Origin of the sequence: Agromyces humatus, assembly GCF_021228295.1 — a bacterium.
Classification (GTDB): Bacteria; Actinomycetota; Actinomycetes; order Actinomycetales; family Microbacteriaceae; genus Agromyces; species Agromyces humatus.
On sequence record NZ_JAJQPD010000013.1, the window covers coordinates 1 to 57,053 of the forward strand.

53 protein-coding genes and 1 tRNA gene (1 of these 54 running past the window's edge) are annotated in these 57,053 nt (G+C 69.9%); 19 read left to right on the plus strand and 35 right to left on the minus strand.

The window, feature by feature from the left end:
• Positions 1-136: 136 nt before the first annotated feature.
• Positions 137-754, plus strand: a complete 618-nt coding sequence (locus tag LSF15_RS17460; protein ID WP_232499843.1) for a 3'-5' exonuclease — start codon at positions 137-139, stop codon at positions 752-754.
• Between the two features lie 102 nt (positions 755-856).
• A complete protein-coding gene (locus LSF15_RS17465; RefSeq protein ID WP_232499844.1) occupies positions 857-2,296 on the plus strand; it encodes a DNA recombination protein RmuC in 1,440 nt (479 codons plus the stop codon).
• A gap of 92 nt (positions 2,297-2,388) precedes the next feature.
• Here the strand turns inward: LSF15_RS17465 and LSF15_RS17470 are convergent, their stop codons facing one another.
• From LSF15_RS17470 to LSF15_RS17485, 4 genes are all read right to left on the minus strand, one after another.
• Positions 2,389-2,784: a VOC family protein gene (locus LSF15_RS17470; protein WP_232499845.1), complete on the minus strand. Its 396-nt coding sequence runs from the start codon at positions 2,782-2,784 to the stop codon at positions 2,389-2,391.
• 196 nt (positions 2,785-2,980) lie between these two features.
• Positions 2,981-4,336, minus strand: coding sequence for an MFS transporter (locus tag LSF15_RS17475; RefSeq protein ID WP_232499846.1), 1,356 nt, complete (start codon positions 4,334-4,336; stop codon positions 2,981-2,983).
• 46 nt (positions 4,337-4,382) lie between these two features.
• Complete coding sequence (glpX, locus tag LSF15_RS17480) at positions 4,383-5,384, minus strand: class II fructose-bisphosphatase (protein ID WP_232499847.1); 1,002 nt, start codon at positions 5,382-5,384, stop codon at positions 4,383-4,385.
• 139 nt (positions 5,385-5,523) lie between these two features.
• Positions 5,524-6,468, minus strand: coding sequence for a fructose-bisphosphatase class II (locus LSF15_RS17485; RefSeq protein WP_232499848.1), 945 nt, complete (start codon positions 6,466-6,468; stop codon positions 5,524-5,526).
• A gap of 89 nt (positions 6,469-6,557) precedes the next feature.
• Between LSF15_RS17485 and fbaA the strand changes: the two genes are divergently transcribed.
• Together fbaA and LSF15_RS17495 are read left to right on the plus strand one after the other, a co-directional pair.
• Positions 6,558-7,589 (plus strand): class II fructose-bisphosphate aldolase, encoded by a 1,032-nt coding sequence (gene fbaA, locus LSF15_RS17490; RefSeq protein ID WP_232499849.1) that lies wholly within the window; start codon positions 6,558-6,560, stop codon positions 7,587-7,589.
• Positions 7,590-7,597: 8 nt separating this feature from the next.
• Complete coding sequence (locus LSF15_RS17495; protein WP_232499850.1) at positions 7,598-8,230, plus strand: DUF6264 family protein; 633 nt, start codon at positions 7,598-7,600, stop codon at positions 8,228-8,230.
• 71 nt (positions 8,231-8,301) lie between these two features.
• Here the strand turns inward: LSF15_RS17495 and LSF15_RS17500 are convergent, their stop codons facing one another.
• Positions 8,302-9,345 (minus strand): 4-hydroxy-3-methylbut-2-enyl diphosphate reductase, encoded by a 1,044-nt coding sequence (locus tag LSF15_RS17500; protein ID WP_232499851.1) that lies wholly within the window; start codon positions 9,343-9,345, stop codon positions 8,302-8,304.
• An 87-nt stretch (positions 9,346-9,432) separates the two neighbouring features.
• On the opposite strand from LSF15_RS17500, the gene xseA reads away from it, so the two are divergent.
• From xseA to LSF15_RS17525, 5 genes are all read left to right on the plus strand, one after another.
• The gene (gene xseA / locus LSF15_RS17505; RefSeq protein ID WP_308188490.1) at positions 9,433-10,686 is read left to right on the plus strand and encodes an exodeoxyribonuclease VII large subunit; all 1,254 of its coding nucleotides are present in this window, start codon (positions 9,433-9,435) and stop codon (positions 10,684-10,686) included.
• A gap of 10 nt (positions 10,687-10,696) precedes the next feature.
• On the plus strand, positions 10,697-10,936 hold the full coding sequence (locus LSF15_RS17510) for an exodeoxyribonuclease VII small subunit (RefSeq protein WP_232499852.1): 240 nt from the start codon (positions 10,697-10,699) through the stop codon (positions 10,934-10,936).
• Positions 10,936-11,577 (plus strand): DUF4245 domain-containing protein, encoded by a 642-nt coding sequence (locus tag LSF15_RS17515; RefSeq protein WP_232499853.1) that lies wholly within the window; start codon positions 10,936-10,938, stop codon positions 11,575-11,577. Before LSF15_RS17510 ends, LSF15_RS17515 begins: the two co-directional genes overlap by 1 nt.
• 11 nt (positions 11,578-11,588) lie before the next feature.
• On the plus strand, positions 11,589-12,245 hold the full coding sequence (locus LSF15_RS17520; RefSeq protein ID WP_372460059.1) for a carbonic anhydrase: 657 nt from the start codon (positions 11,589-11,591) through the stop codon (positions 12,243-12,245).
• Between the two features lie 78 nt (positions 12,246-12,323).
• Positions 12,324-13,736, plus strand: a complete 1,413-nt coding sequence (locus LSF15_RS17525) for a class II fumarate hydratase (protein WP_308188491.1) — start codon at positions 12,324-12,326, stop codon at positions 13,734-13,736.
• A gap of 91 nt (positions 13,737-13,827) precedes the next feature.
• On the opposite strand, the gene phoH2 is transcribed toward LSF15_RS17525, so the two are convergent.
• From phoH2 to LSF15_RS17540, 3 genes are all read right to left on the minus strand, one after another.
• Positions 13,828-15,171, minus strand: a complete 1,344-nt coding sequence (gene phoH2, locus LSF15_RS17530) for an RNA 5'-3' helicase PhoH2 (RefSeq protein ID WP_232499954.1) — start codon at positions 15,169-15,171, stop codon at positions 13,828-13,830.
• 286 nt (positions 15,172-15,457) lie between these two features.
• On the minus strand, positions 15,458-16,579 hold the full coding sequence (locus LSF15_RS17535) for an aminotransferase class V-fold PLP-dependent enzyme (RefSeq protein WP_232499854.1): 1,122 nt from the start codon (positions 16,577-16,579) through the stop codon (positions 15,458-15,460).
• Between the two features lie 48 nt (positions 16,580-16,627).
• Positions 16,628-17,413, minus strand: a complete 786-nt coding sequence (locus tag LSF15_RS17540) for an isoprenyl transferase (RefSeq protein WP_232499855.1) — start codon at positions 17,411-17,413, stop codon at positions 16,628-16,630.
• A 75-nt stretch (positions 17,414-17,488) separates the two neighbouring features.
• On the opposite strand from LSF15_RS17540, the gene trhA reads away from it, so the two are divergent.
• Positions 17,489-18,292 carry a PAQR family membrane homeostasis protein TrhA gene (gene trhA / locus LSF15_RS17545; protein WP_308188492.1) on the plus strand — a complete coding sequence of 268 codons (804 nt, stop codon included), beginning with the start codon at positions 17,489-17,491 and terminating at the stop codon, positions 18,290-18,292.
• 66 nt (positions 18,293-18,358) lie between these two features.
• Here trhA and LSF15_RS17550 read toward each other — a convergent pair whose 3' ends face one another.
• Positions 18,359-18,694 carry a hypothetical protein gene (locus LSF15_RS17550; protein ID WP_232499856.1) on the minus strand — a complete coding sequence of 112 codons (336 nt, stop codon included), beginning with the start codon at positions 18,692-18,694 and terminating at the stop codon, positions 18,359-18,361.
• A gap of 87 nt (positions 18,695-18,781) precedes the next feature.
• On the opposite strand from LSF15_RS17550, the gene LSF15_RS17555 reads away from it, so the two are divergent.
• Both LSF15_RS17555 and greA read left to right on the plus strand, forming a co-directional pair.
• Positions 18,782-19,192, plus strand: a complete 411-nt coding sequence (locus LSF15_RS17555; protein WP_232499857.1) for a DUF4307 domain-containing protein — start codon at positions 18,782-18,784, stop codon at positions 19,190-19,192.
• 121 nt (positions 19,193-19,313) lie between these two features.
• On the plus strand, positions 19,314-19,805 hold the full coding sequence (gene greA / locus LSF15_RS17560) for a transcription elongation factor GreA (protein ID WP_232499858.1): 492 nt from the start codon (positions 19,314-19,316) through the stop codon (positions 19,803-19,805).
• 78 nt (positions 19,806-19,883) lie between these two features.
• Here the strand turns inward: greA and ilvA are convergent, their stop codons facing one another.
• Together ilvA and LSF15_RS17570 are read right to left on the minus strand one after the other, a co-directional pair.
• Positions 19,884-21,131 carry a threonine ammonia-lyase gene (gene ilvA, locus LSF15_RS17565; protein WP_232499859.1) on the minus strand — a complete coding sequence of 416 codons (1,248 nt, stop codon included), beginning with the start codon at positions 21,129-21,131 and terminating at the stop codon, positions 19,884-19,886.
• Complete coding sequence (locus LSF15_RS17570) at positions 21,128-22,282, minus strand: AI-2E family transporter (RefSeq protein ID WP_232499860.1); 1,155 nt, start codon at positions 22,280-22,282, stop codon at positions 21,128-21,130. Before LSF15_RS17570 ends, ilvA begins: the two co-directional genes overlap by 4 nt.
• Positions 22,283-22,435: 153 nt before the next feature.
• On the opposite strand from LSF15_RS17570, the gene LSF15_RS17575 reads away from it, so the two are divergent.
• Entirely contained in the window at positions 22,436-23,641 is a 1,206-nt protein-coding gene (locus LSF15_RS17575) for a winged helix-turn-helix domain-containing protein (RefSeq protein ID WP_232499861.1), read from the plus strand.
• On the opposite strand, the gene LSF15_RS17580 is transcribed toward LSF15_RS17575, so the two are convergent.
• Together LSF15_RS17580 and LSF15_RS17585 are read right to left on the minus strand one after the other, a co-directional pair.
• Positions 23,638-24,510: a M48 family metalloprotease gene (locus tag LSF15_RS17580; RefSeq protein WP_232499862.1), complete on the minus strand. Its 873-nt coding sequence runs from the start codon at positions 24,508-24,510 to the stop codon at positions 23,638-23,640. The two genes, LSF15_RS17575 and LSF15_RS17580, sit on opposite strands and share 4 nt — an antisense overlap.
• Positions 24,511-24,519: 9 nt before the next feature.
• Positions 24,520-25,086: a LemA family protein gene (locus LSF15_RS17585; RefSeq protein ID WP_232499863.1), complete on the minus strand. Its 567-nt coding sequence runs from the start codon at positions 25,084-25,086 to the stop codon at positions 24,520-24,522.
• A 146-nt stretch (positions 25,087-25,232) separates the two neighbouring features.
• Here LSF15_RS17585 and LSF15_RS19125 point away from each other — a divergent pair, with 146 nt between their 5' ends.
• The 3 genes from LSF15_RS19125 to LSF15_RS17600 are packed head-to-tail and all read left to right on the plus strand — an operon-like array spanning position 25,233 to position 27,455.
• Positions 25,233-25,910 (plus strand): TetR/AcrR family transcriptional regulator, encoded by a 678-nt coding sequence (locus LSF15_RS19125; RefSeq protein ID WP_232499864.1) that lies wholly within the window; start codon positions 25,233-25,235, stop codon positions 25,908-25,910.
• Positions 25,900-26,724 (plus strand): ABC transporter ATP-binding protein, encoded by an 825-nt coding sequence (locus tag LSF15_RS17595; protein WP_232499865.1) that lies wholly within the window; start codon positions 25,900-25,902, stop codon positions 26,722-26,724. Before LSF15_RS19125 ends, LSF15_RS17595 begins: the two co-directional genes overlap by 11 nt.
• Positions 26,721-27,455: an ABC transporter permease gene (locus LSF15_RS17600; protein WP_232499866.1), complete on the plus strand. Its 735-nt coding sequence runs from the start codon at positions 26,721-26,723 to the stop codon at positions 27,453-27,455. Before LSF15_RS17595 ends, LSF15_RS17600 begins: the two co-directional genes overlap by 4 nt.
• 116 nt (positions 27,456-27,571) lie before the next feature.
• Here the strand turns inward: LSF15_RS17600 and LSF15_RS17605 are convergent, their stop codons facing one another.
• The 4 genes from LSF15_RS17605 to LSF15_RS17620 are packed head-to-tail and all read right to left on the minus strand — an operon-like array spanning position 27,572 to position 32,053.
• Positions 27,572-28,942, minus strand: coding sequence for a D-arabinono-1,4-lactone oxidase (locus LSF15_RS17605; protein ID WP_232499867.1), 1,371 nt, complete (start codon positions 28,940-28,942; stop codon positions 27,572-27,574).
• Positions 28,939-30,186 (minus strand): alanine racemase, encoded by a 1,248-nt coding sequence (locus LSF15_RS17610; protein WP_232499868.1) that lies wholly within the window; start codon positions 30,184-30,186, stop codon positions 28,939-28,941. The genes LSF15_RS17605 and LSF15_RS17610 overlap by 4 nt, the downstream gene beginning before the upstream one ends.
• Positions 30,186-31,460, minus strand: a complete 1,275-nt coding sequence (locus LSF15_RS17615; protein WP_232499869.1) for an MFS transporter — start codon at positions 31,458-31,460, stop codon at positions 30,186-30,188. The genes LSF15_RS17610 and LSF15_RS17615 overlap by 1 nt, the downstream gene beginning before the upstream one ends.
• The gene (locus LSF15_RS17620; RefSeq protein ID WP_232499870.1) at positions 31,457-32,053 is read right to left on the minus strand and encodes a TetR/AcrR family transcriptional regulator; all 597 of its coding nucleotides are present in this window, start codon (positions 32,051-32,053) and stop codon (positions 31,457-31,459) included. The genes LSF15_RS17615 and LSF15_RS17620 overlap by 4 nt, the downstream gene beginning before the upstream one ends.
• Positions 32,054-32,139: 86 nt before the next feature.
• Here LSF15_RS17620 and LSF15_RS17625 point away from each other — a divergent pair, with 86 nt between their 5' ends.
• Complete coding sequence (locus LSF15_RS17625; RefSeq protein ID WP_232499871.1) at positions 32,140-33,066, plus strand: Ppx/GppA phosphatase family protein; 927 nt, start codon at positions 32,140-32,142, stop codon at positions 33,064-33,066.
• A 17-nt stretch (positions 33,067-33,083) separates the two neighbouring features.
• Here the strand turns inward: LSF15_RS17625 and LSF15_RS17630 are convergent.
• The 10 genes from LSF15_RS17630 to LSF15_RS17675 form a co-directional block, all read right to left on the minus strand.
• A tRNA-Leu gene (locus tag LSF15_RS17630) sits at positions 33,084-33,157 on the minus strand.
• A gap of 34 nt (positions 33,158-33,191) precedes the next feature.
• Positions 33,192-34,673: an NAD(P)/FAD-dependent oxidoreductase gene (locus tag LSF15_RS17635; protein ID WP_232499872.1), complete on the minus strand. Its 1,482-nt coding sequence runs from the start codon at positions 34,671-34,673 to the stop codon at positions 33,192-33,194.
• A gap of 35 nt (positions 34,674-34,708) precedes the next feature.
• Positions 34,709-35,998: a S8 family serine peptidase gene (locus LSF15_RS17640; protein ID WP_232499873.1), complete on the minus strand. Its 1,290-nt coding sequence runs from the start codon at positions 35,996-35,998 to the stop codon at positions 34,709-34,711.
• On the minus strand, positions 35,995-36,558 hold the full coding sequence (locus LSF15_RS17645) for a DUF501 domain-containing protein (RefSeq protein WP_232499874.1): 564 nt from the start codon (positions 36,556-36,558) through the stop codon (positions 35,995-35,997). The genes LSF15_RS17640 and LSF15_RS17645 overlap by 4 nt, the downstream gene beginning before the upstream one ends.
• On the minus strand, positions 36,555-37,172 hold the full coding sequence (locus tag LSF15_RS17650; RefSeq protein WP_232499875.1) for an FtsB family cell division protein: 618 nt from the start codon (positions 37,170-37,172) through the stop codon (positions 36,555-36,557). Before LSF15_RS17650 ends, LSF15_RS17645 begins: the two co-directional genes overlap by 4 nt.
• Positions 37,173-37,248: 76 nt before the next feature.
• Positions 37,249-38,529: a phosphopyruvate hydratase gene (gene eno, locus LSF15_RS17655; RefSeq protein ID WP_232499876.1), complete on the minus strand. Its 1,281-nt coding sequence runs from the start codon at positions 38,527-38,529 to the stop codon at positions 37,249-37,251.
• A 121-nt stretch (positions 38,530-38,650) separates the two neighbouring features.
• Positions 38,651-39,805, minus strand: a complete 1,155-nt coding sequence (locus tag LSF15_RS17660; RefSeq protein ID WP_232499877.1) for a glycosyltransferase family 4 protein — start codon at positions 39,803-39,805, stop codon at positions 38,651-38,653.
• Between the two features lie 28 nt (positions 39,806-39,833).
• Complete coding sequence (hisS, locus tag LSF15_RS17665) at positions 39,834-41,102, minus strand: histidine--tRNA ligase (protein ID WP_232499878.1); 1,269 nt, start codon at positions 41,100-41,102, stop codon at positions 39,834-39,836.
• 67 nt (positions 41,103-41,169) lie between these two features.
• The gene (locus tag LSF15_RS17670; RefSeq protein WP_232499879.1) at positions 41,170-41,703 is read right to left on the minus strand and encodes a ferritin; all 534 of its coding nucleotides are present in this window, start codon (positions 41,701-41,703) and stop codon (positions 41,170-41,172) included.
• Positions 41,700-42,413, minus strand: coding sequence for a nucleoside triphosphate pyrophosphohydrolase (locus LSF15_RS17675; protein ID WP_232499880.1), 714 nt, complete (start codon positions 42,411-42,413; stop codon positions 41,700-41,702). The genes LSF15_RS17670 and LSF15_RS17675 overlap by 4 nt, the downstream gene beginning before the upstream one ends.
• A 269-nt stretch (positions 42,414-42,682) precedes the next feature.
• On the opposite strand from LSF15_RS17675, the gene nhaA reads away from it, so the two are divergent.
• Positions 42,683-43,885, plus strand: a complete 1,203-nt coding sequence (gene nhaA, locus LSF15_RS17680) for a Na+/H+ antiporter NhaA (protein ID WP_232499881.1) — start codon at positions 42,683-42,685, stop codon at positions 43,883-43,885.
• A gap of 89 nt (positions 43,886-43,974) precedes the next feature.
• Here nhaA and mfd read toward each other — a convergent pair whose 3' ends face one another.
• Positions 43,975-47,670, minus strand: a complete 3,696-nt coding sequence (gene mfd / locus LSF15_RS17685) for a transcription-repair coupling factor (RefSeq protein WP_232499882.1) — start codon at positions 47,668-47,670, stop codon at positions 43,975-43,977.
• A gap of 96 nt (positions 47,671-47,766) precedes the next feature.
• On the opposite strand from mfd, the gene LSF15_RS17690 reads away from it, so the two are divergent.
• Positions 47,767-48,459: an RNase H family protein gene (locus tag LSF15_RS17690; protein ID WP_232499883.1), complete on the plus strand. Its 693-nt coding sequence runs from the start codon at positions 47,767-47,769 to the stop codon at positions 48,457-48,459.
• A 16-nt stretch (positions 48,460-48,475) separates the two neighbouring features.
• Here LSF15_RS17690 and pth read toward each other — a convergent pair whose 3' ends face one another.
• From pth to LSF15_RS17725, 7 genes are all read right to left on the minus strand, one after another.
• On the minus strand, positions 48,476-49,108 hold the full coding sequence (pth, locus tag LSF15_RS17695; protein WP_232499884.1) for an aminoacyl-tRNA hydrolase: 633 nt from the start codon (positions 49,106-49,108) through the stop codon (positions 48,476-48,478).
• A gap of 128 nt (positions 49,109-49,236) precedes the next feature.
• Positions 49,237-49,878, minus strand: coding sequence for a 50S ribosomal protein L25/general stress protein Ctc (locus tag LSF15_RS17700; RefSeq protein WP_232499885.1), 642 nt, complete (start codon positions 49,876-49,878; stop codon positions 49,237-49,239).
• Positions 49,879-50,119: 241 nt separating this feature from the next.
• The gene (locus LSF15_RS17705) at positions 50,120-50,653 is read right to left on the minus strand and encodes a gluconokinase (RefSeq protein ID WP_232499886.1); all 534 of its coding nucleotides are present in this window, start codon (positions 50,651-50,653) and stop codon (positions 50,120-50,122) included.
• Entirely contained in the window at positions 50,650-51,888 is a 1,239-nt protein-coding gene (manD, locus tag LSF15_RS17710; RefSeq protein ID WP_232499887.1) for a D-mannonate dehydratase ManD, read from the minus strand. Before manD ends, LSF15_RS17705 begins: the two co-directional genes overlap by 4 nt.
• Before the next feature lie 3 nt (positions 51,889-51,891).
• Positions 51,892-53,457, minus strand: coding sequence for a glucuronide transporter (uidB, locus tag LSF15_RS17715; RefSeq protein ID WP_232499888.1), 1,566 nt, complete (start codon positions 53,455-53,457; stop codon positions 51,892-51,894).
• 34 nt (positions 53,458-53,491) lie between these two features.
• Positions 53,492-55,264, minus strand: coding sequence for a beta-glucuronidase (gene uidA / locus LSF15_RS17720; protein ID WP_232499889.1), 1,773 nt, complete (start codon positions 55,262-55,264; stop codon positions 53,492-53,494).
• A gap of 353 nt (positions 55,265-55,617) precedes the next feature.
• Positions 55,618-57,053, minus strand: partial view of a mannitol dehydrogenase family protein gene (locus tag LSF15_RS17725; protein WP_232499890.1) — the 3' portion only. Its footprint extends 37 nt past the window's final position; the window shows 1,436 of its 1,473 coding nt (coding positions 38-1,473); its start codon lies off the right edge, out of view — the gene reads right to left on this strand; its stop codon occupies positions 55,618-55,620.

Here is a 57,053-nt window from a genome sequence, read left to right on the forward strand (position 1 = left end):
ACGAAGTCGCGTATCGAGACCCGCCGCCGGGCAGCGAAGTTGCAGCCGATCGTCGGTCGAGTAGCGACGAAGTCGCGTATCGAGACCCGCCGCCGGGCAACCGGGCCGTGTCCGACCGCCGTGCGACGATACGTGCGTGCCAGTGGACTTCACCGCGATCGACTTCGAAACCGCCAACTCCTCTGGCGCCTCCGCCTGCTCGGTGGGCCTCGTCAAGGTGCGCGACGGCCGGGTCGTCGATCGCGTGCACTGGTACATCCGGCCACCCTTCCCGCACGACGAGTTCTCCGAGTGGAACGTGCGCATCCACGGCATCACGCCGGCGATGGTGGCGGATGCGCCGGGCTGGGGCACGCGCGTCGCAGGGCTGCGCGAGTTCGCGGGCGACGACGTGCTGGTCGCCCACAACGCCGGGTTCGACATGGGCGTCATCGTGAAGTCCTCCGAGGCCCTGGGCATCGCCGTGCCCGACTACCGCTCGCTGTGCAGCCTGCAGGTCGCGAGGCGCACGTACCACCTCGACTCCTACCGGCTGCCCGTCGCGGCGATGGCGGCCGGCTTCGAGGACTTCTCGCACCACGACGCGCTCGCCGACGCCGAGGCGTGCGCGGCGATCATCGTGCACGCGGCCGCGCGACACGAGGCGGGCGACATCGAGCAGCTCGCGCACATCACACGCGTGCGGCTCGGGGCGATCGGGCCGGTCGCCGTTCGCGACGACCGAGCCGCGCACGGCCCGATGGCCCTGCAGTAGCCGCCCCGGTCGGTCGAGTGGGACGCGACGGAGGAGCGCCCGTCTCGAGACCCTCCGGCGGCCAACCCTCCGATGTCGGCGGCCGCTGCGACACTCGATGACATGGAGATCCTGCTGCTCGTCATCGGCCTCATCGTGGGCGTCGCGCTCGGCGTGCTCGGCACCTGGTTCCTCGCCCAGCGGCGCGCCGCGGCCGGTTCCAGCGAACCGGCAGCCGGCGAAGACCCGGCGCTCATCGAAGCGCGTCACCAGCAGGCGCTCACCGAGCTGCGCGCCGCGGGCGAGGCGCAGCTCTCGCGTGCCCTCGCCGACGAGCGGTCCAGGCAGGCCGCACTCGGCGCCGAACTCGCGGCGGTCGAGGCGACGGCCGCAGGGCTGCGCGAGCAGATCGAGGCGGCGCGGGCGCAATACCGCGAGATCGTCGAACGCCAGCGCGTCGAGCAACGCGAGCGTGAGGCCCGCGAGGCCGCCGACAGCAAGGTGCTGCAGGCCCTCGCCCCCGTGAAGCAGACCCTGACCGACATGCAGTCCAAGGTCACCGCACTCGAGACCCAGCGGCATCAGCAGCACGGAGAACTCAGCCAGCAGCTGAAGATCGCCGCCGAGAACGAAGAGCGACTGCGCTCGACGGCCGAGTCCCTGGCGTCCGCCCTGCGCTCCAACAGCACGCGCGGCGTGTGGGGCGAGACCCAGTTGCGCAGCGTGGTCGAGGCCGCCGGACTTCTCGAGCGGGTCGACTTCGACACCCAGCGTTCGATCACCACCGACTCCGGTGCCGGTCGGCCCGACATGGTCATCCACCTGCCCGGCGGCAAGAACATCGCCGTCGACGCCAAGGTGCCGTTCAACGCCTACCTCGAGGCCAGCCAGATCCCGGCCACCGCGTCGGGCGCCGACGGCGCCCAGCGCGAGAAGCTCATGAAGGGTCACGTGAAGGCCGTTCGCGATCACATCGTCGCGCTCGGCAGCAAGACCTACTGGGAAGGCCTCGGGGCCTCCCCCGAGATGGTCATCGCGTTCATTCCGAGCGAGTCGTTGGTCTCGAGCGCCCTCGAGGCCGACCCCTCCCTGCTCGAGTTCGCCTTCTCGAAGCGCGTCGCCCTGGCGTCACCCGTCACCCTGTGGTCGGTGCTGAAGACCGTCGCCTTCAGCTGGCAGCAAGACGTCCTCACGAAAGAGGCGAAGACGCTTTTCGACCTCAGCCGTGAGCTGTACGCGCGCCTCGCCACGACCGCGGGCCAGATCGAGAAGCTCGGTCGCACGATCGAGCGGAGCGTGAAGGACTACAACGCATTCGTCGGGTCACTCGAATCACGCGTGCTGCCCACCGCGCGCAAGCTCAAGGCGCTCGATGAGACGAAGGTGCTCGCGACGCTCGAGGGAATCGAGGAGAGCCCCCGCGAATTGACCGCATACGAGTTCACGACGGCGAACCCGGCTGAATCACCGGCCGAGATCGAAGCGCCGCAGACCGTCGAGGCGCTCACCGAACACGAATACCTCATCGCCGACATCGACCCCGAGATCCGCTCCTCGATCTGAGCCGGCCCGCGACGGCCGACCGTCACAGCCGGCGATCCGCTGCCGCACAACCGATCCCCCGGTGCAACCGACCGTGCGGCAGCACCGCCCCGTCATGTGGCGAGCACGCTCAGCACGTTTCCCGCGGGGTCGCGGAACCACGCGATGTCAGGTCCCTGACCGCTCTGGCTGCCGCGAGCGACGCCCCGTTCGTCGGTGCCGTAGTCATCGGGCGCCTCGTAGATCTTCGTAACGACGCCCGCTTCGTTGAGCTCGTCGACCGCCCGATCGATGTCCTCGACGACGAGGTTGAAGATCGTGAACGTCGCCGGCACGTGATCGGGCTTCGGGTAGATGAACACCGCCTGCCCCGACGGCAGGGTCAGCTGCAGGGCGCCGGCCATCGGTTCATCACTCACGGGAAGCCCGAGCTTCGTGTCGTAGAACTCGCGTGCCGCCTCGATGTCGTCGACGCTGAACCCGGGGAATGCATCTCGAATGCTGACCATCTGGTTCCTCCTTCACTCCCGCCAAGACTCCCACCCCGACGCACCGACGTCGAGGGCTCGACGGCGTACGACGGTGACGACCAGCCGACACCTTGGGGCAGCATCCCGTTCACCACACAGGATCACAGGCGCACCACCACACCCCAGCTGCTTGGCGACTCGCCCATCCTGCGTTACGGCTCGGCGCCGAAGCGGATTACGACTCGGAACGCGGATGCACCTCGTCGACCGGTGGCTCGAAGCCGGCCGCGGCCTCGGCGCCGGTCACGATCGTCGCGTCGGGGTCGGCCTCGAGCGGATGCGCGAGCTCGTCTTCGCCGAGGCGTGCCAGCGCCAGCGTCGCGAGCGCGAGGAACGGGGGTACGAGGCCCGCGATGAGGAACGCGGGCACGAGCCCGATCGCTTCGCCGACCGGCCCGGCGACGGCCATCGAGATGGGCATGAGCGCGAGCGACACGAAGAAGTCGAGGCTCGAGACCCGCCCGAGCATCGACGGGGGCACCCGGCGCTGCAGCAGCGTGCCCCACACCACCTGCGCCCCGTCGAACAGCACGCCGACGATGAAGAGCGCGATGACCATGACCCAGAGCCACGACGTCAGCCCGATGATGGCGAGCGGTACGCAGCCGAACCCCCACGCGAGGATCATGAGCGTCAGGTATCGCCGTGGGATGCGAACCGACGCCACGGTGAGCGAACCGACCGCGCCACCCACGCCGAACGCCGCGAGCGCGAGCGCGAATGCACCCGCCCCGCCGCCGGTCTGGTCTTTCACGGCGAATGGCAACAGCACCTCGATGGGCCCCATGATGAGGAACACGAGGACGATCGAGAAGACCAGCGTCGCGAACAGCCACCGCGTCTGCAGGAGGTAGCGGAACCCGTCGCGCATATCGATGAACGACTGCCGCACCGGGTGCACGACGACCTCGTCGGGATCGCGGCGCACCGCAGTGGTGCGCATGACCACGAGCACCGCCGCAGCCGCGCCCTGCAGCACCGCGACGACCGCGAACGCGAGCCATGGCGCCTGCACCGCGATGAGCGCACTCGCGAGCGCGGGACCTGCGGCCTGCATGACCGCCGGCCGCAGCACCCCTTCGACGCCGTTGGCCGCGAGCAACTGCTCAGGTGGGAGGATCGCCGGCAACCACGCCGAGTATGCGGGATAGAAGAACCCGTCGGCGACGCCGAGCACGAACGAGAGCACCGCGAGATGCCAGACCTCGATGACGCCCGAGGCCGCCAGCACCGCGGCGACGGCGAACGTCACTCCGCGCACGATCTCGACCACGAGCAGGATGTATCGCTGAGGAATGCGGTCGGCTGCGACGCCGCCGAACAGCACGGCGAGCACGAGCCCCAGACTCGCTCCCACCGCGACGTACGAGAGATCGATCGGTGACCCGCCCAGTTCGACGACCTGCCACACGGCGGCGACGAGCCAGGCGCCCGCCGACAGCAACGACGCCGAGAGCGCCGCCACCAGCAGGCGGTACTGGCCCGATGAGAACGGGCGGAGCGCGCGCGGAAGACGACTGGCGTCGGTCATCGGTACATTGTGCCCCGAGCCACCGACATCCGCCCGCGAGATCAGGTCATCGGTCGGCTGCGTCGAGCCATTTCTCGACGAGGTGGTCGGCCCGGACGCGCCGGATCGTGCCCGACCGTCCGCGCAGCACGATCGACTCGGTGCGGATGATCGGACCCTTCTTGCGCACGCCGTCGACGAGTTCGCCGTCGGTCACCCCGGTCGCCACGAAGAACGTGTTGTCGCCGCGAACGAGCTCATCGAGCTCGTACACCTTGTCGCAGTCGAGGCCGGCCGCCTCGCCGCGCTCGCGCTCGGCGGCGTCGCCGGGCGCAAGGCGCCCCTGCATGAACCCGCCGAGCGCCTTGATCGCGCATGCCGTGGTGATGCCCTCGGGGCTGCCGCCGATGCCGACGCACATGTCGATGCGCGACTCGTAGCGGGCGGCGTTGATGCCGCCGGCGACATCGCCGTCGCTGATCAGTCGGGTGCCGGCGCCGGCCGCGCGGATGTCCGCGATCAGCTGCTCGTGACGCGGGCGGTTCAGCACCGCGACGCGCAGTTCGCCCACGTCTTTGCCCTTCGCCGCGGCGAGCGCCCGGAGGTTCTCCCCGATGGGCTTGCGGATGTCGACGACGCCGATGCCCGCGGCATCCGTGACGATCTTGTCCATGTAGAAGACCGACGACGCATCGAGCATCGTGCCACGGTCGGCGACCGCGATCACCGACAGTGCGTTCTGGCGGCCCGCGGCCGTGAGCGACGTGCCGTCGATGGGGTCGACGGCGATGTCGCAGGCCGGGCCGCGCCCGTTGCCGACGCGCTCGCCGTTGAAGAGCATGGGAGCTTCGTCTTTCTCGCCCTCGCCGATGACGACGACGCCGTCGAAGTTCACCGTGCCGAGGAACGCGCGCATCGCGTCGACCGCGGCACCGTCGGCGCCGAGCTTGTCGCCGCGCCCGATCCACGGGTACGAGCGGATCGCGGCGGCCTCGGTCGCCCGCACGAGCTCGAGCGCGATGTTGCGATCGGGGTGCAGGAAGAGGGTTTCGGTGTCGGTGCTCACCATCGAGGGGTCCTCCGGGACGCGTGTGTGATCGACCTCGCCGAGGTCGGGCTGAGTGGGCGATCGCCCGGTTCAAGCCTAGGCAGGCGGCCGACGATCGGTACAGGATTTCACCGTCGAGGCGATGAAAGATCGTCGAATCTTAAGGATTCGATCGGTCACCCTGGGCCGCCCGCCGAGTTCCGGGATCGCCGGGACCGACGCGCCACGACTCCCCCGGCGCCAGTTCGGCACCCGGTCCCAACGAGCACGGAGTCACGGCCGCGACGAACAGCCACGCGTCGGCGCCGCACAGCGCGTCGAGGCCGAACAGTCGGGCCTGCGACAGCCCCGCCGCCCCGATCCGCGACGCCTCGGCCGACGACTGCGGTGCGAGTCGTGCGTGCATCGACCCGCCGAGCGCGCGCACCGCCGCCGCGGTGAGCACCCCCTCGGGCGCGCCGCCGATACCGGCGACGAGGTCGAGGCCGCCACCCCGCCGCGCGGCGCGGATCGACCGTTCGACGTCGCCGTGTTCGAAGAGCTCGACGGATGCCCCTGCCGCCCGAGCCTCGGCGACGAACCGCTCGTTGCGCGGCCGATCCTGCACGGCGACCCGCACCTCGGCGGCAGCGACACCGCGGGCCGCGGCCACGTGACCGACGAGCTCGGCGATCGAGGCGCCGGCCGGGACATCCGGCACCCAGGTCACGACCTTCTCCATGTAGTGGGCCGCACCCAGCGAGGCGAGCGCGCCGCGCGGGGCCACGGCCATGACCGCCATCGCGCCCGGACGGCCGGCCGCCGCGAGCCGCGTGCCGTCGACGGGATCGACGGCGAGGTCGACCGCGGGGCCCGCACCGGTGCCGAAGCGCTCGCCGACGAAGAGCATGGGGGCTTCGTCCTTCTCGCCCTCACCGACGACCACGATGCCGTCGACCTCGAGGCCGGCGAGCGCCGCACGGAGTGCACGAACGGCGAGCCCGTCGATGTCGTCGCCGCGACCCGAACCGACGAGCGGCGCTGCGGCGAGCGCGGCGTCGACCGCGGCCGCGACGAGCCCGTCGGCGAGGCCCGACGCGGCGAGATCGAGTGGATCGTGCACCATGGCACCATCATGGCGCAGCCCCCATCGTGAGCCTCGCTCGGCAACTCAGTAGACTCGTTCAGAACCCAACAGACTTCCGAAGGAGCACCATGCCCATCGCCACCCCCGAGCAGTACGCCGAGATGCTGGACACCGCGAAGGCGAAGGGCTTCGCGTTCCCCGCGTTCAACGTCTCCTCCTCGCAGACCCTCAACGCGGTGCTGCAGGGCCTCACCGAGGCGGGTTCCGACGGCATCATCCAGGTCACCACGGGCGGCGCCGACTACTTCGCCGGCCACACCGTGAAGGCCCGCGCCGCCGGCGCCCTCGCGTTCGCGCGCTTCGCGCACGAGGTCGCGAAGTCGTACCCGATCACGGTCGCGCTGCACACCGACCACTGCCCGAAGCCGGCCCTCGCCGACTTCGTGTTCCCGCTCATCGAGGCCTCCGAGGCCGAGGTCAAGGCGGGCCGCAACCCGATCTTCCAGTCCCACATGTGGGACGGCTCGGCAGTGCCGCTCGACGAGAACCTCGAGGTCGCCCGCGAGATCCTCCCCCGCATGAAGGCGATCAACGCGATCCTCGAGGTCGAGATCGGCGTGGTCGGCGGCGAAGAGGACGGCGTGAAGCACGAGGGCTCGAACGAGGCGCTCTACACGACCCTCGAAGACGCCATCGCGACCGTCGAGGCGCTCGGATTCGGCGAGCAGGGCCGGTACATGGCCGCCCTCACCTTCGGCAACGTGCACGGCGTCTACGCACCCGGCAACGTGAAGCTGCGCCCCGCGCTCCTCAAAGAGATCCAAGACGGACTCGCTGCGAAGTACCGCACCGGCGAGAAGCCACTCGACCTCGTCTTCCACGGCGGATCGGGTTCGACCGACGCCGAGATCGCCGAGGCGGTCGCGAACGGCGTCGTGAAGATGAACATCGACACCGACACGCAGTACGCGTTCACCCGGTCGATCGCCGGATACATGTTCCAGAACTACGACGGCGTGCTGAAGGTCGACGGCTCGGTCGGCAACAAGAAGCAGTACGACCCACGCGCATGGGGCAAGGTCGCCGAGTCGGCGATGGCCGTGCGCGTCGGCGAGTCGACCCGGCAGCTGGGCTCGGCCGGCCAGTCGATCACCGCGTAGGGCGACAGATGTCACAGGACGAGGTCGCTCGCAACTCCGCAGACGCCGGGGCGGGTGACGGTGGCGCACGCGCCCCCGGGCCGGGGTCCGGAACCGCCGAGCCCACCGCGAGCCGCGACGAGCGGCCTCGTCCCCAATACGGCGAATACGCCCCCGAGGGGTGGACGTGGCAGCCGCCCGCAGCGCCGCAGCAGTCCGATGAGCCGCCCGCCGTGCCAGCCGCCGCTTCGGCCCCCATCGCGACAGATGCAACGCCGGCCCGCCGCCCCGTCGATCGGGTCTGGACCATCGCCCTGCTCGCACTCGGTGTCGCCGGCGTCATCTACAACAGTGCGTCGCTCGCGCTCCTGCCGCAGAACCTGCTCGAGTCGATGCAGCTCTCGGCGGCGATGCTCGGCCTCGATCCGGCGACCTCGTTCACCCCAGGCCCCGCCGTGCCGACGATCATCGCGATCGGCATCGCCGTGCAGGTGCTGCTGTGGCTCGGCGCCGCGCGCTGGTCGATCGTGCGCATGCGGGCGGGTCGTCTCGCCTGGTGGATCCCGCTCGTCGCGGGCGCCGTGGCATTCGTCGCGGTCGTCATCACGAGCAGCCTGATCATCGCGAGCGATCCCGACTTCCTGAGTTCGCTCACCCCCTAGGCGTCACGAAACCCTAGGCGTCACGAAACCGCGGGCGTCACGAGACCGTCAGCGCGGTCGGGGCCGTCGCGTCAGTTCGGCGCCGACCGGTTGCGACCGCCGAGCGCCCGCTCGTCGCGGTTGCCCGCGAGATCCTTGCGCAGCTCTTTCGGCAGCGAGAACATCAGGTCTTCCTCTGCGGTCTTCACCTCGGCGACATCGCCGTACCCGGCGTCGCTGAGGGCGAGCAGCAGTTCTCTCACGAGTTCTTCGGGTACCGAGGCGCCGCTCGTGACGCCGACGGTCTCGACGCCGTCGAGCCACTCCTGCTTGACCTCGCTCGCGTAGTCGACCCGGTAGGCGGCCTTTGCGCCGTACTCGAGCGCGACCTCGACGAGGCGCACGCTGTTCGAGCTGTTCGCCGAGCCGACGACGATCACGAGGTCGGCGTCGCGGGCGACCTTCTTGATCGCGACCTGGCGGTTCTGGGTGGCGTAGCAGATGTCGTCGCTCGGCGGGTCCTGCAGGTTCGGGAACCGCTCGCGCAGCCGGCGCACGGTCTCCATGGTCTCGTCGACGCTCAGGGTGGTCTGCGAGAGCCACACGACCTTGTCTGGGTCGCGCACCTCGATGTCGGCGACCTCGTCGGGGCTGCCGACGAGCGTCACGTGGTCGGGCGCTTCGCCCGCGGTGCCCTCGACCTCTTCGTGTCCTTCGTGGCCGATGAGCAGGATCTCGAAATCGTCGCGCGCGAACCGCACGGCCTCGCGGTGCACCTTGGTGACGAGCGGGCACGTCGCGTCGATCGCGTGCAGTCCACGATCGGATGCCGCGTTCACGACCGCCGGCGAGACGCCGTGCGCGCTGAACACGATGTGGGCGCCCGCGGGTACCTCGTCGACCTCGTCGACGAAGATCGCGCCCATGGCCTCGAGCTCGTTCACGACGTGGATGTTGTGCACGATCTGCTTGCGCACGTAGACCGGTGCGCCGTAGTGCTCGAGGGCCTTCTCGACGGCGATCACGGCGCGGTCGACGCCGGCGCAGTAGCCGCGCGGCGCAGCCAGCAGCACGCGCTTGTGTCCGGGGACGGGGATATCCTTGAGCCGGCCGCGCACGCCCGGGACTCTGGGCATACCGAGGCCGATTCGCGGGGTATCCGTCATGCTCGTCACGGTGTCCATCCTACGCGGCTGAGATCGGCGGGCGGCTGGGAGGCCAGAGTGACCGATGCACCGGCGACCCGCGAGGCGCCGTGGCCCGTCGCGGTCCTCTCGGGCAAGATCAAGCAATACCTCGACCGGCTCGGCACCGTGTGGGTCGAGGGCGAGATCACGCAGTGGGGAGTCTCGGCGGGCAACGTCTACGGCAAGCTGAAAGATCTCGACGCCGACGCGACCGTGTCGTTCCAGGTCTGGTCGTCGGTGCGCGCACGCTTCACCGAGCAGTTCAAGCAGGGTGACCGCGTCGTCGCCCTCGTGAAGGTCAACTGGTGGGTCAAGGGCGGCTCGCTCTCGATGCAGGTCTACGAGCTCAAGCACGTCGGCATCGGCGACCTGCTCGAGCGCCTCGAGCGCCTGCGCACGCAGCTCGCCGGCGAGGGACTGTTCGACCCGGCTCGCAAGCAGAGGCTGCCGTTCCTGCCGGGTGTCGTCGGCCTCATCACCGGCAAAGACAGCGACGCCGAGCACGATGTGCTGCGCAACGCCCGCCTTCGATGGCCGTCGGTCGAGTTCCGGGTCGCGCACGCGGCCGTGCAGGGCGACCGCGCGGTGCCCGAGGTGGTCTCGGCGCTGGCGCGCCTCGACGCCGACCCCGAGGTCGAGGTCATCATCATCGCGCGCGGCGGCGGCGACTTCCAGAACCTGCTCGGGTTCAGCGACGAGCGTCTCGTGCGGGCCGTCGCCGCGGCCTCGACGCCGGTCGTCTCGGCGATCGGCCACGAGGCCGACCGGCCCTTGCTCGACGAGGTCGCCGACCTGCGCGCCTCGACCCCGACCGACGCGGCCAAGCGGGTGGTGCCCGACGTGGGCGAAGAACTCGTGCGCGTCGGTCAGGCGCGAGCCCGGCTGAGCATGCGCCTGCAGCATCAGCTCTCCCACGAGATCGACCGCATCGCACACCTGCGATCGCGCCCGGCGTTGGCCGACGGCTCGTGGATCGTCGACCGTCGGGCCGAAGAGCTCACGCGATGGGTGTCGCGGGGCGTCGAACTGGTCGAGCGTTCGCTCGAGCGTGCCGATGCCCGTGTGGGCGAGCTGCGCGGGCACCTGCGCGCGCTGTCGCCGCAGGCGACCCTCGATCGCGGCTACTCGATCGCACAACTTCCCGACGGCCACGTGCTGCGGGCTTCAGACCAGGCGCCCGTCGGCACCCGTTTCACGCTCGCGCTCGCCGACGGCGCGATCGTCGCCGAGTCCGCCGGGCCCGCGCACGGCGCCGTCGGCGGCGCCGAACCGGCCGCGTCAGCCAATTAGAATGGTCCCCATGCCCCCCTCCAGCGAGATCGCCGAGCTCAGCTACGAGCAGGCACGAGACGAACTCGTGCGCGTCGTGGGCGAGCTCGAGCAGGGGTCCGCCACACTCGAGCAGTCGCTCGCGCTCTGGGAGCGCGGCGAGGCGCTCGCCGCACGATGTGAAGAGTGGCTCATCGGCGCCAAGGCCCGCCTCGATGCCGCCCGTGCGTCAGCGGCATCCCATCGGTCGACCGAAGGCGGCGCCGGCTGATGGCGCAGCGCCCACCGCGGGTCGTCGCCGAACTCGGCCGTCCCGAGACCCCCGAAGAGACGGCCGCCCGCAAGGCCGAGAACTCGCGCAACCACCGCCAGCGCCAGACCGTGAAGAACCTCGTACTCGCCCTCGGCGCGACTCTGCTCCTGGTGCTCGTCATCGTGCTCATCGTGCCGCGCAGCGATGCCCCCATCGAACCCGACATCGACGTGGCCGGCGTCGCACAGCAGGCCCAGGTCGCGGTCGACGACCCGCTCGCGGTTCCCGAACTGCCCGAGGGCTGGCGCTCGAACGCCGCCGAGATCCGTACGAGCGCCGCCGACGGCGTCACGGCGTGGTACGTCGGCTACCTCACTCCGAGCGACGAGTACGTCGGCATGTACCAGGGCGTCGAGGCCAACCCCACCTGGGTCGCCGGGCTGCTCTCGCGCACCCTCGCGACCGGCACGACCACGATCGACGGCATCGAGTACACGGTCTACGACAACCGCGAGTCGAGCGATGACGTCGGCAATGCCCGCTACGCGCTCACGACCGAGGCGGGCGGCACCGTGTTCGTGCTGCTCGGCACCGCATCCGAAGCGGAATTCACGACGCTCGCGTCGGCGCTCACGCCGACCATCGAAGCGCAGAACTGAGAGGGCACCGCGTGACCGAGCAGCCGATCGACCGTCCGCAGACTCCGGCCGCGACGTGGCGCGAACTGCGCCGCGGCAACGAGCGCTTCGTGGCGGGCGCGCCGCTGCACCCTCGTCAAGACATCGACCGCCGCACCTCGCTCGCCACCACCCAGCGCCCGCTCGTGACGATCTTCGGATGCAGCGACTCGCGCCTCGCCGCCGAGATCATCTTCGACGTCGGCCTCGGCGACGCCTTCGTCGTGCGCAACGCCGGTCAGGTGGTCACGCCCTCCGCGCTCGGCTCCATCGAGTACGCCGTCGGCCTGCTGCACGTGCCGCTCATCATCGTGCTCGCCCACGACGGGTGCGGTGCAGTGCGCGCCGCCGTCGACTCGCAGGCCGCCGACGCCGACCCGCTGCCGGCACACATCGCCGGTCTCGTCGAGAAGATCGTGCCGGCTGTTCGCAAGGTCGCGGGAGGTGCACCAGACGGCCCCCTCGAGACCGATCATGTCGACGTCGGCTTCGTCGGCCGCGAGCACCTGCGCAACACCGTCACCGAGCTCGTCGAGTCATCCGAGATGATCAGCGATGCGATCGCAGCGGGTACGCTGGCTATCGTCGGCGCGAACTACCGACTCTTCGAAGGTCGCGTCGAGACCGACATCATCGTCGGCAACGTCTGATCGTCAGCAGTCGACGTCGACGGCCGCGCGAGCGACCTCGGCCGGGATATCCGGCCATACATCGAAAGGGATCACACCGTGGTGGACAACGCCGCCGACTACCGTATCGAGCACGACACGATGGGTGAGGTGCGGGTCCCCGCATCGGCGCTCTACCGGGCGCAGACGCAGCGCGCGGTCGAGAACTTCCCCATCTCCGGCTCGGGGCTCGAGCCTCAGCAGATCCAGGCGCTCGCCCGCATCAAGAAGGCCGCAGCGCAGGCCAACGCGCAGCTCGGCGTGCTCGACGCAGACATCGCGCGGGCCATCGAGACCGCCGCCGACGAGGTCATCGCGGGCACGCACGACTTCGCCGAGCACTTCCCGGTCGACGTCTACCAGACCGGCTCGGGCACCTCCTCGAACATGAACATGAACGAGGTGCTGGCGACGATCGCCACCACGAAGCTCGGCAGCGCCGTGCACCCCAACGACCACGTCAACGCGTCGCAGTCGTCGAACGACGTGTTCCCGACGTCGGTGCACATCGCCGTCACGGCGGCGCTGATCGACGAGCTCATCCCCGCGCTCGACCACCTCGCCGTCGCCCTCGAGGCCAAGGCCGAGCTGTGGGCGGGCGTGGTCAAGGCGGGTCGCACCCACCTCATGGACGCGACGCCGGTCACGCTGGGCCAGGAGTTCGGCGGCTACGCCCGCCAGATGCGACTCGGCATCGAGCGCGTGCGCTCGGCGCTCCCCCGTGTCGCCGAGGTGCCGCTCGGCGGCACCGCCGTCGGTACCGGCATCAACACCCCCGCGGGCTTCCCGCAGCTCGTCATCGAGCTGCTCCAGCGCGAGACCGAGCTGCCGATCACCGAGGCGGCCGACCACTTCGAGGCACAGGCCAACCGCGACGGCCTCGTCGACGCGTCGGGCGCGCTGCGCACCATCGCCGTGAGTCTCACCAAGATCGCCAACGACATCCGCTGGATGGGCTCCGGCCCCAACACCGGCCTCGGCGAGCTCTACATCCCCGACCTGCAGCCCGGCTCGTCGATCATGCCCGGCAAGGTCAACCCGGTCGTGCCCGAGGCGGTCCTCATGGTCGCGTCGCGCGTGGTCGGCAACGACGCGACGATCGCGTGGGCCGGGGCGTCGGGCTCGTTCGAGCTCAACGTGCAGATCCCGGTGATGGGCACTGCGCTGCTCGAGTCGATCCGCCTGCTCTCAAACGCGGTGCGCGTGCTCGCCGACAAGACCGTCGACGGCCTGCAGGCAAACGAGGAGCGCACGTCGGCTCTCGCCGGCATGTCGCCGTCGATCGTGACCCCGCTGAACAAGCTCATCGGCTACGAGGCCGCCGCGAAGATCGCGAAGCACTCGGTGGCCGAGGGCGTCACCGTGCGCGAGGCCGTCATCGCACTCGGACACCTCGAGCGCGGCGAGCTCACCGAAGAGCAGCTCGATGCCGCCCTCGACCTGCTCTCGATGACGCGCCCGCCGCAGGCCTGATCGCCGAACGCGTCACTTCACGACGTTCCGACACTCCCCAGCCGGAGTGCGCGTCGCGAAGTGACGCGTTCGCAGCCCCCTGTGCGACTCTCTACGTGAGCTCGGCGCCGTCGAGCATCTCGGAGACGAGTGCGGCGATCGCCGAGCGCTCCGACCGCGTGAGCGTGATGTGGGCGAACAGCGGATGCCCCTTCAGCGTCTCGATGACCGACGCGATGCCGTCGTGGCGTCCGACGCGCAGGTTGTCGCGCTGCGCGACGTCGTGGGTCAGCACGACCCGCGAGTTCTGGCCGATGCGGCTCAGCACCGTGAGCAGCACGTTGCGCTCGAGCGACTGCGCCTCGTCGACGATCACGAACGCGTCGTGCAGCGAACGACCGCGGATGTGCGTGAGCGGCAGCACCTCGAGGATGCCCCGGTCGACCACTTCCTCGAGCACGTTGTCGGAGACGACCGAACCGAGCGTGTCGAAGACCGCCTGCCCCCAGGGGTTCATCTTCTCGCCCTGGTCGCCCGGCAGGTAGCCGAGCTCCTGGCCGCCGACCGCGTAGAGCGGGCGGAACACCATGATCTTCTTGTGCTGCTGGCGCTCGAGCACCATCTCGAGTCCGGCGCACAGCGCGAGGGCCGACTTTCCGGTGCCGGCGCGGCCTCCGAGCGAGAGGATGCCGACTTCGGGGTCGAGCAGCAGGTCGATCGCGAGCCGCTGCTCGGCCGAGCGACCGTGCACGCCGAACACGTCGCGGTCGCCGCGTACGAGCTTGACCTCGCGCTCGCCCACGACCCGGCCGAGCGCCGAGCCGCGCTCGGAGTGGATGACGAGCCCGGTGTTCACGGGCATGCCCTCGACGTCGGGCGTGGTCATCGCCTCGTGCTCATAGAGCTTGGCCATGTCGTTCGAGCCGAGCGAGAGCTCGCTCATTCCGGTCCAGCCGGAGTCGAGCGCCAGCTCGGCGCGGTACTCCTGGGCGTCGAGGCCGATCGAGGCGGCCTTCACACGCAGCGGCAGGTCTTTCGACACGACCGTGACGGCGACGCCGTCGTTGGCGAGGTTCGCGGCGCAAGCGAGGATGCGCGAGTCGTTGTCGCCGAGCTGCAGCCCGCTGGGCAGCACCGACGGGCTCGAGTGGTTGAGCTCCACCCGCAGCGAACCGCCGTCGCCCACCGGGATCGGGAAATCGAGTCGCTCGTGCTCGATGCGCATCTCATCGAGGATGCGCAGGGATTGCCGCGCGAAGTACCCGATCTCGGGATCGTTGCGCTTGGACTCGAGCTCGGTGATCACGACCACCGGCAGCACCACCGCATGCTCCGCGAACCTGAACAGCGCCCGGGGGTCCGACAGGAGCACCGAGGTGTCAAGCACGTACGTCCGCTCGGCCTGCGCGTTGTGCACGGGCGTCGAGGCTTCGGGCTCGGCCTTGCGGCGCCCCATGCTTCGACCGACGGACTTGGAGGATTCCAGAGAAGCCACGACCGCTCCTGCCCCGAGCATCTGCTCGGCTCTCGCGCCGGCCGGCGAATCCTCCTACGAGCGGTTCACGAGCCGACTCGTTCAGGCACCTTGCCTGATGTCTCAGACGCTACGACGCACTTCGGACATCCGTGTCAGCGACACGCGAAACGTCATCTGCCGTTCACCTGCTCGAACACTCGCTCCGGGGCGGCGAACGCAGGCGGGCGAGCGAGCAGGCGACAGCGAGCGGATGTCGCGGCGGGGCTCAGTACGATGCCGCCGTGCCGTAGGACACGAACGCGCCGCGCAGCATCTCGAACGTCTCTTCAGATGTGGCGGCGTGGATCGAGAGCCGCACCTGGCCGAGTCTCGTGCTCGCGGTCACCCCGTGGTTGTGCAGCGAGGCGGTGAGCAGGGTGACCTGCTCTGCGGGCGGTTCGAGGACGACGATCCCGGCGCGCTCCTGCTCGTCGCGCGACGAGACCACGGCGAGTGCGTACTCGTCGGCGAGCTCGATCGCGCGGCTCACGCGTTCGGCGACCACGGCGTTGATCGCGGGCACGCCGACGTCGGCGATCTCTTCGAGGCTCGCCGCGAATCGGGCCTCGGCGACGGGGTCGGGATTCGACACGCGGTAGGCGCGGGCGTCGGGCGCCGGCGGGGGCACGTGCCCCCATGGCTCGTCCTCCTCGGTTCCGGTGAAGCCCGAGAACACCGGCGTCAGTCGCTCGATCGCCCGCTCAGACAACGCCATGATGCCGGTGCCCCACCCGGCTCGACACCACTTCTGGCCGCCGCTCAGCACCACGTCGGCCGCCTCCCACGGCGCGTCGACGACGCCGAGCCCTTGGATCGCATCGACGATGAGCAGCCGGTCGCCGATCACCTGCCTGATGCCCTCGATGTCGCACAGGTACCCGGTGCGCGAGTCGACGAGGCTCACCGCGACCGCCTCGATGTTCTGTTCGAGCTGCTCGCGGATCTGCCCGGGCGTCACCTTGCCATGGTCGGTCTCGAGCCAGACCGGCTGCACGGTGTGGAGCGCCTCCTGCGCCCGCACCGCTGCGATCGTGAGGCTCGGGAACTCCTCGGCCGAGAGCAGCACCCCGCCCGTGAGCCCGAACATGGCGTGCATGATTCCCTGCGTCGTGTTCGGCTGGAACACGATCTGCCCGGCCGGGAACCCGGTCACCTCGGATGCCGCGGCGCGAACCCGCTCGTCCTGCTCGAGGAACACGTCGAGACTGCCATGGCGGGCACGCTGCAGCACCTGGGTGAAGGCGAGCGCCTCTTCGGCGGCGACCGTCGAGAGCGGGCCGACCCGGCCGTAATCGAGGTAGCCCGGCTCTTCGGCGAACGCGGCGATGAACTCGTCGATGGTGGTCACGTGTGGGTGCCCCCTTCCGTCGAACATCTTGGCAGAACGTCGAGCCTCTTACCCGCCGTATCGACGATGACGCGTCGCGTAGTCGCGCAACGCCCGCAGGAAGTCGACCTGGCGCAGGTCGGGCCCCAGCGCCTCGACGAAGTAGAACTCACTGTGCGCTGCCTGCCACAGCATGAAGTCGCTGAGCCGTTGCTCGCCGGACGTGCGGATGACGAGGTCGGGGTCGGGCTGGCCCCCGGTGTAGAGGTGTTCGCCGATGAGGTCGGGCGTGAGCCGCTCGGCGAGGTCTTCGAGGCTGCGACCCTCGGCGTGGTGGGCCGCAACGATCGAGCGCATGGCATCGGTGATCTCTTTGCGCCCGCCGTAGCCGACGGCGAGGTTCACGTGCAGGCCGCGCTTGCCGACCGTGCGGTGCTCGGCAGCGTCGAGTGCGGCGACCAGTGGTTCGGGCAGGCCCGCGTCGGAGCCGACGTGCTGCACGCGCCAGTCGCGGTAGTGCGAGAGCTCTTCGGCGAGTTCGGCGATGATCTCGATGAGGTCGGCGAGCTCGTCGGTCGGTCGATTGCCGAGATTGTCGCTCGACAGCAGGTAGAGCGTCACGACCTTGACGCCCAGGTCGTCGCACCACTCGAGGAACTCGCGCATCTTGGCGGCTCCTGCGCGGTGGCCGTGCGCCGCGGTGTCGTAGCCGAGCTGCTTCGCCCAGCGACGATTGCCGTCGATGATCATCGCGACGTGACCCGGCAGCGACTCGGGGTCGAGGCCGCGACGGAGTCGGTTCTGATAGAGGCGGTAGAGGATGCCGCGACCGAGGGGCTGATCGCTCTTCTGCACGGCACTACGCTACCCCCAACCGCCTCCCGCGGGACTCACAGCGGACCGTGATCGGCAAAGCTCTACGCTGTGAGAATGAACCGTGAGCGCCGCCGTCAGTCCGTCGACCTCGGCGTGGAGCTGTCGCAGCCCGTCGCACCCGCCGACCCCGCTGAACTCGCGGTCACGCGGGCGGAACACGGCCCCGATCTGCCGAACATCCCACTGCTCGACGACTCGCTGACCCACACCGAAGAGATCAAGCCCACCTGGCGCGGGTGGATCCACGCGGGCACCTTCCCGGTGACGATCGCGGCGGGCGTCGTGCTCATCGTGCTCGCCGACGGCCCATGGGCGAAGTGGGCCAGCGCGGTGTTCACGCTCACCTCGATGCTGCTGTTCGGCAACTCGGCGCTGTACCACCGGTTCAACTGGAGACCCAGGGCCAAGGTCGTGCTGAAGCGCATCGACCACGCCAACATCTTCCTGCTCATCGCGGGAACCTACACGCCACTCGCGATCCTCGCGCTGCCGCCCGACAAGGGGTGGCTGCTCCTCGCGATCGTGTGGGGCGGCGCGCTCATCGGCATCGGCTTCCGCGTGTTCTGGATCAACGCGCCGCGCTGGCTCTACGTACCCATCTACCTGCTGCTCGGCTGGGCTGCGGTCATGTACATCGGCGACCTGCTCGCGGCGAGCGTCGCGATGATGGTGCTCGTCATCGTCGGCGGCCTGCTCTACACGGCGGGCGCGATCGTGTACGGCCTCAAGAAGCCCAACCCCTGGCCCGGGCACTTCGGTTTCCACGAGATCTTCCACGTGTGCACCGTGCTGGCGTTCATCTGCCACTGGACCGCGACGCTCATCATCGCCATGGCACCCGCGTACCACGTGGGCTGAGGTGCCCGTGCGGGTTGAGGAGCGAGCGAAGGGAGCGTCGCGAATCCCGGCGCCGGCTCGACGGGCTCAACCGGCAGAATCGGGGCGGCCGCCTTCTTCGCGCGGCGGCTCGTCGCCGTCGTGCGGCGGCTCGTCACCCGCATCGATCGCCTGGCCATCGGCCTCGGCGAGCTCGGCGTCGCGCGCGGCCGCCTCAGCCTCGGCGGCGAGCTGGGCCCGCACCTGCGCGCGCATGTTGACCCGGCGCATGCGCCGTGTCATGTCGAGGATGAGCAGCACCACCGCGACCATCACCAGGAACGTGAGCACGAAGCCCCAGATTCCGGGGGTGACGGTGTTCGGGTCGAACTCCTCGTCGGCGGCGAGCACGTCGATGGCGAGCACAGCGGGCACGACGAGCATCGGACTCCTCTTCAGGGCGGGATTCGGGCCTTCTCGGGCGGTTAGGCTTGATTCAAGCCTAGACGATGCGACCCGAAGGAGGCTGCGGTGACCGTGCCCGAGAGCGACGTGCTGGCCGCCCGCTACGGTCGCACACGCGCCAACCGCAGGCGCGACCGCGTGCTGCTCATCGCCGGCGCGGCCTTCGCCGCGATCGTGCTCCTCGCGTGGGTCGTCTGGGCAGGCCTCGACGGCCAGAAGCCGCAGGTCGAGGTCACCGACACCGGGCATCGCCTCATCAACGACGAGCGCGCCGTCGAGGTGAGCTGGAACCTCTCGGTGCCGCCGGGCAACGACACCGCCTGCGTCGTGCAGGCGCTCAACGAGGACTTCACGGTGGTGGGCTGGAAGGTCATCGACGTGCCGGCATCGACGCAGCACATCCGCAGCCTCACCGAGACCGTGCGAGTCGCTCAGGAAGCGAACACCGGCTTGATTTACCGCTGCTGGCTCACCTAATATTGGAGATTCGCTCCGGCATACGCCGGGGCGACACGTATATACATGCGTCTCCACGAGAGTGAAGATGTGTACCGGCATATCCACGAGCGGTGGATATCCATTCACGGGAGTGTGCATCATGGCGCAGGACGCCACCGTCACCTGGCTCACCCAGGAGGCCCACGACCGCCTCGCGGCGGAACTCGAGCACCTCTCCACCCACGGCCGCGAAGAGATCGCGAAGCGAATCGAGGCCGCGCGTGAAGAGGGCGACCTCAAGGAGAACGGCGGGTACCACGCCGCCAAAGACGAGCAGGGAAAGCAGGAGGCCCGCATCCGTCAGCTGAAAGAGCTGCTGCGCACCGCCGAGGTGGGCGACGCCCCCCAGTCGACGGGCGTCGTCGAGTCGGGCACCGTCATCACGGCCGTCATCGCCGGCGACGAAGAGACCTTCCTCATCGGCAGCCGCGAGATCGCCGGCGATTCCGAACTCGACGTCTGGAGCGAGCAGAGCCCGCTCGGTGCCGCCATCATCGGCCTGAAGGTCGGCGACAAGACCAGCTACACCGCGCCCAACGGCCGCGAGATCGCCGTCGAGGTCACCGGTGTCGAGACCTGGGGCGGCCAGTAGGCCCCCTGCCGAACACGCGCAGCGCGGTTCGCAGAACCGACGACGAAGAGCGGATGCCCCGGGGCATCCGCTCTTCGTTCATTCCTCGTGGATGACGGGGTCGTACCCGGCCCGCCGCAGCACCTGGATGACCTCGTCGCGGTGCTCGGCGCCACGGATCTCGACCGAGAGCTTGAGCTCGACCTCGGAGATCTGCAGCTTCGAGCCGTGGCGGGTGTGCAGCACCTCGATGACGTTCGCGTTCGCCTCGGCAAGCAATTCGGCGATGCGCGCGAGCTGACCCGGCTTGTCGGGCAGGCCGATGCTGAGCGACAGGTAGCGGTCGGAGGCGGCGAGTCCGTGAGCGATGACCCGCTGCATGAGCAGCGGATCGATGTTGCCGCCCGAGAGCACGGCGACGACCGGGCCGTCGCACTGCACCGCACCGGTCATGAGCGCCGCCACGGCGACGGCACCGGCCGGCTCGACGACGAGCTTCGCCCGCTCGAGCAGCACGAGCAGCGCGCGGGCGATGTCGTCTTCGCTCACCGTGATGACCTCGTCGACGGCATCGCGGATGATGGCGAAGTTGAGCTCGCCCGGCCTGTATACGGCGATGCCGTCGGCGATCGTCGGCACGACGGGCACCTGCACCGGTGCTCCGGCGGCGATCGAGGCGACATAGGGCGCGGCGTTCTCGGCCTGAACCCCGACGACCCGGATGGTGCGCCCGAGCTCGGCGGCCCGCTGCTTGACCGCGCTCGCGATGCCGGCCGCGAGTCCGCCGCCACCGATGGGGACGACGATGGTCGTCGCGTCGGGCGCCTGCTCGAGGATCTCGAGGCCGAGCGTGCCCTGGCCCGCGACGATGTCGTGGTGGTCGAACGGCGGGATGATGACGGCACCGGTCTGGTCGGCGAACGCTGCCGCCGCCTTCAGCGTCTCGCCGACCGAGTCGCCGTGCAGGACGACGTCGGCGCCGTAGGAACGGGTGGCCGCGAGCTTGGGCAGCGCGACGCCGACGGGCATGAAGATCGTCGCCGCGATGCCGAGCTCACGCGCCGCGTACGCGACACCCTGGGCGTGGTTGCCCGCCGAAGCGGCGACGACGCCGCGGGCGCGCTCGTCGTCGCTCAGTGCCGAGAGTCGGTTGTAGGCGCCGCGCAGCTTGTAGGAACCGGTGCGCTGCAGGTTCTCGCACTTGAGGTACACGGGCACGCCGACGGTGCGGCCGAGAAAGCGCGACGACTCCATGGGCGTCTCGCGGACGACCCGGCCGACGACCGCGCGAGCCTCGACGAACTCGGCGAGGCTCGGCCCGGCGATGGTGGTGCTCACGTCGTTCATTCTCCTCGTTGGAATCCGGGTCTCTGCGGCACCGTGCTCCACAGGGGGGAGCGCACCTCGATCGCCGGCGGCCCCGGATCACCCTTCCACGAGCCTCTCGACACGAAGACGATCATCACGTTGAGCACGGCCGCGACGGGCACCGCGAACAGGGCGCCCGGGATGCCCGCGAGCAGCGACCCGGTCGCGACCGCGACGACGACGCCCAGCGGATGCACCTTCACCGCCGTGCCCATGATGAGCGGCTGCAGCACGTGGCCCTCGACCTGCTGCACGAGCAGCACGATGCCGAGCATCACGAGCGCGATGACCGGCCCGTTGTAGACGAGCGCGACGAACACGGCGAGCGCGCCGGTGACCACCGCACCGACGATCGGGATGAACGAGCCGAGGAAGACGAGGATCGCGATGGGGATCGCGAGTGGCACGCCGAGGAAGAACGCGCCGAGGCCGATGCCGATCGCATCGATCGTCGCGACCAGGATCTGCACCTTCACGAAGTTCTGCAGGGTCGCCCAACCGGCGGACCCGGCGCCGTCGACCGCAGCACGCGCACGGCGCGGGAAGATGCCGACGATCCAGCTCCAGATGCCACGGCCGTCGATGAGGATGAACAGGGTCGCGAAGAGTGCGAGCAGCATGCCCGCGAGGAAGTGGCCGAGCGACGTGCCGAACGAGAGCGCACCGCTGACGAGGATGCCGCTGTCTTGCTGCACCGACGTGATGATCTGCTCGACGAAGTCGTTGAGTTGCTGTTCGGTGATGTGCAGGGGGCCCTCGAGGAGCCATTCGCGGAACTGGTCCCACGCCACGAGCGACTGCGCGGCGAGCTCGTCGGCGCCGCGCACGATCTGCGTGATGCCGAGCGTGAGCAGGCCGCCGACGACGGCGAGTGCCGAGAGCATCGCGACGGTGACGCCGAGCCACTTCGGCCAGCCATGGCGCTGCAGGAACGTCGAGAACGGCACCAGGAGCGCGCCGATGAGCACCGCGACCAGGATCGGGATGACGATGAGTCGCAGCTGGATGATGAGGAAGATGACCACGGCGACGACGCCGCCGACGAGCAGGAGCCGCCACGACCAGGCGGCTGCGAGACGCACGCCGTACGGAATCCCCTCGGCCACGTCGGGCGGCGCTTCGGCAGGCACGGATTCCTCGTGCGCCCCCCGGCGCGCTCGACGTCGGGCGATGCGCCCGGCCCGTCGTCGATCCCCGTGCGTCGAGTCCGCCATTCGTCCAGTCTAGGCGCGGCGTATGCGGCCGACGGTATGTCGGCGGGTCGCGCTAACGTCGATCCCACCATGGTCGACGTCGTCTCTCCCGCCCTTGCCCGCCGCATCGCGCTCGCCGCCCAGGGCTTCGCCCGCCCGCTGCCCGAGGCCGCCGGCACGCGCGCCCTCAACGGGGTCGTCGACCGCCTCGGGCTGCTGCAGATCGACTCGGTCAACGTGTTCGAGCGCAGCCACTACCTGCCGGCGTTCAGCCGCGTCGGCCACTACGACCGGGCTCTGCTCGATCGCCTCACGAGCGGGCGTCGCGGGCGAACCGTCGAGTACTGGGCGCATGAGGCCGCATTCATCCCGCGCGAGCTGTGGCCGCTCTTCGAGTTCCGCCGACGCGAGTTCGCGCGCATGGGCAGCGACTGGGGCGGGTGGGTCGCCGAGAACCGCGACCTCGCCGCGTGGCTCCGTTCCGAGCTCGCCGCCAATGGTCCGATGCGCGCGAGCGAGATCGAGCACGACGCCAACGTTCGGCAGGGCCCGTGGTGGGGCTGGTCCGACGTCAAGCGCACTCTCGAGTGGATGTTCCGCACGGGCGACGTGGTGTGCATCGAGCGCCGTCGGTTCGAGCGCGTCTATGCCCTCCCAGAGCAGGGCCTGTCGGCCGAGCTGCTCGCTGAACCTCCGGCCGAGGGCGATGCGGTGCGCGCGCTCGTCGCACTCGCGGCATCCGCGCAGGGCATCGCGACCGAAGCCGACCTCGCCGACTACTGGCGGCTGAAGCGTGCACGCGTCAAGCAGGCCATCGCCGAGCTCGTCGACGCGGGCGTGCTCCTGCCCGTCGAGGTGCCGGGGTGGACGACGGGCAGCAAGGCGACCCCCGCCTGGATCCATCGCGACGCACGACGGCCGCGGCGCATCGAGGCCGCCGCCGTGTTGAGCCCGTTCGACCCGGTCGTGTGGTTCCGTCCGCGGGCCGAGCGACTGTTCGACTTCCACTACCGCATCGAGATCTACACGCCCGAAGCCGAGCGCAGGTTCGGCTACTACTCGCTGCCGGTGCTCATCGACGACCGAATGGTCGGGCGGGTCGACCTCAAGAGCGACCGCAAGGCGGGCGTGCTGCGGGTGCAGTCGGCATGGACCGAACCAGACGCGCCACGTGAGACCGCGGCCCGGTTGGCTCCGGTGCTGCGTCGGGCTGCGCAATGGCAGGGTCTCGACGACATCGCGGTCATGGGGCGGGGCGACCTCTCCCCCGCACTCGCGGCCGAGCTGGCAGCCTAGAAGCTGCCGCCCATCTGCTCGAGTCGTTTGATGCGCTCGCCGATCGGCGGGTGGGTGGCGAAGAGGCGGTCGACGATGCCGGGCCGCAGCGGATCGGCGATCCACAGGTGCGCCATCGAGGAGTTCTGCCGCTTCATCGGTCGCCCGTAGGCCTCGAGCTTCGCGAGGGCGCGCGCGAGCGCGTCAGGATGACGCGTCGTCATGGCGCCCGTGGCGTCGGCGAGGTACTCGCGCTGGCGCGACACCGCGAGCTGCACGAGGCTCGCGACGAGCGGGGCGATGAGCATCGCGACGAGGCCGAAGATCAAGACGACCGGGTTGCCGTTGTTGTTGCGGCCGAAGAAGGCCATGCGCACGAGCATGTCGGAGATGAAGCCCACCGCGACGACGAGCCCGAACACGATCATCGACAGCCGGATGTCGTAGTTGCGCACGTGCCCGAGCTCATGCGCCATGACTCCCTCGAGCTCGGCGTCGTCCATGATATCGAGCAGGCCGGTGGTCGCTGCGACGACGGCGTGCTCGGGGTCGCGGCCGGTGGCGAAGGCGTTCGGGGCGGGGTCGGAGATCACGAACACGCGCGGCATCTTCGTGCCGGTCGTGATCGAGAGGTTCTCGACCGTGCGCCACAGGCGCGGATGGTCGGACTTCGAGCGCACCTCGACCGCGCCCGACATCGACAGCGCCTGCTTGTCAGCGGTGAAGTACTGGAACAGGGCGTACGCCGTGGCGATGACGAGCGTCACGATGACGATCGTGAGGTCGTTGTAGATAGTGGCCGCCAACCAGCCCAACCCGCCGATGATGGCGAGGAAGAACAAGATGATGAAGACGGTGTTGCGTTTGTTCTTGGCGATCGCGCGGTACAACGCCGGCCCTTAGAACTGAACGCGCGGCGGCTCGGCGATGGCTGCCGGCTCAGTGACCTCGAAGAAGTCGCGCTCGTGGAAGCCGAGGCCGCGCACGAACAGCGTGTTCGGGAACACCTTGATCTTGGTGTTGAGTTCGCGCACGCCGCCGTTGTAGAACCGGCGCGACGCCTGGATCTTGTCTTCGGTGTCGACGAGCTCGGCCTGAAGTTGCAGGAAGTTCTGGCTCGCCTGCAGCTGCGGGTATGCCTCGGCGACGGCGAAGATCGACTTCAGCGCCTGCTGCATGTGGTTCTCGGCCGCGCCCGCCTCAGCGGGACCCTGCGCCGAAAGCGTCTCGGCTCGCGCCTTCGTGACGTTCTCGAAGACGGCCTTCTCGTGTGCGGCGTAGCCCTTGACCGCCTCGATGAGGTTCGGGATCAGGTCGGCACGACGCTTGAGCTGCACCGTGATGTCGCTCCACGCCTCGTCGACGCGCACGTTGAGCGTGACCAGCGAGTTGTAGGTTGCCCAGAGGTAGATGCCGATGATCAGCACGAGTGCGACGACGATGATGACGGGGATGAGCCATTCCATGGCACGGACTCCTAGCGCGGTGAGCGTCTGACTTGAGCGTCTGATCTGGGCTTGTGCCTCATCCTACCGAGGGGGTCCGGCGGCGACCGTCGTTCCCATGAGACTCAAAGGAACCCCGCGACCGGCTCCGGGCGTAGGCTCAGCCTGTGACCGAGCGGCTCCACCACCCGAGGCGCCCCGGCCGGCCCCGCGGCGCGAAGCCCGGCGACACTCGGGCGCGCATCCTCGCGGCTGCGACCGACGAGTTCGGCGAACGCGGCTACGAAGCGGCATCGATGCGCGCGATCGCCCGCCGGGCCGGTGTCGATCCGGCACTCGTGCACCACTACTTCGACGACAAGCAGAGCCTGGTGGCCGAGGTCGTCGAGGTGCCGCTCCGTCCCGATCGGCTGGTGGGTGCGGCGCTCGACGGCCCGCTCGACGAGCTCGGCGAGCGGCTCGTGCGGGCGGTGCTGACCGCGTGGGACTCGGCGACGGTGCGGCCCGCCGCGGTCGCGGCCCTGCGCTCGGCGATCGGCCAGGGACCGGTCGCGCGCATGCTGCGAGAGTTCCTTCGCCGCGAGATCATGCATCGCATCGCCTCGCGTCTGGGCGACGACGATGACGCCGAGCTGCGGGCCGAGCTCGCCGCATCGCAGCTCGTGGGCGTGATCATGGTGCGCTACGTGCTCGAGTTCGACCCGGTCGCGTCCCTCCCGATCGACGAGCTCGTCGCCCGCGTCGGGCCGGCGGTGCAGTGGCATCTCACCGGCCTGCCGCCGGGCAGCCGGAACGGTCTTGACAGAGGGGTGGCGCAGGCGAAGAATTCAGCACATGATGAATAGCTCGGATGCCGCGAGCGGCGGCGCCGCGATCATCGTCGAAGACCTCCACGTGCGCCGCGCGAAGATCCCCGTGCTCGAGGGCCTGAACCTCGCCGTGCCGAAGGGCCGCATCGTGGGCCTGCTCGGCCCGAGCGGCAGCGGCAAGACGACGCTCATGCGCTCGATCGTCGGCGTGCAGGTCGTGCAGTCGGGGCGCATCGAGGTACTCGGCCTTCCGGCCGGCTCACGCGAGCTGCGTCGCAGGGTGGCCTACGTGACCCAGCAGGCGAGCGTCTACGACGACCTCACCGTGCGCCAGAACCTCGGCTACTTCCGCCGCGTGCTCGGCGCCGGGGCATCCGACATCGATCGCGTCATCGACCGCACCGACCTCGGATCCGTCGCGAACCGGCTCGCCGGCTCGCTCTCGGGCGGCCAGCGCGGCCGCGTCTCACTCGCCGCCGCTCTGCTCGGCACGCCCGAGGTGCTCGTGCTCGACGAGCCGACGGTCGGTCTCGACCCGGTGCTGCGCGTCGAGCTCTGGGGTCTCTTCCGCACCCTCGCAGACGACGGGGCGACGCTGCTCGTCTCGAGTCACGTGATGGATGAGGCCAAGCGGTGCGACCGGCTGCTGCTCATGCGCGATGGCGAACTGCTCGCCGACGACAGCGTGCGCGGCGTGCTCGAGATCACCGGCACCGACGACGTCGAGACGGCCTTCCTGCGGCTCATCGAACGCGGCGCCCCCGACCTGCGCCCGCTCGACGAATCCGCGCGGGTCGCGCAGGCCGTGGATTCCACCGACCTCGACTCCGGAAGCGAGGCGACGCGATGACCCTCGTGCGCACGTTCTCGACGGCGGGTCGCGTGCTCACCCAGATCCGGCACGATCCGCGCACCGTGGGACTGCTGCTCGTGGTGCCGAGCCTGCTCATCGGCCTCGTCGCCTGGATCTTCACCGACACCGACGTCTTCGCGACGATCGGCCCGGCGATGATCGCCCTGTTCCCGTTCATCGTCATGTTCCTCGTCACGAGCATCTCGACGCTGCGCGAGCGTCGCAGCGGCACCCTCGAACGGCTGTTCTCGATGCCGCTCGGCAAGGGCGACTTCATCCTCGGCTATGCACTGGCATTCGGGCTCCTCGCCGTCTTCCAGACCGCGATCGCGGTGTCGTTCGCCGTGTGGGTGTGCGGCCTCGAGATCGAGGGCTCGACCTGGCTGCTGTTCGCGGTCGCCGTGTCCGACGCGCTCCTCGGGACCGCACTCGGGCTGCTCGCGAGTGCCTTCGCGCGAACCGAATTCCAGGTGGTGCAGTTCATGCCGGTGCTCGTGTTCCCGCAGATCCTGCTCGGCGGCATCTTCCTGCCCACCGACCAGCTGCCCGAGGGGCTCGAGGCGATCAGCGCGTGGCTGCCGCTCACGTTCGCGATCGACGCGCTCACGGCCGTGGCCGACGGCTCGGAGGACGCCGAGTGGATCCTGTCGAAGATCCTCGTCATCGCGGCCTGGATCGTGGGATCGATCGTGGTCGGCTCGATCACGCTGCGTCGTCGCACGCCGTAGGACTCACGCCGTAGGACTCACACCGTAGGACTCACACCGACCGTTCCGGGGGTGCTTTCGCGCCATGTCGGACGCGATTCACCGGCAAATGTGGCGGAAAAGCACCCCCGGAATGCTCAGGCGCCGACCGCGCCCGACACCGCGCCGGGCCGTTGCCCGGCGTCCACTCCGCCGAGCACGTTCTCGAGGTAGGCGTTCGTGAATCGGCCCTCGGGGTCGAGTTCGTCGCGAACGCGCAGGAAGTCGTCGAAGCGGGGGTACACCTCGCGCAGCGTGTCGGCGCTCTGCGTGTGCAGCTTGCCCCAGTGCGGGCGGCCGCCGTACCCGCGCATGATCGCCTCGACGCCCGCGAAGTACTCGCGGTGGTCTTCGCGGAAGTAGCGGTGCACGGCGATGTACCCGCAGTCGCGGCCGTACGCCGTCGAGAGCCAGTTGTCGTCGGATGCCGCAGCACGAACCTCGATCGGGAAGCTCACCCGCCACCCCGACCGCTCGATGAGCGCGCGCACCTCGCGGAACGCAGCGGGCACGGCTTCGAGCGGGATCGCGTACTCCATCTCGCGGAACCGCACGGCACGGTGCGTCGTGAACACGGCAGGCGCGAAGTCGGCGAAGTCGCGGTCGCCCGTGTGCTTCGTGACCGTGTCGACCAGTCGGGCGAGCGGCGGCGTGAGGCCGGGGGCGAAGCGGCCCGTCGCGCAGACCGCCCGGTAGACGCCGTTGGCGAGCACCTCGTCGTCGAGCCATCGCGACACCCGGCTGAGCGGTGTGCGCGTCGCGTCTGCCGGCAGCCGGGTGTTGGTCTTGGTGAGCGCCGTGGCGGTGTGCGGGAACCAGTAGAACTCGAAGTGGTCGACGGCGCGCGCGCGGCGCGGCCAACCGTCGAGCACGGCGTCGAGCGGCTCGGGCTTCTCGACGGCGTGCAGCACGAACCGCGGGACGAGCTGCAGGGTCACCTCGACGAGCACGCCGAGCGCACCGAGGCCGAGCCGTACGGCCGGCAGCAGCTCGGGCCGCTCGGTCTCGCTGACCGTGAGCAACTCCCCGGCGCCGGTGACGAGCTTCACGGCGACGATCTGCGTCGCGAGACCGCCGAAGCCGAGCCCGGTGCCGTGTGTGCCGGTCGAGGTCGCGCCCGCGATCGTCTGGCGGTCGATGTCGCCCATGTTCGGCAGGGCGAGGCCGTAGGGGGCGAGCAGCGCGGGCAGTTGGTGCAGCCTCGTGCCGGCGGCGAGCGTCACCCGACCGGTCGCGACATCCGCATCGATCACACCCGAGAGCTCGGTGAGGTCGAGCTGAACGCCGGGAGCGATCGCGATGCCCGTGAAGCTGTGCCCCGAACCCACGGGCTTGATGCGAAGGCCGGATGCCGCGGCGGCCTGCACGGCCCGCTGCACGGCCTCAGCCGTGGCCGGGCGCTCGACCCGCACGGGCCGTACCGCCTCGGTCCGAGCCCAGTTGCGCCACATCGCTCCGGTCGCGGTCACAGGAACGCCTTCCCCTCTCCTCGATACGTCGGGACGATCTCGACGACCTCGTCGCCGTCGACGACGGCGAACTCGTTCAGGTGCTCGGCGAGCTCGCCCGACTTCGTGTGCCGGAACCAGACGCGATCGCCGGGCGCGAGCCGCCGCGCCGCGCTGCCCGAGACCGGAGTCTGCACCTCGCCGGCCATCTCGCGAGGCTCCATGCGCAGCCCCTCGGGCCACACGATGCGGGGCAGCCGGTCGGCCGCGGGCGGGCCCGAGGCGATCCATCCGCCGCCGAGGATCGTCGCGTGCACCGGGCCCGGACGCCTGACGACGTCGAGCGCGAACGCCGCCGCGGGGGCGGGCGTGAACTGCTCGTACCCGTCGAACAGGTGCCCCCCGAAGATGCCCGATCCCGCTGCGATCTCGGTGATCGAGGGGTCGGCCGAGGTGCGCTCGAGCGAGCCCGTGCCGCCGCCGTTGACGAACTCGAGTTCGGCGTGCTCCCGCACCGCCGCGACCGCGCGCGCGCGACGCTCGACGAGCTCGGGCATCGACCGGGACTGCATCCACCGGTTCACCGCGCCGTCGACCGGGCGCCCCTCGGGCCGGTTCACGACCCCGGCGATCTGCGCTTCGTACGACATCAGGCCGACGAGCTCGAACCCGGGTCGCGCGACCACGTAGGCCGCGAGCGCGCCCGCATCGGCGGGGTCGTGCACTGGTGACCGACGCACGCCGAGGTGACCGAGCAGCGGCGCGTCCCACGACGCGTCGAGCTCGATGCAGACGCGGATGTGCTCGCGACGGCCGGGTGGCAGCACGCTGTCGATGAGGTCGAGTTGCGACGGCGAATCGATCATGAGCGTGATGCGGCGCGCGAGTTCGGCATCGGCCGCGAACCGACGGATGCTCCCCCGCTCGGCCGTGGGATACCCGACGACGATGTCGTCGACCGTGTCGGCGAGCCACAGCGCCTCGGCCAGCGTGTAGGCGAGCACTCCGCGATATCCGGGCAGCCGCAGCAGCGCCTCGACGACCTCGCGCACGCGCACCGACTTCGAGGCCACGCGGATGGGCATGCCGTTCGCCCGGCGCGCCATGTCGAGTGCGTTGTGCCGCAGCGCGCCGAGGTGGAGCGCGCCGACGGGCGCGTCGAGGTGCCGAGTCGCCTCGGTGAGGGCCGGCCAGTACTGCTCGGGCGACGTCCAGGTCGCGGCATCCGCTGCCGGAATGCCGCGCTTGCGCAGATCGAGTGCCATCAGCGAACGCCCCTGACCCGGGCGACGGCGAAGGCACCGGCGAACGAGAAGGCGGCGCCGAGCAGGAAGACGAGCATGAACGATCCCGAGACCACGACCGCCGCGGCGCCGATCATCGGCGCGACGGCCTGCGGCACGGCCGAGGCGATGTTCATGATGCCGAGGTCCTTGCCGCGCGAGGCCGCGTCGGGCAGCACCTGTGTCGCGAGCGCCTGGTCGACCGAGAGGAAGCAGCCGTAGCCGAGGCCGAGGAGCCCGGCGCCGACCATGGCGACGGTGAGGTCGGGGAAGAGCCCGAGCAGCAGTGCGGCGAGTCCCTGCAGCGCGGATGCGACGAAGACGAACATCTTGCGACGACCGAGGCGGTCGGAGAGCCTGCCGAGCAGCAACGAGGCGAGGATCACGAACACCATGTAGATGAGCGTCAGCACGATGAGGTCGGCTTCGGCGTTCTCGTCGTCGAGCTGGAACATCAGGAAGTACAGCAGCAGGCTCGTGCCGAGCGCGTTGCCGACCGAGACGAGCACGCGGCTGAGCAGCGTCCAGCCGAAGTCGGGGTGCTTGCGGGGGCTGATCCAGAACCCGGCGATGATGCTCTTGGCCGTGACGCGCTCGCGCTCGGCCGGCGCGAGCGGTTGGTCGGCCCGCATCAGGAACGGGATGGCGAGCCCGATGAGGATCAACGCGAGCAGCACGTAGCCGAGCGAGGCGTCGCTGACGAGCTCGGTCACGAGTACGAGCCCCACGATGATGCCGACGGCCTGCGGCGCCGACATCCATCCCGAGACGAACCCGCGCTGGTTCACGGGCACCTGGTCGGAGATCGTCGCCGTGAGCGCCGCCGTCATGATGCAGAACCCGACGGATGCCGCGACCCAGGTCGCCCCGATGGCCCAGATCTCGGTCTGGGCGCCGAGCGTGACGAGCGACAGCCCGAAGACCACCGCGCCGATCGCGATCCACGGGCGGCGCCTTCCGAACCGCGACGTCGTGCGGTCGGAGAGCGCACCGGTGAGCGGGTAGGCGATGATGGTCGCGATCGCGGCGATGCCCGAGATCATGCCGAAGGCGACGACGCTGTCGACCCAGTTCTCGGGGTGGAGTTGCGCGTCGATCTGCGCGGGCAGCAACAGCTGCACGGGCGTGAGCTGGGCCATCCAGATGCCGAGCCACACCGTCGCGAACGAGGCGATCCAGCCGCTGCCGACGCGACGCGTGGGTTCGGCGAGCGCGCTCGTCGCGGCATCCGTCAGGGGCAGGTCTGCACGCGTCATCGGGTGTCGGCCATTCTCGTGAGGGCGTCGGCGGCCGCGGCGGCGACCGCTCGGGCGGCATCGTCATCGCGATCGACGAGCCACGTGAGGGTGAGCCCGTCGGTGAACGCGACGAGCACGCGCGCGACACGCTCGACGGGGACGGTCCAGCTCGCGCCCGCGATCTCGGCGCCGAGCTCGAGCGAACGGGCGGCGAGCTCGATGTACTTCGCGTACTGGGCCGCGGCGAGCGGATGACGCTCGGGCGACCGCAGCGCGTACTGCGTGAGCTCGAGCATGGCCTGCTCGTGCTCGGGATCGGAGCGCAGGTGCTCGAAGTACCGCAGCAGTCCGGCCTCGACGATCTCGTGGAGCGTCTGCCCGGGGATCAGGTCGGGCAGCACCGCCTGCTGCTCGCGGCCGACCACGGTCGTGATGAGTTCGTCGACGAGTTCGTCGCGCGACGCGAAAGCGTAGTGGAAGCTCGCGAGCGACATGCCCGCCTCGGCGACGATCGCCCGGGTCGTGGCCTGGGCGAGACCGTGCCGCGAGACGACTCGCAGCGCCGCGTCGATCAGCGCCGCACGCCGCTCGGCCGCGGGGATTCGGGTCACGGTGCTCCTCTCGACGCCGGTGCCGACCGAAGTGGGACAGTTGTCCCAGTCGGTTCAGTATGCACGAAAACGGCTACGCTCGCAGTATGCGCCTCGGGGTTCTCGACGTCGGTTCCAACACCGTGCACCTCCTCGTGGTCGACGCCCATCGCGGCGCACGGCCGATCCCGATGTCATCGCACAAGTCGGTGCTGCGACTCATGCGCTATCTCGAGGCCGATGGCGCGATCAGCGACGAGGGCGTCGCGGCGATCATCTCCGCGGTCGGCCACGCGGCGGCGATCGCCCGCGAGTCGGGTCTCGATGAGTTCCTCCCCTTCGCGACCTCGGCCATCCGCGAGGCCGCCAACGGCGAAGAGGTGCTCGACCGCGTCGCACGCGAGACCAGCGTCGAACTGCAGGTGCTCCCCGGCGAAGACGAGGCGAACCTGACCTTCCTCGCCGTGCGGCGCTGGTACGGCTGGTCGGCCGACAACATCCTGCTCTTCGACATCGGGGGCGGCTCGCTCGAACTCACCCAGGGTATCGACGAGGTGCCCGACGTCGCCCGCTCGGTGCCGCTCGGCGCCGGTCGCTCGACCGTGGAGTTTCTTCCCGACGATCCGCCCTCCGAAGACCAGGTGGCGCGCCTGCGCGCGCACGCGCGTGAGCTGCTTTCCGGCGAAGTCAACGCCTTCCGCCAGCTGCCCTCGCCAGACCACGTGGTCGGTTCCTCGAAGACCATCCGTTCGCTCGCACGGCTCGCGGGTCACGTCGCCGAGGGCGTCGGGTCGAGCGAACGCTACGTGCTCACCCGAAGGGGCCTCGACGACTGGACCCCGCGCCTCGCGAAGATCCCGGCCGACTCACGACCCGCCCTGCCCGGCATCACCGCCGACCGCACGTTCCAGATCGTGGCGGGCGCGGTCGTGCTCTCCGAGGCCATGCGGGCATTCGACGTGCGCGAACTCGAGGTGTCGCCCTGGGCGCTGCGCGAAGGACTCATCCTGCGTCGGCTCGACGTCATGGAGTGATGAGTCGGGCAGCACGGTGCTCCCGCTGGGATTCGAACCCAGACTGAGGCGAGTTTAAGTCGCCTGCCTCTGCCGATTGGGCTACGGGAGCGCGGCGCCGCACGATGGCGGCGCCGCGACCCACACTACTTCGCGGCGACGGGTTGCGCGCTGGCAGCCTTCGCAGCGGACTTCGACTCCTTCGCCCCGCCGGCGTGCGGCTCGAGCGCCGCCTTGGCCTTGGGCGCGGCGTTCTGAGGCGCGGATGCCGCGGGGGCGGCCTTCGGCTGCGGTGCGGCCTCGGCCGCGAGCTTCGGTCGGGCGGCGAACGCCTCGAACTGCGCCCGCGGCTGCTGCACCGCGGTGAGCGAGACGATGTCGCGGCCGAGCCAGAAGTTGTTCCACCAGCCCCAGAACACGCGGAACTTGCGCTCCCAGCTGGGCATGGCGAGGCCGTGGTAGCCGCGGTGGGCGAACCAGGCGATGAGGCCCTTGAGCGCGATGTTGCCCGACTGGAACACGCCCGAGCCGATGCCGAGACCGGCGACCGCGCCGAGGTTCTTGTGGATGTACTCCTTGGGCTCTTCGCCGCGCAGCACAGCCACGATGTTCTTCGCGAGCAGCTTGCCCTGACGCACGGCGTGCTGCGCGTTCGGCACGCAGTAGCCGCCGACGCCGCCGCCCGTGAGGTCGGGCACCGCGGCGATGTCGCCCGCCGCCCAGGCATCGGACACCCAGTCGTCTTCGTCGCCGACGCGCAGGTCGGCACGGGTCAGGATGCGGCCGCGCTCTTCGACGGGAAGGTCGCTCGAGCGCACGATGGCCGGGTTGGCCATGACACCCGCGGTCCACACGATGAGGTCGGTCTCGAAGCGCTCGCCGGTCGACAGCTCGATGTTGCCGTCGACCGCGCTCGTCAGCTGCGTGTCGAGGTGGATCTCGGCGCCGCGCTGGGCGAGGTGCTTGATGACCCAGTGGCTCGTCGGCAGCGAGACCTCGGGCATGATGCGGCCCATGGCCTCGATGAGGTGGAAGTGCGTGTCGTCGAAGGTCAGCTGCGGGTAGAACTCGAGCAGCGAGCTCGCGAACGAGCGCAGCTCGGCGAACACCTCGATGCCGGCGAAGCCGCCGCCGACGACGACGAACGTGAGCAGTCGATCGCGCTCGGGACCGGCCGGCAGGTTCGCCGCCTTGTCGAAGTTGGTGAGCACGCGGTCGCGGATGGCGACGGCCTCTTCGATCGACTTCAGGCCGATGGCGTTGTCGGCGATGCCAGGGATCGGGAACGTGCGCGAGACGGCTCCGCCGGTGACGACGACCACGTCGTAGTCGAAGTCCCACGGCTCACCGATCTCGGGAGTGATCGTCGCGGTCTTCGCCGCATGGTCGATGCGGGTGACCTTGGCGGTGATGACGCTGGTCTTCTTGAGGTGACGACGCTGCGAGACGACGGAGTGCCGCGGCTCGATCGACCCTGCAGCCACCTCGGGAAGGAACGGCTGATAGGTCATATACGGGAGCGGGTCGACGACCGTGACCTCGGCCTCGCCGGGTCGGAGCCACTTCTCGAGCTTCCACGCGGTGTAGAACCCGGCATAGCCGCCACCGACAATGAGAATCTTGGGCACGGTGAAATGGACTCCTCGTTTGCTTGAACGTGCGATCACTGTTCGCGAATGCGGACAGTCCGCCTGAGATGCCGAGTGGCGCCGATGCCCAACAGCGCTCCTATCGTACCAAATCCAGCGACCAACGAGAGCGGGACCGTGATATACGCGAGGGTCCAGGGCGTCGGGAGGAGCGTGTCCGTCGCATCCTCGTCTGGCAGGGGCGGATCGGCTATGGGGACGATCTCGGCATCCTCAGTCGACGGAGCCGGGGTCTCGCCCGCCGCTCGCCGGTGCAGGGTGATCCATTCGGCGAGGCTGCCGAGCGGGTTCTCGTCGACCGTCTCGACGTCGGACTCCAGCGCCGCGACGGGGTCGATGAGCCCGAATCCGTACAACGCGCTCGGCACCTCGCGGCCGTTCGGATCGGCCGTCTGGATGACCCGTTCGATGACGTTGGCGGCGTCGAGCTCGGGGTACTCCGATCGCACGAGGGCGACCAGCCCTGAGACGAGTGGTGCTGCGCCGCTCGTGCCGCTCCAGATCGCGACGCGCCCGTCGGGTTGCACGCCGACGAGGTCTTCGCTCGGCGCGGCGACCGCGATCGAGATGCCCTGCGAGCTCGCGTCGAGGCTCGCGTTCTTCTCCTTGTCGACGCCCGCGACCGTCAGGACCCCGGGGATGGTCGCCGGGGCGCCGACCTCGCTCGTGCCGTTGCCCCGGTTGCCGGCCGCCGCGACCACGACGACGTCGTTCTCGAAGGCGTACGTGAACGCGTCGTCCCAGCTCTCGGGCCAGTCGCGGGTGTTGCGGGTGAGCGACATGTTGATGACGTCGGCACCGTTGTCGACCGCCCAGCGAACGCCCTCGGCGATCTGCTCGTCGTTCGTCTTCTCGGCACCGGTGTCCTGACCGAAGGCGACCGACACGGCGAGGATCTCGGCCTCGGGCGCGACGCCGATGACGCCACTGCCCTCACCCGTGCCGCGACCGGCGAGCAGTGAGGCGACCATGGTTCCGTGCGCACTGTCGTCGGGATCGCCGACCGGGGTCTGCCCGTCGGGAGTGCCGAGGCCCGAGACATCCGTGCCGCCAGTGACGACGCCGCGCAGCTCGGCGACGTTGCCGTTCACACCCGTGTCGATCACGGCGACGGTGACTCCCTCGCCGCGCGAGGTGTTCCACGCGGTCGTGAAGCCGTAGTCGCCCAGCCAGTACTCGTAGTCGCGCACCGTGTCGGCCTGGGCCGGCGCGGCTCCGGTGAACACCATCGCGCCCACCGCGGCGGCCGCTGCAGCGATGCGCGCCGTGCGCGCGAGGGGACGGAGACGTTCGCGCCGGGTCATCCGCTCAGCTCTTCGGATGTCTCGTCGACGGCCGGCTCGGCGGGCTCGTCGACCCCGTAATCGGGGCACTGGCACACCGCGGGCGACCACGACGAGCGCTCGAGCGCGAGGTCGCCGATGGGGTTCGCGCCGGGCCCGGCGGCCAGCGAGTGCGCGGCGAGCGCGTGCAGGCACTTGACCCGCGTGGGCATGCCGCCCGCCGAGATGCCGGCGATCTCGGCGACCTCGCCGAACAGGCCGCGATCGGTGAGGAAGTCGCCGTGCGCACGCCGGTAGGCGGTTCGCACGTCGGCGTCGCCGGCCAGCAGCTCGGTGCACTCGACCATGAGCTGCGCCGCCTCGAGGAACGACATCGCAGCCGTCGCGACCGGGTGCGAGAGGTAGTAGAACGTCGGAAACGGGGTGCCGTCGGCCAGCCGAGGCGCCGTTGCCACGACCGTGGGCGCGCCGCACACGCATCGGGCGGGGATCCCGACGACGTCGCGCGGGCGCCGGCCGAGCTGTGCGGTGACGATGCGCAGGTCGCGCTCCGAGACCGGGCTGAAGGGCGGGCGGGTCATCGGTCGCCCTCTCCGGCTGCGGGCGCGCCCGTCGCCGGGTCGACGGGGGGCGTCGCCGGGTCGGTCGCGGCCGGCGCGAGCCCCGCGGTCATCACGGAGTCGAGCAGCGTGCGCATCCAGTCGCCCTTCGTTTCGGTCACTTCGGCCGAGACCTCGGTCGCGGCATCCGCCGCGGTTCCCGCCGCCCGGTCGTCGATGACGAGGTAACTCACCTCGCCCGGCATCACGTAGTAGAGGCGCTCACGTGCCTGCGTCACGATGTACGTCTCGTCATTCCAGCGCTCGCGCTCGTCGCGCAGCCGCTGCACCTCCTCCTCTTGTGCGGAGACGGCGGCGCGAAGCTCCGCGATCTGCTGCCGTTGCTGCGCGTACGCCGCGATCGACGGCGCCAGCACCACGACGGCGAGCACGAGTATGCCCATCATGATGAGCGAGAAACCTGAGAATCGGATGCCCCTGAGCCATCCCGCGCGTGCAGGATCGGTCGCGCCGCCCGAATTCGTGCGCGCGGCGGCCCGCGGTTCGGGCGGAGCCGACCGCTTTCGAGCGCGCGGCGACCGGTCGCCGGCAGGATTCGCCGGGCGGCGGGGTGTGCGGGCGGAATCGCCGTTCATCACCCTCCTCGTCGCCGGCCCGGAGACCACGACGGGGGTGGCCACGCGGCCACCCCCGTCGCTGTCAGCTACGCGATCACGCCGTGAAGCGAGGGAACGCCGTGCGGCCGGCGTACACCGCGGCCTCACCGAGCTCTTCTTCGATCCTCAGAAGCTGATTGTACTTGGCGACGCGCTCGCTCCGGGCGGGCGCGCCCGTCTTGATCTGACCCGCGTTCGTCGCGACGGCGAGGTCGGCGATCGTCGTGTCTTCAGTCTCGCCCGAGCGGTGCGACATGACCGCCGTGTACCCGGAGCGTTGGGCGAGCGACACCGCGTCGAGGGTCTCGGTGAGCGTGCCGATCTGGTTGACCTTCACGAGGATCGAGTTGGCGGCCCGCTTGCCGATGCCGTCGGCCAGACGGGTCGGGTTGGTGACGAACAGGTCGTCGCCGACGAGCTGCAGCTTGGTGCCGAGCTCGGTGGTGAGCTGGGTCCAGCCCTCCCAGTCGTCTTCGGCGAGCGGGTCCTCGATCGAGATGAGGGGGTAGGCGGCAGCGAGCTCGGCGTAGTACGCGCTCATCTCGGCGGCGCTGCGGTCCTTGCCCTCGAAGTGGTAGGCGCCGTTCTCGAAGAACTCGGTCGCCGCGACGTCGAGGCCGAGTGCGATGTCGGTGCCGAGCGTGAACCCGGCCGTGCCGATCGCCTCGGCGATGAGGTCGAGCGCCGCACGGTTGTTCTCGAGGTCGGGGGCGAAGCCGCCCTCGTCGCCCAGACCGGTCGACAGGCCCTTCGACTTCAGCAGGCTCTTGAGCGCGTGGTAGGTCTCGACGCCCCAGCGCAGGCCCTCGGAGAACGTCGGCGCACCGACGGGCAGCACCATGAACTCCTGGATGTTCACGCCGGTGTCGGCGTGGGCGCCGCCGTTGATGATGTTCAGCATGGGCACCGGAAGCACGTGCGCGTTCGGGCCGCCGAGGTAACGGAACAGCGGCAGGTCCGCGGAGTCGGCCGCGGCCTTCGCGACGGCGAGGCTCACACCGAGGATGGCGTTCGCGCCGAGGCGGCTCTTCTCGTCGGTGCCGTCGGCTTCGATGAGCGCGGCATCGACGAGGCGCTGGTCGCTCGCGTCGAGGTCTTCGATGGCGGGACCGAGGTCGTCGAGCACTGCGTCGACGGCCTTCTGCACGCCCTTGCCGAGGTAGCGGCCGCTGTCGCCGTCGCGCAGCTCGTGCGCCTCGTAGGCGCCCGTCGACGCACCCGAGGGCACCGCCGCGCGGGCCAGGGTGCCGTCGTCGAGGAGCACCTCGACCTCGACGGTCGGGTTGCCGCGAGAATCGAGAATCTCGCGCGCGCCTACTGCTTCGATGAATGCCACAGTGAACTCCTCTGTGATGGGGGTGACTGGTGGACGACTCCGTCGTGATCCGCGTCACAGTCTAGTAATGCTCACGAGCGCCGCTCAGCCACGTGACATCCACTCGCGCGACCGTGCGCGGTCAGTCGACCGCGCGAACGAGCGAGTCGAGTCGCCGGGCAGCGCGTGACCAGTCGAACTCCGTCGCACGCACCCGACCTGCCGCCGCGGTGCGCCGCAGGACCTCGGGGTCCCGGGCGAGTTCGTCGAGCGCAGCCGCCAGGGCACCGGCATCGCCGGGGGGAACGAGAATCCCGGCTCCGCGAACCGTCTCGGGGATGCCGCCGATGTCGGACGCGACCACGGCGGCGCCTGCCGCCATGCCCTCGAGTGCGGTGAGCGCGAACGGCTCGCGCCACGTCGACGGGACGACGACGATGTCGGACTCGCCGAGGATGCGCACGACCTGCTCGCGCGGGACGAACGGGGTGAACTCCACGCGGTCGCCGAGCGGTGCGGCGGCACGCCTGAGCTCGAGCTCGAATCCGGTGAGCGCCGCATTCGCGTCGAATCCGTCGGATCCGACGATCCGCAGCCGCAGATCGTCGCGGTCGAGCCGCCGGAACGCGTCGATCACGACGCCGGCACCCTTCTCACGCAGCATCCGGCCCACGAACGCCACCTGAAGCGGTCGGTCGTGGTCACGGCCAGGCGCACGCTGGAAGGCCGACGTGTCGACCCCGTTGTGCACGACCACCACGCGGGCGTGCATCGACGTCGGCAGGTGCTCCTTCATCTCATCGGCGAGCGACCCGCTCACGCAGACGATGAGCCGGACGTGGCGGAGCACCCTCGCCGACTCCGCGCGCGAGTACGAGCGCAGCAGGTTGTTGTGCGCGTAGAGCACGGGGACGTGCCGCCGGTGGTCGACGAGCGGGATCGCCTGCGGCGCATTGTGGCAGAGCACGACCGACGGCGACCACGAGCCCTGGTCGGCGAACGCCGGCCGGAACGTGCGCCGGACCACGAGCCGAGGCATGCCGAGCACCGCGAGGGCTGCGTCCACGATCCGCCGCGGCGCGACGCGCTCGAGCGGCCACGGCGACGCCTGCTCGTACTCGATCGCCCGCGCACTCCGGTAGCGGTCGGGGTAGGTGCCCCGGGCCACCAGCACCGACGGTTCAGGAGTCCCGGCGGTGCGTGCGCGGCTCAGCCCATGCACGACCGTGGGGATCGCGCTCCCCGTGCTCGGCGAGTAGTGGTCCCCGGGTGTGATCAGGTGGATGATCTCGCGCACCGCGCTCCTTCGGCCGAGCGGTCGGCGTTCAGGCGGCGAGCTCGCGGAACGAGAGCGAGGCGGCGTCGGTGGTGTCTGGGCCGACCTGCGCGAACGCGTCGAAGCCGTCGGCGGTGACCCGGTCGAGCAGTGCGCGCAAGTTCTTGACGCGCCGTTCGAGACGGACACGGGTTCCGGATGCCACCAACTCGGCCTTGAGCGCGAGCAGCTGCGGCAGCGGCGCATCGGCGTCGTGGACGAGCACGACCGCACGCGGACGCGCCTCATCACTCACGGCGAGCAGGTCGACGATGCGCTCGAACCCGATCGAGAAGCCGCAGGCCGGCACCTCGTGACCGAGGAAGCGCCCGATCATGTGGTCGTAGCGGCCGCCGCCGCCGAGCGAATAGCCGTGGTCGGCATGCGCGATCTCGAAGATCGTGCCGGTGTAGTAGCCCATGCCGCGCACGAGCGTGGGATCGAACTCGATCGCGGCGTCGGGCAGGGCGGCGCGCAGCGCCAGCAGGTCGGAGTACGCCGCCTGATCGAGCCACGCCGGCGGGGGAACCACGCCGTCGGCGAGATGCCAGTCGGCCGCCGTGAGCGCCTCGAGCTCGGCTGCGACATCCGCATCGCCCGTGACGATGCCGAGCTCGGCGAGCTCGGCCGCCACTCCCCCGGTGCCGATCTTGTCGAGCTTGTCGATCGTGATGAGGGCGCGCTCGCGCAGCTCGTCGGGAACGCCCCAGGAGCCCAGGATGCCCGCCAGGATGCGCCGGTCGTTGATGCGGATCGTGCAGTCGCCGAGATCGAGCGCGTCGAGTGTCGCGACGGTCGCCGTGAGCAACTCGAGCTCGGCGAGCGGCCCGGCCTCGCCGATGATGTCGATGTCGCACTGCACGAACTGGCGGTAACGACCCTTCTGCGGGCGTTCAGCGCGCCACACCGGCGCGATCTGGATGGCTCGGAACACGGGCGGCAGGGCCGCGCGGTGCGTCGCGTAGAACCGCGCGAGCGGCACGGTGAGGTCGTAACGCAGGCCGAGGTCGGCGAGCGAGAGGGCGTCGCCGGATGCCGCAGCCGCGGCCAGGTCGTCGGGCGTGAGGCCGCGCTTCATCACGGCGAACGCCAGCTTCTCGTTGTCGCCGCCGAGGCCCGCATGCAACCGTGACGAGTCCTCCATGACCGGCGTCTCGATCTCGTCGAAGCCGTGCGCCGCGTAGACGCCGCGGATCACGCCGAGCGCGTGCTCGCGCCGGGCCTTCTCGGCGGGGAGGAAGTCGCGCATACCGCGCGGAGGAGTGACGGATGCGGCCATGCCGATCATTCTTCCAGCACGCGGCGTGGGTGGCGTGCGCCGCAGCGCCCGTCGCGGCGCGACAGACCTACAGCGCGCCGCCCGCGGCCTCGGGCGCGTTGGCATCGACGCCGCTGTCGCCGATGCGCTCACGGGCGACGAAGTTCTCGATGTCGAACAGGTTGTCGCCCGCGCGCTTCACGATCGTGAGCAGGGTGTCCATCGACGAGACCTCTTCGACCTGCTCCTTGAGGAACCAGAGCATCGCCTGCTCGCCGAGCGCGTCGCCCTCGGACCGGGCGGCCTTGAACAGCGCCTCGATCTGCCCGGTGACTTCTTTCTCTTGGGCGAGGGCGAGCTCGATCGGCTCGACGACGTTCGCGAAGTCGTTGCGCACGGGCGGGATGCCGGGGATGGCGACGCCGAGATGGCGGTCCATGCGGTACTGCACGAGCATCATCGCGTGATTGCGCTCCTCGACCGACTGCCGGTAGAAGTGCGCCGCGAGCTGCGGCAGGTCGTGCTCGTCGAACCATGCGGCGATCGCGATGTACTGCTGCGATGCCGCGAACTCGTTGCCGATCTGGGTGGACAGGAGGTCGTTGAAGGAGTCGCCGCTCATGCCTCGACGCTACTCGCCTGCTCTGCGCGACGCACCTGGTCTTCGAGATCGCGCACGGCGCCGCGCAGTGCACGTTCGGCATCGAGCCCCTGCGCGCGGGCCGACTCGACGAGCTCGAGCAGCATTCGCCCGAGTTCGGGCTCGGTGGCGGGCGACGTCGCCGCCGCGGCATCGCTCGGCGCCGGGACATCCGCCACCGTCACCTCGACCTTCTCGGACTTGTCGAGCACCTTCCGTGCGAGGGAGAGCGCCGGCATGCCGCGCGGCACGCCGTCGAGCACGCTCGTGCGATGCGGTTTCTCGTCTTTCTTCAGGTCGTCCCAGAACGCGACGACGTCGGCAGCGGTGTGCGCCTCGCGATCGCCGAAGACGTGCGGATGCCGCGACACCATCTTCGCCGTCATGTGACGAGCCACGTCGTCGATGTCGAAGTCCTCGCCGGGAGTGTGCGCCGCGATGTCGGCGTGGAAGAGCACCTGGTACAGCACGTCGCCGAGCTCTTCGATCATCTCGGCGCGATCGCCGGTCTCGATGGCGTCGATGAGTTCCCAGCACTCCTCGACGAGGTACTGCACGAGGCTCTCGTGAGTCTGATCGGCGTCCCAGGGGCATCCGCCCGGCGCGCGCAGCAGCGCGACGGTCTTGATCAACTCGTCGAGCGCAGTCGCCCGATCGGTCTCTGCTCGGCTCACGCGGTCAACCTCGGTCATCCCGTCAGCCTACGTCGGCGGCTCCGGCCTGCACCCAGATGAGCACGGTGAACATCGTGCACGCGACGGCTCGCGTCGCCCGACGCGACCGACCACCAGACCCGGTGCGTCATCCTTCGTCTCCACATCATGAGGCAATTGCCGGGCCGAATAGGATTGTGCACAGGAGTGCCGGGAAGTCTGGTCGGCCGACGAGCGATCGTCGTCAGTGTTTCCGACGTCACGACGCGGCCCGCGCCGCCAGTGCGCGACTTCCGACAAGGGGTCCCATGAACTTCCTCCGCTCCGAGCGCTGGGGCGCCGCCCTGCTGCTGATCGCCGCCGTGCTCGGCCTCCTCGTCGCGAACCTCCCGTTCGGCGCAGACGTCCTGGCCGTGAAGAACGAGCACATCGACCTGCCCTGGCTCGGTCTCGACCTCTCGCTCGGCCATTGGATCAGCGACGGGCTGCTCGCGATCTTCTTCTTCATCGTCGCGGTCGAGTTGAAACGCGAGCTCGTGATCGGCGAGCTCAACAGCCTGTCGAAGGCGCTGCTGCCCGCGATCGCGGCCGTCGGCGGGGTCGTCGTTCCGGCGCTCATCTTCGTCGCGTTCACGGCGGGCACCGAGACCATCGACGGCTGGCCGATCCCGACGGCGACCGACATCGCCTTCGCGCTCGGGGTGCTCGCGATGTTCGGCACCTGGATCCCCACTCGTGTGCGGGTGTTCCTGCTCGCCCTCGCGGTGCTCGACGACCTCATCGCGATCATCATCATCGCGTTCTTCTTCACGAGCGGCGCCGACCTCGCTGCGCTCGGCTTCGCGGGGATCGCGATCGCCCTGTTCGGCGCCGTGAGCCGGCTGATGAAGCCGCGGTCGAACTGGATCCTCTCGCGCCGACCGCAGTGGCCGGTGAACGTCGCGCTCATCCTGCTCGGCGTCGTCGCGTGGTACTTCGTGTACCAGTCGGGCGTGCACGCGACCATCGCGGGCGTCGCCCTCGGGCTCGTGATGGCCCGCCGCCCGGGCGGGCGGGCGGTGCATACGCTCGAGCCGTGGTCGAACGGCGTCATCCTGCCGCTGTTCGCCTTCTCGGCCGCGATGGTCGTCGTGCCCCAGGTGCGCCCGAGCGAGCTCGACCCCGCGTTCTGGGGCATCCTCGTCGCCCTGCCCGTCGGCAAGATCGTCGGCATCACCCTCGCCGGCGGGATCGGGGGTCTCGTCGCGCGTCGCCGATCTGGCACACCGCTGACCTTCGTCGACCTGCTCGTGGTCGGCGCCCTCGGCGGCATCGGCTTCACGGTGTCGCTGCTCATGAACGAGCTCGCGTTCGCGGGACTGCCCGACGTGGCCGACGAGGGCACGCTCGCGGTGCTGCTCGGCTCGGGAGTCTCGATGGTCGCGTCGGCGGTCTTCGTGAGCCTGCGCTCGCGTCAGTACCGCCGCAGCGGTGGAACGCAGCCGGGCGTGGGCGGCCCGTTCTCGCACTGAGCGCGCGCGGGCAGCGATGCCGAGCGGATGTCCCGCGGCGCGGGGCGCGCGTCGCGCGTCGCGCGTCGCGGTCTCGTCGGGTGGGGCGATCAGTCGGCCGCGGCGGCGGCCGGGACCTCCGTTGCCGGCGCCTCGGGCACCGGGAAGATCGCGGTCACGAGTCGCGAGACCCACTCGATGAGGTCGGCGTCGCCCGGCAGTTCACCGTTGACGACGGGGAACGGCACGATGATGACGTCGTTCTGCGCGAAATGCTTGGCGCCCGGATAGAGGCGTTCGAGCCTCACGCGTCGTGAGTCGGGGATGTTCGCGGGCGCGATGCGCAGCTTCGACCCGGTGGTGATGACGTCGGAGAGCCCCGCGAGCTGCGCCTGCCGTCGCAGGCGCGAGATCGCGACGAGATGCTTCACCTGCTCGGGCGGAACGCCGTAGCGGTCGACGAGCTCGTCGAGCACCGCGTCGATCTGCCCCTCGGCGGCAGCGGGGCCGCTCGCGGCCGAGAGCTTCTGGTAGGCCTCGAGGCGCAGGCGCTCGCTGTCGACGTAGTCCTCGGGGATGTGCGCGTCGACCGGCAGCTCGAGCCGCAGTTCGGTCTGCCCCTCGGCGACATCGCCGCGGAACGCCGACACCGCCTCGCCGATCATGCGCAGGTAGAGGTCGAAGCCGACGCCGGCGATGTGCCCGGCCTGCTCGGCGCCGAGCAGGTTGCCGGCGCCGCGGATCTCGAGGTCTTTCAGCGCGACCTGCATACCCGACCCGAGCTCGTTGTTCGCGGCGATGGTCGACAGGCGGTCGTGCGCGGTCTCGGAGAGCGGCTTGGCCGGGTCGTAGAGGAAGTACGCATATGCGCGCTCGCGGCCGCGGCCGACCCGCCCGCGCAACTGATGCAGCTGCGAGAGCCCGTACTTGTCGGCGCGGTCGATGATGATCGTGTTCGCGTTCGTGATGTCGAGACCTGTCTCGATGATGGTCGTCGAGACCAGCACGTCGAACTTGCGCTCCCAGAAGTCGACGACGATCTGCTCGAGCACGTGCTCGTTGAGCTGTCCGTGGGCGACGGCGATGCGGGCCTCTGGGACGAGTTCGGCGAGCTGCGCCGCGGCCCGGTTGATCGATGAGACCCGGTTGTGCACGAAGAAGACCTGGCCCTCGCGCAGCATCTCGCGCCGGATCGCCGCGGCGACCTGCTGCTCGGAGTAGGGACCCACGAACGTGAGGATCGGGTGCCGGTCTTCGGGCGGAGTCGCGAGCGTCGACATCTCGCGAATCCCGGTGACCGCCATCTCGAGTGATCGCGGGATGGGGGTCGCGCTCATCGCCAGGATGTCGACGTTGGTCTTCAGCTTCTTGAGCGAGTCCTTGTGCTCGACGCCGAACCGCTGCTCTTCATCGATGATGACGAGGCCCACATCCTTGAACTGCACCTTCTCGGTGAGGATGCGATGGGTGCCGATGACCATGTCGACCGTTCCGTCGGCAAGGCCCGCCACGGTGTCGCGCGCCTCTTTGTCGGTCTGGAACCGGCTGAGCGCCCGCACATGCACGGGGAACCCGGCGAACCGCTCGTTGAACGTCTCGAGGTGCTGCTTGACGAGCAGCGTCGTCGGCACGAGCATCGCGACCTGCTTGCCGTCTTGGATCGCCTTGAACGCAGCGCGCACGGCGACCTCGGTCTTGCCGAAGCCGACGTCGCCGGCGAGCAGCCGGTCCATCGGGATCGGCCGTTCCATGTCGGCCTTCACCTCGTCGATGGTCTGCACCTGGTCGGGCGTCTCGACGAACGGGAACGCCTCTTCGAGCTCGTGCTGCCACGGGGTGTCTGCGCCGAACGCATGGCCCTTGGCCGCCATGCGCGCCGAGTAGAGCTTGACGAGCTCGACCGCGATATCGCGCACGGCCCTGCGCGCCTTGCCCTTGGCCTGCGCCCAGTCGCTGCCGCCCATCTTGCTCAGCGAGGGTGCCTCGCCGCCCACATACCGGCTCAGCAGGTCGAGCTGGTCGGTGGGCACGAACAGCCGGTCGCCGGCGTGCCCGCGCTTCGACGGTGCGTACTCGAGCACCAGGTACTCGCGCACCGCGGTCGGTTGCTGCTGGATGCCCGCCGTACGGCTCGGCCCGGTGGGTCGGCTGCCGGTGGCGACCTCTCGCTGCACCATCTCGACGAACCTGCCGATGCCGTGCGTCTGATGCACGACGTAGTCGCCTTGCTTCAACTGCAGCGGATCGACGACGTTGCGGCGCCGGCTCGCGAGCTTCTTGCCCTGGCGGGCGTCGTATCCGGCGGCGCGGCCGTAGAACTCGGCTTCGGCGATGAGCCCCAGCTTCACCTCGGGCACCTCGTAGCCGCGCGCCGCGTCGGCCTGCACGAGATAGGCGACGCCGGGTTCGAGATCGGCGGGAACCTCATCGACCAGGCGCGCCGCGAGGCCGGCTTCGGCGAGCACGTCGCGTGCGCGTTCGACGAGTCCATGACCTGCGGATGCCACGACCAGGCTCCACCCGTCGCGCAGGCGCTCGGCGGCGTGATCGACGGCGCCGGCGACGTTGCCCTGGAAGCTCGGCATCGCGCTCGCCGCAACCCGCACGGCGGTGACGGCGGCGCGGGCCCGGTCGGCGGCTTCACCCTCGCCCGCGGCGACGACCTCGGCGGCGTCGCCGATGTCGAACGACGAGAAGTTCCACCACACGCGGCGAGGATCGAGCTCGCCGGGGGCGCTGAACAGCGCCGCATCGCGCAACTGGCGCACGGTCAGGAAGTCGCCGGCGGCCAGGTCGATCGGCGCCTCTGCGCCGGCAGTGGCCGCGCTCCAGGCCGCGCTGAGGAACTCGCGGTTCGTCTCGCCGAGGCTGACTGCGCGCCCCGCCACCCGCTCGGGTGCGAGGACTGCGATCGCGGCGCCCTCTGGCAGGTAATGGCTGAGCGGCACGAGTCGCTCGAGCAGGGCGGGCGCGAGGGACTCCATGCCCTCGACGGGGATGCCTTCGGCGACCTTCTCGAGCAGGCCCGCGAGACTCGGGAACTCGTGCACCATTTCACGCGCGCGCTGGCGCACGGGTGCGGTGAGCAGGAGTTCGCGGCTCGGCGCGAGCGACACCCGCTCGATGGGCTCGGGCAGGGATCGCTGGTCTGCGACCGAGAACGAGCGCACCTCTTCGACCTCGTCCCCGAAGAACTCGACGCGCACGGGGTGGTCTGAGGTCGGCGGGAACACATCGAGGATGCCGCCGCGCACCGCGAACTCGCCGCGCCGCGCAACCATGTCGACGCGAGCATATGCGAGGTCGACGAGCTGTACGGCGATGGCCGACAGGTCGTGGCCCCGGCCTCCGGCGACGAGCTCGATGGGCGCGAGCTCGGCGAGGTTGTCGGCGAGCGGCTGCAGCGCGGCGCGCACCGACGCGACCACGACGAGCGGATGTCTCGCACCGGACTTCGACCATTCGTTCATGCGACGCAGGGCATGCAGCCGGCGGCCGACGGTCTCGGCGCTCGGCGAGAGTCGCTCGTGCGGCAGCGTCTCCCACGCGGGGAACTCGAGCACCTCGGCGTCGTCGAGGTATGGCGCGAGGGAGGCGCGAAGGGACTCGCCCTCGCGGCTCGTCGCGGTGATGGCGAGGAGTGCCGGTGGCAGCCCGGCCTCGGTTCGACGGGCGAGCAGCCCGGCGAGCAGCGGCGCATCGAGGCCGGCCGGTGCCGAGAAGTCGGTGCTGCGCAGGGCCTCGCGGAGCGCGACGTCGATCGTGGAGGCGCGCGAAAGCGCCGTGAGCAAGCCCTGGAGGTTCACCCGATGAGTCTACGCGCGGCCTCCGACGTTGCATCCGCTCAGTCGGCGTCGCCGGGTACGATTGGCGCCGCACGTCTACGCCAGGAGGCACCACCCATGATCATCGCCGCCGCCGACGGTTCGGCCCTCGGAAACCCCGGCCCGGCCGGCTGGGCCTGGTACGTCGACGACGACTGCTGGGACGCCGGCGGGTGGAAGCACGCCACCAACAATCAGGGTGAGCTCAAGGCCGTGCTCGAGCTGTTCCGGGCGACCGCGCACCTCGACGACGAGCTGCTCGTGCTGTGCGACAGCCAGTACGTGATCAACGCGGTGACCAAGTGGATGGCGGGCTGGAAGCGCAAGGGCTGGCGCAAGGCCGACGGCAAGCCCGTCATGAACCTCGAGTTGCTGCAGGAGCTCGACGCCGCCCTCGCGAGCCGCGCCTACCGCTTCGAGTGGGTGAAGGGCCATGTCGGGCATCCGCTCAACGAAGCCGCCGACGAGCGGGCACGCGCCGTCGCCGAGGCCTTCCAGCGCGGCGCCGCGGTTCCGTCGGGTCCCGGGTGGACGCGCAACGGCGGCGTGGCGATCGAGACGGCCGCCCTCGTCGCGCCCGATGTCGACGCGATCTTGGACGACGCGCTCGACGACGCCGGACCCGATGACGCGCTCTTCGCGCTCGACGACCTGCCCGCCGCGTGGCACACGCTCACGGTCGAGCTCTCGACCGAAGAGCACGACCGCCTCCTGCAGCGCGCCCGCGCCGAGGGGCGCTCGCCCGAGGACTTCCTGCGCGGCCTGATCTGAGTTGCCTGCGTCGGCCTCAGGCCGGCGAGTGGAACCGCTGCTGCGCGGCCACGATGCCCTCGCTCGCGACGGCCTCGACGGCGTCGGCGGCATCCGACAGCAGGTTCGGCAGGGCGGCGCGCTCGGTCGACGAGAAGTCCTTGAGCACGAAATCCGCGGCGTCCTGACGACCGGGCGGGCGGCCGATGCCGACGCGCACCCGCGTGAACGCTCCACCGTCGGTCGCCTTCACGACGTCGCGGATGCCGTTGTGGCCGCCGTGGCCCCCGCCCTGCTTCAGGCGCACGGTGTCGAACGGGATGTCGAGCTCGTCGTGGATGACGATGAGCCGCTCGACGGGGATCGAATAGAACTTCACGAGCGCGGCCACGGGGCCGCCCGAGGTGTTCATGTAGCCGTTGGGTTTCGCGATCACGAGTTTGGGGCCGCCGGGGCGCAGGAACCCCTCGGCGACGCGCGCGGGCGTCTTGTGGCTCTTGAACGTCGCGCCGATGCGCGAGGCGAGCTCGTCGGCGACCATCTGGCCGACGTTGTGCCGATTGCCCGCGTACTGCGCTCCGGGGTTGCCGAGCCCGACCACGAGCCAGGTGTTGTCGGCCACGGCGTCATCTCTCTGCTGGCGGGGGCGGAGGAAGTCGAAGAGCCCCATGTTCATCCGTTTCTGTGGGCGTCGCGCCGCAATGAGGCTGCGGTCGGGGTCGGCGGGCGACGCGAAAGGGCCTGCGGCCCGCACTCCGAGCGTACCCGGATGCGGCGCCGCAGGCCCCGTCGGTGGAACTACTCTGCCGACTCGGCGGGTGCCCCTTCGGCCTCGGCCTCAGCGGCCTCGCCCTCGGCGGGCTCGACCTCAGCGGCCTCGCCCTCTTCACCCAGGTCGACCTTCTGCGGCACGTGCACGTTCACCACGAGCGTCTCGGGGTCGTTGATGAGCGTCGCGCCCTTCGGCAGCTCGATCGCGCTGGCCAGGATCTGCGTGCCCTCTTCGAGGCCCTCGACCGAAACCACGATGTTCTCGGGGATGTGGGTCGCCTCGACCTCGAGCAGCAGGGTGTGCGCGTCGACGTCGGCGATCGTGCCGGCGAACGGCTCGCCCTCGATGTGCACGGGCACCTCGACCTGGACCTTCTCGCCCTTCTTGATGACGATGAGGTCCATGTGCTCGATGATCTGGCGCACGGGGTCCTTCTGCACGTCCTTGACGAGCACGAGCGTGCTCTTGCCGTCGATCTGCAGGTCGAGCAGGGCATTCGCCTTGCGGATGAGCAGGCCGACCTGGTGCGCGGGCAGCGCGACGTGCTTCGGGTCGGTGCCGTGTCCGTAGATCACGGCGGGGATGGCGCCGGTCGCGCGGAGCTTGCGCGCCGCACCCTTGCCGAACGACTCCCGCGTGGCGGCTTCGACCTTGTTGTCTTCGTCCATGGTGGTTCTCCTTGCGGGCTCGCGGCCCAGATCGTGTGTCTGTTGTTTCGACTCGAACGCGCGCACATCACGTGCGCAATGCGTGAGGAAAAGCCGTGAAGCCTGCTTCCACCGCGTCGATCACGGATGCCATGCCCGAGCGAACCCGAACTGGCGGCATCCCTCGCCGAAGTCCAATGGACGATTCTACATCGCTTTGCACGGGTGCGCTGCCACGATGACTCCGCACCCGGCGAGGGAGTCAGGCGGACGGGCCGGCCCTGAGCCGCGAGACCGCGTCGTCGATGATCCGACCCACCGGCTGGTCGATGTCGACGACGATGCCGGGCTCGTCTGGATCGAGGGCCTCGAGCGTGGCGAGCTGCGAGTCGAGCAGGCTCGTCGGCATGAAGTGCCCGGTGCGCCCCTCGGTGCGGGCGGCGAGCACCTCGCGGGTTCCGTGGAGGTGCACGAACCGCACCTTCGGCGCACTCGCGAGGATCGTGTCGCGGTACCTGCGCCTCAGCGCGGAGCAGGCGATGACGAGTCCGGCGCCCCGTTCGGATGCCTCGGCGAGCGTCGCACCGACGGTCTCGAGCCACGGCCTGCGGTCGTCGTCATCGAGGGGCACACCCGACGCCATCTTCTCGATGTTCTCGATCGGGTGGAGGTCGTCGGCGTCGGTGAACGCCACGCCGAGGTCGCGCGCCAGCAGGGCCCCGATCGTGGACTTGCCCGACCCCGAGACGCCCATCACCACGATGATGGGCGTCTCGGGCGTCGTCGAATCGGTCACCAGTCGTGCACCGTGCCGTCGGCGAGGCGGTTGTACGGCAGATAGGCCTGCTCGTAGGGGTACTTGCCCGCCTCGTCCTGGTTCAGCTCGACGCCGAGACCGGGCTTGTCGCCCGGGTGGAGCATGCCGTTCTCCCAGGTGAAGGACTGCTCGAACACCTCGTCGGTCTTCTGCCCGTGCTTCATGTACTCCTGGATTCCGAAGTTGTGGATCGAGAGGCCGAGGTGCATCGCTGCCGCCATGCCCACCGGGGAGATGTCGGTCGGTCCGTGCATGCCCGACTTGATCTGGTACTGCGCAGCGTACTCGAGCGTCTTCTTGAGCGGCGAGATGCCGCCCATGTGCGTGACCGCGCCGCGCACGTAGTCGATGAGCTGGTCGCGGATGAGGTCCTTGAAGTCCCACACGGTGTTGAAGATCTCGCCGATCGCGAGCGGCGTCGTCGTGTGCTGGCGGACGAGGCGGAGTGCCTCCTGATTCTCGGCCGGGGTGCAGTCCTCGAGCCAGAACAGGTCGTACGGCTCGAGCGACTTGCCGAGCTTGGCCGCCTGGATGGGCGTCATGCGGTGGTGGCCGTCGTGCAGCAGTGGCAGGTCGGGTCCGAACTCGTTGCGCACGGCCTCGAAGACGCCGGGCAGGTGCTTCAGGTACGCGCGCGTGTCCCAGTCCTCCTCGGTCGGCTTCGCGCCTCGGCGAGCGGGCTCATGGTCGTACCTCACGTCGGCGTCCCCGGTGTCGGCGGCCTGCGAGGCGATGCCGTAGATGGCCTTCAATCCGGGCACGCCGGTCTGCACGCGAATGGAGCGGTAGCCCTGCTCGAGGTGCGAGCGGATCGAGTCGAAGATCTCGGGCAGTTCCTTGCCGGAAGCGTGGCCGTACGCCATCAGCCCCGTGCGGCTGGCGCCGCCCAGGAGCTGGTACACCGGCATCCCGGCCGCCTTGCCCTTGATGTCCCACAGCGCCATGTCGACGGCCGCGATCGAGGCCATCGTGACCGGCCCGCGGCGCCAGTACGCGCTGCGGTAGAGGAACTGCCACGTGTCCTCGATGCGGCTCGCGTCACTGCCGATCAGGAGGGGCGCGACGTGGTCCTTGAGGTAGCTCACCACGGCGAGCTCGCGGCCGTTGAGCGTGGCGTCGCCGAGGCCGGTGAGGCCATCCTCGGTCGTCAACTTGAGCGTCACGAAGTTTCGGTCGGGGCTCGTGACGATGACCTCGGCCTTGGCGATCTTCATGGGTCAGGACTCCTTGGTGTCTGAATTGTTGGGGGTGGTCGGCCCGCTTGGGGTGGTCGAGCCGTCGGCGGCGTCCGAGCCGTCGGGGGCGCCTGCCGACGACGGCTCGTCGGTGGTGAATCCGTCGAGATCGGCTGCGTGGCGGCCGGCGGCGAATGCCGCTGTCGACAGGCCCGGCTCGACGACCTGCTGGTTGCGACGGCGCTCCTCGATCTCGGCGACGATCTCGCGGTGTCGCGTGTCGGTGAGCGGGTAGAAGAACATGATGAGGACGGCGAGTCCGGCAGCCACGGCGGGCAGCAGGCCGGCAGCTGCCCGGATGCCCCACTCGGCCTCGACCGACTGCGTCTCGACCCCGGCGACGTAGCCGCCGATCGCGAGGGCGTACGCGGCGAGGGCGCCGCCCACCGCCTGGCCGGTCTTGCGGGTGAACGAGAAGAGGGCGTAGATGATGCCTTCGGCGCGCACACCGGTCTTCCACTCGCCGTACTCGACCGTGTCGGCCTCGAGCGCCCAGACGAGCATGTTGACGAGGACGAGCCCGACGTAGCAGAGCACGAGACCCGAGAAAGCGAGCCACACCGCGCTGGGCGGGGCGAGGAAGACGACGAGCCCACCGACCACCATGATCAGGCCGCCGCCGATGTAGCCGGTGCGCTTGCCGAACCGTCGCACGATGGTGGGCACGACGACCGCGAGGCCGAACGTGAGCACGATCTGGATGATCGAGAGCACCGCGTACAGCGGCAGCGCGTGCAGGACGTCGCGCAGGTAGTACAGCTGCACGGTGCTGAGCGCGAGCATGCCGGTGAGGAAGACGAACGAACTGAGGCACAGCAGCAGCAGGGGCTTGTTGCTCTTCAGGATCGCGAAGCTCTGCTTCATCGACACCTTCGCCACGTCGCGCTTCACCGTCTCTTTCGCGGTGAAGAACGTGAACATGTACAGCGCGAAGCCGACGACGACGAACCCGAGGGTCATGTACGTGAAGAGCGCCTGCAGGTCGCGGTCGGGCGTGATCAGCGGGGCGATGAAGATGCCGAGACCCGCGCCGACGACCATGGCGCCGATCGTGCGCGCGCTCGCGAGCTTGGCGCGCTCGCCCGAGTTCCGGGTCATCGCACCGGCGAGCGAGCCGTAGGGGATGTTGACGAGGCTGTACGCCAGGCCGAGTGCGGCGTAGGTCAGGTAGGCGTAGAGCAGCATGCCGCTCTCGCCGATCTGCGGGATCGAGAACGTGGCGACGCTGAGCAGCAGCAGCGGCAGCGAGCCGAAGAGGATGAACGGCCGGAACTTGCCGAAGCGCTTGCTGTAGGTGCGGTCGACGATGCGACCGGCGAACACGTCGGCGAAGGCGTCGAAGATGCGCACGACGAGCAGCAGGGTGCCGGCGGCGGCGGCCGAGATGCCCGCGACATCGGTGTAGTAGATGAGCAGGAACATCGTGGCGGTGGTGAACGCGAGGTTGTTCGCTGCGTCGCCCGCGCCGTACCCGACGATGCTGAGCTTGCTGAGCTTCTTCTCGGTGCCGACGCCGTTCTCACGCGTGGCGGTGGTGCTTTCTGACATGGTGTGGGCTCCCTTACCCTGTGCCGGCTCGCGGCTACTTCTTCAGCCCGGTCCAGCGGGCGCGCAGCGCGTGCGCGGCGGCCTTGGGCTTGCGGTCGCGGGTGAACACACCCTTCTTGTTGCCGTCGACGCGGGCGAACCCGTTCTTGGTCTGGAAGTCGGCGAAGTTCCACACCTGCTCGCCGATCATCGCCTCGACCCGGTCATGCACCCGGTGGTACATGTCGAGGAAGCTCGTCTGGTACTCCTCGGTGAACGGGGCGTCGTAGATCGAGTGGTAGCCGGCCACCGTGTCGGCGCCGTACTCGGTCATGATGAGGGGGCGGGCGAACTTCTCCTGCCAGCCGATGAGCTCGGCCTCGAGCTTCTGCTCGGCGGCGGCGAGGTCGCCGGAGTCGACGTACCAGCCGTAATAGCGGTTCAGGCAGATGACATCGAAGAGGTCGGCGATCAGGTCTGCCTCGTGGTTCGCGAACATGACGTTCACGAAGGTCACCGGGCGCGTCGCGTCGAGCTCGCGGGTGAGGTTCACGAGCGGCTCGAAGTACTCGCGCGCCCCGGGCTCGTTCGAGGCCGGCTCGTTGGTGATCGACCACATGACCACGCTCGGGTGGTTCTTGTCTCGGTCGACCAGTTCGCGGATCGCCTGCGCGTGCGTGGCCTGCGTGTCGTCGTTGATGTTCTCGGGGGCGAAGGTCAGCTTGGTCTGGCCGCCGAAGATGCCGCCGCCCATCGCGAGGTTGAGCCCCACGGCGCCGACCTCGTCGATGACGACGATGCCGTGGCGGTCGGCGAACTCCATGACCTCTTCGGCGTAGGGGTAGTGCGACGTGCGGAACGAGTTCGCGCCGATCCAGTCCATGAGCTGGAAGTCGTGCACGAGGTAGGCGTTGTCGTGTCCCTTGCCGCGGACCGCGGTGTCCTCGTGCTTGCCGAACCCGGTGAAGTAGAAGGGCTCGCCGTTGATGAGGAACTGCATGCCGCGGACCTCGATGGTTCGCACGCCGATCGGCAGCGTGTACTCGTCGACGACCTCGCCGCCCACGACGGCCTGCGCCGTCAGCGTGTAGAGGTAGGCCGCGCCGGGCTGCCAGAGCTTCACGTCGTCGATGCGCACGACGCCGGCGATGCCCTCGGCCGAGCCGACGACGGTGCCCTCGACGTCGCGAAGGGTGACCTGAACGGTGTCGGCGCCGGTGGTCTCGACGTCGAAGCCGACGACGCCGGTCGCGCCGTCGACATCGGTCATGACCGTGAGGTCGGTCACGCGCACGGCGGGTGCGCTGTAGAGCCACACCGAGCGGGCGAGGCCCGCGTAGTTGTAGAAGTCGTGCAGGTAGTCCTGCTTGCGGCCGCCATCGTCGGTGACGGTGATGCTGCCGGGCGGGATCGTGGTGTTGGTGAGCTCGTTGTTGACACCGACGGTGAGGCGGAACTCCTGGCCGGCCGTCACGACGTCGGTGATGTCGGCCTCGAACGGGGTGTATCCGCCGACGTGCTCGGCGACCTTGGTGTCGTTCACGTACACGACGCCCTCGTGGGTGGCGGCGTCGAGGCGCACGAAGACGCGCTCGCCGGCCCAGCCGCGGGGCACGCGCACCGTGCGCTGGTACCAGACCCAGCCGACGTGGTCGCGGATCGCCGGGTCGGCGAAGAGGTCGTTGTAGCTCGCGGGCACGGCGGCCTCGAGCGTCGTGTCGAGCGTTGCCTGCCACAGCGTGTGCGGCGTGCCGGGGTCGACCGCGAACTGCCAGAGTCCGTCGAGGTTGACGAGCTCTCGGGTCGGGCTGGTCTGGGGCTTCAGCATGATGGCCTTTCTGTCGCGCCGTTGCGAAATGTCGCTGCACTGCGCTCTGCATTCGTGCCGATCGACGGATGCTCCGGGGACCGGTATGACACCAGTGAACCATGTTTTCCGCCATTTGGCAACCGATTGCCAAATGCACCGCGAAATTCGTTCTCGAGCCGGGCTCGGGCAGCGCCGGGAGGATGCTCCGCAACGAGGATGCTCCGTCGTCGGCCCGCACCCCATCGCGAGCCGCCGGCAGTGATGTGGCGGCGTGATCGAGCGCGGTGACGAGTGTGGCGGTATCCGTGATCCTCAGTCTGCACCCGCCGCGCACTCGCGGCCAGTGGCCGCTGGCACGCGCGGAGACGGTGTCAGATCGTTTCGAAGGCGTCGGCGGCGCGCGAGACCGCCACGACGACAGCCGGGTCGTCGAGCAGCTCGGGGTCGACCAGGCGCAGCAGTTCGACGACAGCCCGCTCACCCGGCTCGGACGCGGCGGTCGCGAGCGCGTCGCCGACGCGATCGGCCGGGAGTCGCGCGCTGCGCGCGGCGGCCACCCATGCTCCGAGTGCGCGCACCGACGCCTCGCCGTCGCGACCGGCCGCGCGCTCGGCGCGCAGCACCGGAGCGATGCGAACCCGGAGCTTCGTCGTGCCGTCCTGGCCGATCTGGCCGAGCAGGTGCTGTATTCGGGCGTTGTCGAATCGGTCGAGCAGGGCGGCGCGGTAGCCGTCGAGATCGAGGCCCTCGGACGGCAGGTGCCGCACGGCCTCGGCCCAGAACTGCTCGACCCACGAGCGCACCTCGGGGTCTCCGACCGCTTCGGCGACGGTACGGTGCCCACGGGCCGCTCCCGCGTACGCGAGCAGTGTATGCGACCCGTTGAGCAGCCAGAGCTTGCGACGCTCGAACGGGTCGATGTCGTCGACGAACCGGGCTCCGGCCTTCTCCCAGGCGGGGCGCCCGGCACGGAACTCACCGCTCAGCACCCAGTCGTGGAACGGCTCGGTGACGACAGGTGAGCGATCGTGCCAGCCGGTGGCGGCGGCCACTGCAGCGACATCCGCCGGCGTCGTCTTCGGGGTGATGCGGTCGATCGAGGTCGACACGAACGTGACCTGCTCGGCGAGGTGCTCGCGAGTCGCGGTCGCGGAGGCGAGCTCGGCGAGCGCGAGCATGCTCGACCTCGTGAGCTCGCCGTTCTCGGGGAGGTTGTCGCACGAGACGATCGCGAGCGGACCGGCCCCCGCTCGGCGTCGTGCCTCGACACCGGCGAGGAGGCGGGCGAGCGCGGTGCGCGGCGCCTCGGCGAGGTCGAACTGCGCGGCGTCGAGGTTGCGGCGCAGCCACTCGACGTCGGCGGCGACCGCCGGGTTCGCGAGGTCGGGCCGCCCATCGGCGTCGAGCGCATATCCGGCCTCGGTGACCGTGAGGGTCACGAGCGCGGTCGCCGGCGCGGCGACATGCTCGACGAGACGGTCGACGCGGGCGCCGTCGACGGCTTCGGAGATGCTGTCGATCACCGTGACCGTGTCACCGTGGACCGAGCGCTCGAGCAGCGAGTAGAGGCCGTCCTGCGCGGCGATCTCTTCAGCGGCCTGCGGGCTTCGGCCCGTGAAGGCCGCGATGCCCCATTCGTTGGCGTCGTCGGCCACGTCGGTGTACCAGGCCTGGTGCGCGCGGTGGAAGGCGCCGAGCCCGAGGTGGGCGATGCGAACGGGCGCCGGCTCGGACGCCGTACCGGTGCGCGCCGCGAGATTGCGACGATTCAGGTCGAGGCCTGCTGGTGCCGCGGCGGCGGCCGATG

Coding starts and splice junctions, on each gene's coding strand:
- LSF15_RS17465 (WP_232499844.1), top strand. CDS start 857: ATGGAGATCCTGCTGCTCGTCATCGGCCTCATCGTGGGCGTCGCGCTC.
- LSF15_RS17470 (WP_232499845.1), bottom strand. CDS start 2,784: ATGGTCAGCATTCGAGATGCATTCCCCGGGTTCAGCGTCGACGACATC.
- LSF15_RS17475 (WP_232499846.1), bottom strand. CDS start 4,336: ATGACCGACGCCAGTCGTCTTCCGCGCGCGCTCCGCCCGTTCTCATCG.
- glpX (WP_232499847.1), bottom strand. CDS start 5,384: ATGGTGAGCACCGACACCGAAACCCTCTTCCTGCACCCCGATCGCAAC.
- LSF15_RS17485 (WP_232499848.1), bottom strand. CDS start 6,468: ATGGTGCACGATCCACTCGATCTCGCCGCGTCGGGCCTCGCCGACGGG.
- fbaA (WP_232499849.1), top strand. CDS start 6,558: ATGCCCATCGCCACCCCCGAGCAGTACGCCGAGATGCTGGACACCGCG.
- LSF15_RS17495 (WP_232499850.1), top strand. CDS start 7,598: ATGTCACAGGACGAGGTCGCTCGCAACTCCGCAGACGCCGGGGCGGGT.
- LSF15_RS17500 (WP_232499851.1), bottom strand. CDS start 9,345: ATGCCCAGAGTCCCGGGCGTGCGCGGCCGGCTCAAGGATATCCCCGTC.
- LSF15_RS17510 (WP_232499852.1), top strand. CDS start 10,697: ATGCCCCCCTCCAGCGAGATCGCCGAGCTCAGCTACGAGCAGGCACGA.
- LSF15_RS17515 (WP_232499853.1), top strand. CDS start 10,936: ATGGCGCAGCGCCCACCGCGGGTCGTCGCCGAACTCGGCCGTCCCGAG.
- phoH2 (WP_232499954.1), bottom strand. CDS start 15,171: ATGGGGCGCCGCAAGGCCGAGCCCGAAGCCTCGACGCCCGTGCACAAC.
- trhA (WP_308188492.1), top strand. CDS start 17,489: ATGAACCGTGAGCGCCGCCGTCAGTCCGTCGACCTCGGCGTGGAGCTG.
- LSF15_RS17550 (WP_232499856.1), bottom strand. CDS start 18,694: ATGCTCGTCGTGCCCGCTGTGCTCGCCATCGACGTGCTCGCCGCCGAC.
- greA (WP_232499858.1), top strand. CDS start 19,314: ATGGCGCAGGACGCCACCGTCACCTGGCTCACCCAGGAGGCCCACGAC.
- ilvA (WP_232499859.1), bottom strand. CDS start 21,131: ATGAACGACGTGAGCACCACCATCGCCGGGCCGAGCCTCGCCGAGTTC.
- LSF15_RS17575 (WP_232499861.1), top strand. CDS start 22,436: ATGGTCGACGTCGTCTCTCCCGCCCTTGCCCGCCGCATCGCGCTCGCC.
- LSF15_RS17585 (WP_232499863.1), bottom strand. CDS start 25,086: ATGGAATGGCTCATCCCCGTCATCATCGTCGTCGCACTCGTGCTGATC.
- LSF15_RS17595 (WP_232499865.1), top strand. CDS start 25,900: ATGATGAATAGCTCGGATGCCGCGAGCGGCGGCGCCGCGATCATCGTC.
- LSF15_RS17600 (WP_232499866.1), top strand. CDS start 26,721: ATGACCCTCGTGCGCACGTTCTCGACGGCGGGTCGCGTGCTCACCCAG.
- LSF15_RS17610 (WP_232499868.1), bottom strand. CDS start 30,186: ATGGCACTCGATCTGCGCAAGCGCGGCATTCCGGCAGCGGATGCCGCG.
- LSF15_RS17615 (WP_232499869.1), bottom strand. CDS start 31,460: ATGACGCGTGCAGACCTGCCCCTGACGGATGCCGCGACGAGCGCGCTC.
- LSF15_RS17625 (WP_232499871.1), top strand. CDS start 32,140: ATGCGCCTCGGGGTTCTCGACGTCGGTTCCAACACCGTGCACCTCCTC.
- LSF15_RS17640 (WP_232499873.1), bottom strand. CDS start 35,998: ATGACCCGGCGCGAACGTCTCCGTCCCCTCGCGCGCACGGCGCGCATC.
- LSF15_RS17645 (WP_232499874.1), bottom strand. CDS start 36,558: ATGACCCGCCCGCCCTTCAGCCCGGTCTCGGAGCGCGACCTGCGCATC.
- LSF15_RS17650 (WP_232499875.1), bottom strand. CDS start 37,172: ATGAACGGCGATTCCGCCCGCACACCCCGCCGCCCGGCGAATCCTGCC.
- hisS (WP_232499878.1), bottom strand. CDS start 41,102: ATGGCCGCATCCGTCACTCCTCCGCGCGGTATGCGCGACTTCCTCCCC.
- LSF15_RS17670 (WP_232499879.1), bottom strand. CDS start 41,703: ATGAGCGGCGACTCCTTCAACGACCTCCTGTCCACCCAGATCGGCAAC.
- LSF15_RS17675 (WP_232499880.1), bottom strand. CDS start 42,413: ATGACCGAGGTTGACCGCGTGAGCCGAGCAGAGACCGATCGGGCGACT.
- nhaA (WP_232499881.1), top strand. CDS start 42,683: ATGAACTTCCTCCGCTCCGAGCGCTGGGGCGCCGCCCTGCTGCTGATC.
- LSF15_RS17690 (WP_232499883.1), top strand. CDS start 47,767: ATGATCATCGCCGCCGCCGACGGTTCGGCCCTCGGAAACCCCGGCCCG.
- pth (WP_232499884.1), bottom strand. CDS start 49,108: ATGGGGCTCTTCGACTTCCTCCGCCCCCGCCAGCAGAGAGATGACGCC.
- LSF15_RS17700 (WP_232499885.1), bottom strand. CDS start 49,878: ATGGACGAAGACAACAAGGTCGAAGCCGCCACGCGGGAGTCGTTCGGC.
- manD (WP_232499887.1), bottom strand. CDS start 51,888: ATGAAGATCGCCAAGGCCGAGGTCATCGTCACGAGCCCCGACCGAAAC.
- uidB (WP_232499888.1), bottom strand. CDS start 53,457: ATGTCAGAAAGCACCACCGCCACGCGTGAGAACGGCGTCGGCACCGAG.
- uidA (WP_232499889.1), bottom strand. CDS start 55,264: ATGCTGAAGCCCCAGACCAGCCCGACCCGAGAGCTCGTCAACCTCGAC.